Source organism: Kolteria novifilia, assembly GCA_007748055.1.
GTDB classification, from domain to species: Bacteria; Planctomycetota; Planctomycetia; order Kolteriales; family Kolteriaceae; genus Kolteria; species Kolteria novifilia.
In genome coordinates this window covers 6,978,252-7,035,922 of record CP036279.1, presented here as the reverse complement: position 1 = coordinate 7,035,922, position 57,671 = coordinate 6,978,252, and the positions used below count along the sequence as shown (strand labels likewise).

The 57,671-nt window shown below is 62.2% G+C and carries 45 protein-coding genes (2 of these 45 cut by a window edge); 18 read left to right on the top strand and 27 right to left on the bottom strand.

Annotated elements, in window-relative coordinates:
* A protein-coding gene (locus Pan216_RS25805; protein ID WP_145262769.1) for an AraC family transcriptional regulator crosses the window boundary here: on the top strand, positions 1-1,021 show its 3' portion. 143 nt of this gene lie to the left of the window's left edge; the window shows 1,021 of its 1,164 coding nt (coding positions 144-1,164); its start codon lies off the left edge, out of view; its stop codon occupies positions 1,019-1,021.
* A 61-nt stretch (positions 1,022-1,082) separates the two neighbouring features.
* Here the strand turns inward: Pan216_RS25805 and Pan216_RS25800 are convergent, their stop codons facing one another.
* On the bottom strand, positions 1,083-1,688 hold the full coding sequence (locus tag Pan216_RS25800; protein WP_145262767.1) for a DJ-1/PfpI family protein: 606 nt from the start codon (positions 1,686-1,688) through the stop codon (positions 1,083-1,085).
* A 1,769-nt stretch (positions 1,689-3,457) separates the two neighbouring features.
* On the opposite strand from Pan216_RS25800, the gene Pan216_RS25795 reads away from it, so the two are divergent.
* A complete protein-coding gene (locus Pan216_RS25795; protein WP_145262765.1) occupies positions 3,458-3,865 on the top strand; it encodes a hypothetical protein in 408 nt (135 codons plus the stop codon).
* A gap of 168 nt (positions 3,866-4,033) precedes the next feature.
* On the opposite strand, the gene Pan216_RS25790 is transcribed toward Pan216_RS25795, so the two are convergent.
* Complete coding sequence (locus Pan216_RS25790) at positions 4,034-4,237, bottom strand: hypothetical protein (RefSeq protein WP_145262763.1); 204 nt, start codon at positions 4,235-4,237, stop codon at positions 4,034-4,036.
* Positions 4,238-4,450: 213 nt separating this feature from the next.
* Between Pan216_RS25790 and cmk the strand changes: the two genes are divergently transcribed.
* Positions 4,451-5,158, top strand: a complete 708-nt coding sequence (gene cmk, locus Pan216_RS25785) for a (d)CMP kinase (protein ID WP_419193005.1) — start codon at positions 4,451-4,453, stop codon at positions 5,156-5,158.
* A 68-nt stretch (positions 5,159-5,226) separates the two neighbouring features.
* Here cmk and thiC read toward each other — a convergent pair whose 3' ends face one another.
* From thiC to folP, 5 genes are all read right to left on the bottom strand, one after another.
* Positions 5,227-6,588: a phosphomethylpyrimidine synthase ThiC gene (gene thiC / locus Pan216_RS25780; protein WP_145262761.1), complete on the bottom strand. Its 1,362-nt coding sequence runs from the start codon at positions 6,586-6,588 to the stop codon at positions 5,227-5,229.
* A 404-nt stretch (positions 6,589-6,992) separates the two neighbouring features.
* The gene (locus tag Pan216_RS25775; protein ID WP_145262759.1) at positions 6,993-7,751 is read right to left on the bottom strand and encodes an MlaE family ABC transporter permease; all 759 of its coding nucleotides are present in this window, start codon (positions 7,749-7,751) and stop codon (positions 6,993-6,995) included.
* Positions 7,752-7,805: 54 nt separating this feature from the next.
* Positions 7,806-8,846, bottom strand: coding sequence for a flagellar motor switch protein FliM (gene fliM, locus Pan216_RS25770; RefSeq protein WP_145262757.1), 1,041 nt, complete (start codon positions 8,844-8,846; stop codon positions 7,806-7,808).
* A gap of 63 nt (positions 8,847-8,909) precedes the next feature.
* Complete coding sequence (locus Pan216_RS25765; protein WP_419193698.1) at positions 8,910-10,205, bottom strand: glutamate-5-semialdehyde dehydrogenase; 1,296 nt, start codon at positions 10,203-10,205, stop codon at positions 8,910-8,912.
* Between the two features lie 158 nt (positions 10,206-10,363).
* Complete coding sequence (folP, locus tag Pan216_RS25760; protein ID WP_419193004.1) at positions 10,364-11,212, bottom strand: dihydropteroate synthase; 849 nt, start codon at positions 11,210-11,212, stop codon at positions 10,364-10,366.
* Between the two features lie 332 nt (positions 11,213-11,544).
* On the opposite strand from folP, the gene Pan216_RS25755 reads away from it, so the two are divergent.
* Complete coding sequence (locus Pan216_RS25755; protein WP_419193003.1) at positions 11,545-12,975, top strand: sulfatase-like hydrolase/transferase; 1,431 nt, start codon at positions 11,545-11,547, stop codon at positions 12,973-12,975.
* Between the two features lie 4 nt (positions 12,976-12,979).
* On the opposite strand, the gene Pan216_RS25750 is transcribed toward Pan216_RS25755, so the two are convergent.
* From Pan216_RS25750 to mutL, 5 genes are all read right to left on the bottom strand, one after another.
* Positions 12,980-13,792 (bottom strand): hypothetical protein, encoded by an 813-nt coding sequence (locus Pan216_RS25750; RefSeq protein ID WP_145262754.1) that lies wholly within the window; start codon positions 13,790-13,792, stop codon positions 12,980-12,982.
* Entirely contained in the window at positions 13,753-14,856 is a 1,104-nt protein-coding gene (locus Pan216_RS25745) for a prepilin peptidase (protein ID WP_419193002.1), read from the bottom strand. Before Pan216_RS25745 ends, Pan216_RS25750 begins: the two co-directional genes overlap by 40 nt.
* On the bottom strand, positions 14,856-15,410 hold the full coding sequence (locus Pan216_RS25740; protein ID WP_145262750.1) for a shikimate kinase: 555 nt from the start codon (positions 15,408-15,410) through the stop codon (positions 14,856-14,858). Before Pan216_RS25740 ends, Pan216_RS25745 begins: the two co-directional genes overlap by 1 nt.
* Before the next feature lie 22 nt (positions 15,411-15,432).
* Positions 15,433-16,908 carry a shikimate dehydrogenase gene (gene aroE, locus Pan216_RS25735; RefSeq protein ID WP_145262748.1) on the bottom strand — a complete coding sequence of 492 codons (1,476 nt, stop codon included), beginning with the start codon at positions 16,906-16,908 and terminating at the stop codon, positions 15,433-15,435.
* 170 nt (positions 16,909-17,078) lie between these two features.
* Entirely contained in the window at positions 17,079-19,064 is a 1,986-nt protein-coding gene (gene mutL / locus Pan216_RS25730; RefSeq protein WP_145262746.1) for a DNA mismatch repair endonuclease MutL, read from the bottom strand.
* Positions 19,065-19,492: 428 nt separating this feature from the next.
* Here mutL and Pan216_RS25725 point away from each other — a divergent pair, with 428 nt between their 5' ends.
* Positions 19,493-20,158, top strand: coding sequence for a BON domain-containing protein (locus tag Pan216_RS25725; RefSeq protein ID WP_145262744.1), 666 nt, complete (start codon positions 19,493-19,495; stop codon positions 20,156-20,158).
* Positions 20,159-20,581: 423 nt separating this feature from the next.
* Complete coding sequence (locus Pan216_RS25720) at positions 20,582-21,727, top strand: leucine-rich repeat domain-containing protein (RefSeq protein WP_145262742.1); 1,146 nt, start codon at positions 20,582-20,584, stop codon at positions 21,725-21,727.
* Between the two features lie 39 nt (positions 21,728-21,766).
* Here the strand turns inward: Pan216_RS25720 and Pan216_RS25715 are convergent, their stop codons facing one another.
* Both Pan216_RS25715 and Pan216_RS25710 read right to left on the bottom strand, forming a co-directional pair.
* Complete coding sequence (locus Pan216_RS25715; protein ID WP_145262740.1) at positions 21,767-22,192, bottom strand: hypothetical protein; 426 nt, start codon at positions 22,190-22,192, stop codon at positions 21,767-21,769.
* A 119-nt stretch (positions 22,193-22,311) separates the two neighbouring features.
* On the bottom strand, positions 22,312-23,697 hold the full coding sequence (locus Pan216_RS25710; RefSeq protein WP_145262738.1) for a 6-phosphofructokinase: 1,386 nt from the start codon (positions 23,695-23,697) through the stop codon (positions 22,312-22,314).
* Between the two features lie 543 nt (positions 23,698-24,240).
* Here Pan216_RS25710 and Pan216_RS25705 point away from each other — a divergent pair.
* Both Pan216_RS25705 and Pan216_RS25700 read left to right on the top strand, forming a co-directional pair.
* Positions 24,241-26,145 carry an ABC-F family ATP-binding cassette domain-containing protein gene (locus Pan216_RS25705; protein WP_145262736.1) on the top strand — a complete coding sequence of 635 codons (1,905 nt, stop codon included), beginning with the start codon at positions 24,241-24,243 and terminating at the stop codon, positions 26,143-26,145.
* Positions 26,146-26,240: 95 nt separating this feature from the next.
* Positions 26,241-28,838 carry a DNA internalization-related competence protein ComEC/Rec2 gene (locus Pan216_RS25700; protein ID WP_145262734.1) on the top strand — a complete coding sequence of 866 codons (2,598 nt, stop codon included), beginning with the start codon at positions 26,241-26,243 and terminating at the stop codon, positions 28,836-28,838.
* On the opposite strand, the gene Pan216_RS25695 is transcribed toward Pan216_RS25700, so the two are convergent.
* Complete coding sequence (locus Pan216_RS25695; protein WP_145262732.1) at positions 28,792-30,348, bottom strand: FliI/YscN family ATPase; 1,557 nt, start codon at positions 30,346-30,348, stop codon at positions 28,792-28,794. The two genes, Pan216_RS25700 and Pan216_RS25695, sit on opposite strands and share 47 nt — an antisense overlap.
* Before the next feature lie 466 nt (positions 30,349-30,814).
* Complete coding sequence (locus Pan216_RS25690) at positions 30,815-31,507, bottom strand: zinc metallopeptidase (RefSeq protein ID WP_145262730.1); 693 nt, start codon at positions 31,505-31,507, stop codon at positions 30,815-30,817.
* Between the two features lie 215 nt (positions 31,508-31,722).
* On the opposite strand from Pan216_RS25690, the gene Pan216_RS25685 reads away from it, so the two are divergent.
* Complete coding sequence (locus Pan216_RS25685; RefSeq protein WP_419193001.1) at positions 31,723-34,038, top strand: serine/threonine-protein kinase; 2,316 nt, start codon at positions 31,723-31,725, stop codon at positions 34,036-34,038.
* Positions 34,039-34,084: 46 nt separating this feature from the next.
* Positions 34,085-35,167, top strand: coding sequence for a type II secretion system F family protein (locus Pan216_RS25680; RefSeq protein ID WP_419193000.1), 1,083 nt, complete (start codon positions 34,085-34,087; stop codon positions 35,165-35,167).
* A 317-nt stretch (positions 35,168-35,484) separates the two neighbouring features.
* Here Pan216_RS25680 and Pan216_RS25675 read toward each other — a convergent pair whose 3' ends face one another.
* The 4 genes from Pan216_RS25675 to Pan216_RS25660 all read right to left on the bottom strand — a co-directional run bounded on the left by Pan216_RS25675 (position 35,485) and on the right by Pan216_RS25660 (position 39,499).
* A complete protein-coding gene (locus Pan216_RS25675; RefSeq protein WP_145262724.1) occupies positions 35,485-35,946 on the bottom strand; it encodes a universal stress protein in 462 nt (153 codons plus the stop codon).
* 131 nt (positions 35,947-36,077) lie between these two features.
* Entirely contained in the window at positions 36,078-37,013 is a 936-nt protein-coding gene (locus Pan216_RS25670) for an alpha/beta hydrolase (protein ID WP_145262722.1), read from the bottom strand.
* Between the two features lie 132 nt (positions 37,014-37,145).
* Positions 37,146-38,273 carry a carboxylate-amine ligase gene (locus Pan216_RS25665; RefSeq protein WP_145262720.1) on the bottom strand — a complete coding sequence of 376 codons (1,128 nt, stop codon included), beginning with the start codon at positions 38,271-38,273 and terminating at the stop codon, positions 37,146-37,148.
* A complete protein-coding gene (locus Pan216_RS25660; protein ID WP_419192999.1) occupies positions 38,270-39,499 on the bottom strand; it encodes a M20 metallopeptidase family protein in 1,230 nt (409 codons plus the stop codon). Before Pan216_RS25660 ends, Pan216_RS25665 begins: the two co-directional genes overlap by 4 nt.
* 292 nt (positions 39,500-39,791) lie before the next feature.
* Here Pan216_RS25660 and Pan216_RS25655 point away from each other — a divergent pair, with 292 nt between their 5' ends.
* Positions 39,792-40,481 carry a class I SAM-dependent methyltransferase gene (locus Pan216_RS25655; protein ID WP_145262718.1) on the top strand — a complete coding sequence of 230 codons (690 nt, stop codon included), beginning with the start codon at positions 39,792-39,794 and terminating at the stop codon, positions 40,479-40,481.
* A 10-nt stretch (positions 40,482-40,491) separates the two neighbouring features.
* On the opposite strand, the gene Pan216_RS25650 is transcribed toward Pan216_RS25655, so the two are convergent.
* Complete coding sequence (locus Pan216_RS25650) at positions 40,492-41,136, bottom strand: NAD(P)H-hydrate epimerase (protein ID WP_145262716.1); 645 nt, start codon at positions 41,134-41,136, stop codon at positions 40,492-40,494.
* Between the two features lie 123 nt (positions 41,137-41,259).
* On the bottom strand, positions 41,260-41,916 hold the full coding sequence (locus Pan216_RS25645; RefSeq protein WP_145262714.1) for a hypothetical protein: 657 nt from the start codon (positions 41,914-41,916) through the stop codon (positions 41,260-41,262).
* A 350-nt stretch (positions 41,917-42,266) separates the two neighbouring features.
* Here Pan216_RS25645 and Pan216_RS25640 point away from each other — a divergent pair, with 350 nt between their 5' ends.
* The 3 genes from Pan216_RS25640 to Pan216_RS25630 all read left to right on the top strand — a co-directional run bounded on the left by Pan216_RS25640 (position 42,267) and on the right by Pan216_RS25630 (position 46,435).
* Positions 42,267-43,214 carry a diacylglycerol/lipid kinase family protein gene (locus Pan216_RS25640; RefSeq protein ID WP_419192998.1) on the top strand — a complete coding sequence of 316 codons (948 nt, stop codon included), beginning with the start codon at positions 42,267-42,269 and terminating at the stop codon, positions 43,212-43,214.
* Between the two features lie 136 nt (positions 43,215-43,350).
* The gene (gene kdsA, locus Pan216_RS25635) at positions 43,351-44,178 is read left to right on the top strand and encodes a 3-deoxy-8-phosphooctulonate synthase (protein ID WP_145262710.1); all 828 of its coding nucleotides are present in this window, start codon (positions 43,351-43,353) and stop codon (positions 44,176-44,178) included.
* A 55-nt stretch (positions 44,179-44,233) separates the two neighbouring features.
* Positions 44,234-46,435, top strand: a complete 2,202-nt coding sequence (locus Pan216_RS25630; RefSeq protein ID WP_145262708.1) for a transglutaminase-like domain-containing protein — start codon at positions 44,234-44,236, stop codon at positions 46,433-46,435.
* Positions 46,436-47,155: 720 nt separating this feature from the next.
* Here the strand turns inward: Pan216_RS25630 and Pan216_RS25625 are convergent.
* Positions 47,156-48,118: a magnesium transporter CorA family protein gene (locus Pan216_RS25625; protein WP_419192997.1), complete on the bottom strand. Its 963-nt coding sequence runs from the start codon at positions 48,116-48,118 to the stop codon at positions 47,156-47,158.
* A gap of 210 nt (positions 48,119-48,328) precedes the next feature.
* Here Pan216_RS25625 and glpK point away from each other — a divergent pair, with 210 nt between their 5' ends.
* Entirely contained in the window at positions 48,329-49,822 is a 1,494-nt protein-coding gene (gene glpK, locus Pan216_RS25620) for a glycerol kinase GlpK (protein WP_145262704.1), read from the top strand.
* 345 nt (positions 49,823-50,167) lie between these two features.
* Here the strand turns inward: glpK and Pan216_RS25615 are convergent, their stop codons facing one another.
* The 3 genes from Pan216_RS25615 to Pan216_RS25610 form a co-directional block, all read right to left on the bottom strand.
* Positions 50,168-51,331 (bottom strand): exo-alpha-sialidase, encoded by a 1,164-nt coding sequence (locus tag Pan216_RS25615; protein ID WP_419192996.1) that lies wholly within the window; start codon positions 51,329-51,331, stop codon positions 50,168-50,170.
* A gap of 68 nt (positions 51,332-51,399) precedes the next feature.
* On the bottom strand, positions 51,400-51,819 hold the full coding sequence (locus Pan216_RS28615) for a hypothetical protein (protein WP_419192995.1): 420 nt from the start codon (positions 51,817-51,819) through the stop codon (positions 51,400-51,402).
* Positions 51,819-52,790 carry a DUF1559 domain-containing protein gene (locus tag Pan216_RS25610; RefSeq protein WP_145264413.1) on the bottom strand — a complete coding sequence of 324 codons (972 nt, stop codon included), beginning with the start codon at positions 52,788-52,790 and terminating at the stop codon, positions 51,819-51,821. Before Pan216_RS25610 ends, Pan216_RS28615 begins: the two co-directional genes overlap by 1 nt.
* A 169-nt stretch (positions 52,791-52,959) precedes the next feature.
* Here Pan216_RS25610 and Pan216_RS25605 point away from each other — a divergent pair, with 169 nt between their 5' ends.
* Together Pan216_RS25605 and Pan216_RS25600 are read left to right on the top strand one after the other, a co-directional pair.
* Entirely contained in the window at positions 52,960-53,751 is a 792-nt protein-coding gene (locus tag Pan216_RS25605; RefSeq protein ID WP_419192994.1) for an AraC family transcriptional regulator, read from the top strand.
* 153 nt (positions 53,752-53,904) lie between these two features.
* Entirely contained in the window at positions 53,905-56,283 is a 2,379-nt protein-coding gene (locus tag Pan216_RS25600; protein ID WP_145262699.1) for a DNA gyrase/topoisomerase IV subunit A, read from the top strand.
* Between the two features lie 123 nt (positions 56,284-56,406).
* On the opposite strand, the gene Pan216_RS25595 is transcribed toward Pan216_RS25600, so the two are convergent.
* Positions 56,407-56,886, bottom strand: a complete 480-nt coding sequence (locus tag Pan216_RS25595; RefSeq protein ID WP_145262697.1) for a DUF4430 domain-containing protein — start codon at positions 56,884-56,886, stop codon at positions 56,407-56,409.
* A 254-nt stretch (positions 56,887-57,140) separates the two neighbouring features.
* Here Pan216_RS25595 and Pan216_RS25590 point away from each other — a divergent pair, with 254 nt between their 5' ends.
* Positions 57,141-57,671 carry the 5' portion of a hypothetical protein gene (locus tag Pan216_RS25590; protein ID WP_145262695.1) on the top strand. 1,047 nt of this gene lie beyond the right edge of the window, so only the first 531 of its 1,578 coding nucleotides appear in the window; it begins with the start codon at positions 57,141-57,143; its stop codon lies off the right edge, out of view.

Genomic DNA, 57,671 nt, shown 5'->3' with positions numbered 1-57,671 from the left:
CCCTGACTGGCTGAGAAACTGGCGCGGCGATGGGATTATCGCTCGGATCGAGTCCGAGGCGATCGCCAACGCCGTGGCGACGACGCGACTCCCCTTCGTCGACGTCAGTGCCGCGCGCCGTCTTCCGGGCTATCCCTGGGTGGAGACCGACGACGCGGCCATCGCCAAGCTCGCGGCGAATCACCTGCTCGAACGCGGTTTTCAGCATCTCGCTTACTGTGGCGAGTCCCCCTTCAATTGGTCGCGCTGGCGCGAGGAGCACTTCGTGGAGATCGCCAACCGCGCCGTCGGCGCGTGTGCGACGTTCGAGGCCAAGTCGCGTTTCGCGCCCGGCTATTCCTGGAACCGGGAGCGGAGTCGGCTTCGCCGGTGGATCGAACGGCTTCCCAAGCCGATCGGCGTCATGGCGTGTTACGACATTCGCGCCCAGCAACTTCTCGACGTTTGCCGGGAATCCAACATCGCGGTGCCGGAGGAGGTCGCGGTGATCGGCGTCGACGATGACCAACTCCTTTGCGATCTGTGCTCGCCTTCGCTGAGTAGTGTGATCCCCGACGCGCTTGGGACTGGCTACGAGGCCGCGCGGCTGCTCGATCGTTTGATGTCGGCGGAGGAGGTCGAGCCCGATGCGCATCTGGTCGCCCCGCTGGGGGTCGCGACTCGTCGATCGACCGATATTCTGGCGATCGACGACCCCGACATCGCCAAGGCGCTGCGCTATATCCGGGAGCATGCCTGTGATGGGATCAACGTCAACGACTTGACGCGGGTGTTGCCCCTATCCCGGCGTGTCCTGGAGAGCCGCTTCCAGCAACTCTTGGGGCGGACGCCGCATGAGACCATCGTCGAGCAGCGGATCGACCGGGTGCGGCAACTCTTGCGGGAAACCGAACTCCCTCTCGCCGTGATCGCCGAGCGATCCGGATTTCGTCATGTCGAGTACATGAGCACCCTCTTTCGCCGGCGCGTCGGCGTTCCTCCCAGCCACTTTCGCCGCCAAGCCAAGGATCGGCGGTCCTGACCTCGTGAGCGCAAGGGTCGGGGCGATACCCACATCTTCGTGGGCATGCGGGGAACGTCTGTCATGACGTCGAAGGCGTGGCGGGTCGATAGGGGTACTCCATGTGCTCTGCCGTTCGCTTCGCCAATTCGAGGCCTTCCAGCGACTCGACCAAGTAAAGCGACATGTCGATCCCCGCGGCGATCCCTCCTGAAGTGATGATCCGTCCGTTGTCGACAAAGCGGCGATCGGCGACGGCGGTCGAACTTGGAGCGATCTCGCGAAGCAGATCGAGCGCGCGATGATGGGTCGTCACGGTCAGCCCATCGAGCAGGCCCGCCTTGCCAAGCAACAGGGCTCCGGTGCAAACCGACGCCATCCGTTCGGCGCTCTGCGACATGCGACGAATCCATTCAATCGTCGCGGGTTGGTTGACGAGTGGTCGAGTCCCCTTCCCTCCGGGAATGATGAGCAGATCCGGCACGGGACAGCCAGCGATATCGAGGTCGGGATTGACGCTCAATCCATTGCGGGCGCGAACCGGACGCAATTGCGCCGCCACCGTCACGACTCGAAAGACGTCGGTCGGAGCGAGTTCGTTGGCGACGGAGAAGACCTCGAATGGACCGCAGAAGTCGAGTACTTCCACGTCCTCGAAGAGAAAGATCATGACCGTCCGTGCGCCCATTTCAAGTCCTCTGAGAGCCGCTTGCACCAATGACCAAGCGTTCATCCTCGTGACGGATCGCGTCAAGTCAACGGTCAATGGTGGGGACACTCGAAGCCAGTCTTGAGTCGTTCAATCCTCAGCACCACATCGCCAGTAGAGGGAGACGCCGAGTCCGGCCGTGACACAAGCGTTCCTTGAGGCGATGGAGGTCATGCGAATCGCCGACGTGGAAGGGGCCGGAACGTTGTTCATAAAAGAGACCAGTGGTTGCACTAGAGGGTGAGTGTTCGTGTTGTGGCCAGTGGGCTTCGTTGTGGATAACGCCCCCCCCGGCTTTCTGTACGAACAGGCAATTTGGCATCAGGTCGATTCAATAAATGGCGTACTGTTCACACGAACCACATAGTAGGACTCAATCGTCTTGGTACACTCAGGTACACCATGAGCTGTTGGCGTGTGGTGAACTCTCGAGGTGAGGCCATGAATTCAGGATCGAGTGAGATGAGGGGCATGTGCAACTCCAGGTGTTCACCTTCGCTTCCCTGCCCGATCGAATTCTCCCACGAACATTCTTCCTGAAGCCGACGTAGTGAATCAAAACGAGAAAACACGCTATCCTGCGGAATTGTGACATTACAGTCCGTTGATTTAAGCGGGCCAAAGCGAGAACGAGCCATGTTGGCCAAGATCAAGGAGAAGAAACGGAGACGAATCTGTAGATTCGTCGAGTTTTTTGACGCCGAGATTGGTCAAGAGGGCCGTTCGTAGCCGGCATCGAATAGATCAACGGGCTGTTAAGCCTGTTGACGCCTGAACGAAGGGTTTCGTCGAACATCAAGGAGATATACCCTCGGGCGACTCCGAAGGTTTGTCGAGGTTCTTGGCTTGGAGTGTTGGTCGAAAAAATGCCCGTCACCACCTTCGAGTCGTTCAACGGCCTACCTGACACAAGGGGGGTGGGTGAACGTGGGAGGGTGTTTTCATCGTCGAGTCTAAGACTCGTTTGGTCCATCGGCAGGACCAAGTGATATCATCCAGCGAACCATAGCTCGAAAGTCGCATCCCGCATGCTGGAATAGCGCATTTTCCTTGCGACGACGATGAGAACGCCGCTAGCGGCCGTTTGATCGCCCAATGTCAGCCGTGGTAGGCTTGCTCGCGCAGTCTCCGTGTCGAGAATACTCAGTAGTCCCATGTCCATGTCCTCCTCATTCATTGGGCTGAGCTTCCCTTCAATACACGTCGCAAACGGCTCCAGGGAACCACCTCGGTGCTATGCCGCTCTCTCGCTTGTTTAAGAGAGGCGAAAATAGTTCATGATGTCGACGGCCGGGTGGTGAGTCGGCACGTGGATGCCTAGCAGCCCATTGATCTATTCGATGCGGGCTGCGAACGGCCCGTTTGGCCAATCTCGGTGTTGAAAAACCTCGACGAATTTACGGGTTCGCCTGTGTGTTTCCTCCTTAATATTGTCCAACATTGAACGTTCTCGCCTTGCCCGCTTGAATCAACGGACGGCTAGGATCGTGTTCATATCAACGAGATTGGCATCGGGCATGCCAACTATCAGTTCGGTTGCCGCGTCGTTCCCGCCGTGGCGGTGGCGTGGTTGAATTGACGAACTTGGAGTGCTGTCACCGTTAGGAATGAGCACCATCGATTCGAAGGTCGGTCTTCGGTGGGCCCTATGTCTATGCAGGTCTCGCGTGCAATACTCATGTTGAAGCATTCGAGAAAGATCATAAGATCGTTTGTCTGGTAATGTATAGATCTCAAGGAGAAGAACGTTGGCCGGAAAGAAGACCGGTGGGCCCAACAAGTCCGCGTTTGCGAGAGACTTTCTCAAGAAGAAACCGGACGCGAGCGTCAAGGATGTCCAGGCTGCTTGGAACACCGACGGCAACAAGGATGAGCTCAATCCGACTCTCGTCTATCAGATGAAGAGCAAGCTCGGGTTGGCACGTGGCCGGGGACGCCGGAAGAAGAAAAAGGCATCGGCCAAAGCGTCGCCAGTGAGCGCCACGCCCGCTGTCGCTCGTCGCGGACGTCCCCTTGGAGACGATCGGGCGGGATCTTACGAGGCGATCGAAACGCAACTGGATCGTCTGGTCGCGGAGGCGGAAGCGTTAGGTGATCGCTCCTTGGCCAGTGAGCTGCGCTCGGCGCGTCGCTATTGCTCGGCGAAGTTGATCTAAGCGCGTTCATCCGCGCAAGGGGCCGGCACGCGGAAGGGACAATCGTCCCCTACCCTCGTGTCGACGTTCCCCTGTTTTGCCGGTGCCTCGCCGTTGAGGGTCTTCCCATCAAATGTGGAGACCCTTTTCCTTTTCTTGGGGCGCGTTCTCACGGCGTCGGCGCGGCGTTCAATCGCGGGGATGACGAAGTCTCAGTCCGATTGTTGCGAGGACGACGCCCGCGACGATGATCACTCCACCTTTGATCAAACCGTTCTGGAGCATCGGTTCGGAAGACCCTCCCCCTAGTTCCAGCGCGATCAAGTAGATGCCGATGCCGATGCAGCCGATCCCGACGACCGAGTGCTTCACGATTTCTGCCCAAGCCTTCATTGGCTCCGCTTTCTTCGCCCATGGGCGAACTATTCTCGCTGGCCGCTACCATCGGTCCCGAGATCTTTTCTTCCCGTCGGCCAGCCATTATCCTTGAACGGATTGGGATAAGGTCAAGGTTGTTTCGCCGAAGCCGCGACCTCCCGGACCATGGCTTCGGGGCGTCGCGGGAGTCGATCGAGGCGCGACAACCACTCTCACCACGAGCACTTGATGGAACTCGATGGACTCGTCGATGCGTCTTGGGAGCAAACGACGTTGATTGTGACGATCGATGGACCGGCCGGAGCCGGGAAGAGCACGGCGGCGCGACAGCTCGCTTCGCGACTGGGGTTCGATCACCTCGATACCGGTGCGATGTATCGGGCGGTCACCCTCGCTTGCCTGCGCCGAGGGATTGACGCTCGCGACGAAACCGCCCTTGATGGCGTGCTGACCGAGATGGACCTGGTGCTCGAATCCCCCCACGTGTTGCTCAACGGCGAAGACGTCTCGTTGGCGATCCGCGAGCCGGCCATCACCTCGCGCGTCAAGGAGTTCGCCGACAGCGCCAAGGTCCGGCAATTCATGGTCGAGGCTCAACGGCGCTTCGCCGTGGGACGTCGTTTGGTGACGGAGGGACGCGACCAAGGAACGGTGGTCTTTCCCGAGGCCCCTTGCAAATTTTTCCTGACCGCGGATGAAGCGGTTCGGGCCGAACGGCGCCAAGTGGAACTCGGTGAGTCAGGGCACGTCGTGTCGCTGACCGCGCTTCGCGATCAGCAGCGAACCCGGGATCAAGAGGATCGCGAGCGTAGCCTCGCTCCGCTACGTCCCGCCGAGGATGCCGAGATCGTCGATTCGAGCGACCTCACGTTGGACGAAGTGCTCGATCACCTCGAGCAGCGCGTTCGGGAACAAATGGGCCCTGTGGAGAAATAGCCCCGTCCCCCCTGGGGCCCGCTCGCAACGACCGGCGATGAGGCCAAGATGATCGACGTCCGTGCCGGTTAGGAGGGTAGGTCGGCGGTCGACGATTCTTTCGCTTCCGCGTTGGGAAGCTCGAGTTGCGCGACGACGGGCGATTCCATGTTGCGGATGTCCTCGCTGATGCGCATCGAGCAGAACTTCGGTCCGCACATCGAGCAGAAAGGCGCGGTTTTAAAGGAGTCCTGCGGCAGCGTTTCGTCGTGGAATTCGCGGGCCTTGTCGGGATCGAGCGAGAGCTCGAACTGACGCTTCCAGTCAAACTCGTAGCGAGCCTTGCTCAACTCGTCGTCGCGATCGCGAGCATGGGGACGGTGCCGGGCGATGTCGGCGGCATGAGCGGCGATCTTGTAGGCGATCACCCCATCGCGGACGTCCTGGGCGTTGGGCAACCCAAGGTGTTCCTTGGGAGTGACGTAGCAGAGCATCGACGCGCCAGCCCAGCCCGCGAGGGCGGCGCCGATCGCGCTGGTGATGTGATCGTAGCCGGGGGCGATATCCGTCACCAGCGGGCCGAGGACATAGAAGGGTGCCTCGTGGCACTCCTGCATTTCCTTCTCGACGTTCATCTTGATCTGGTCCATCGGCACGTGTCCGGGGCCTTCAATCATGACCTGGCAGTCGTGCTCCCACGCTTTCTTGGTCAATTCGCCCAAGGTTTTGAGTTCGGCGAACTGGGCCTCATCGCTGGCGTCGGCCAAGCAGCCGGGACGAAGTCCGTCGCCGAGGCTGAAGGTGACGTCGTAGGCACGCATGATCTCGCAGACTTGGTCGAAGTGGGTGTAGAGCGGGTTCTCTTTCTGGTGGAACATCATCCACTGCGCCATCAGGGAGCCGCCGCGCGAGACGATGCCGGTGATGCGGTGCTTCGTCAGTGGGAGGAATTCCCAGCGGACACCGGCGTGGAGGGTCATGTAGTCGACCCCTTGTTGCGCCTGGTGCTCGATCATGTCGAGGAGCATCTGCGCCGTGAGGTCCTCGGGGCGCTTGACGTTCTCGATCGCCTGATAGATCGGCACGGTTCCGATCGGAACCGTGCTCTCCTTGATGATCTCCGCTCGGATGGCGTCGATATTGCCACCGGTCGAGAGATCCATGACGGTGTCCGCACCGTACTTGACGGCGGTGTGGAGCTTTTCGAGTTCGTCGTCGATCTTGCTGGTGACCGCGGAGTTGCCGATGTTCGCGTTGATCTTGCAACGAGCGGCGACGCCGATCGCCATCGGCTCAAGCTTTTCCTTGAGGTGAACCTTGTTGGCGGGGATGACCAGGCGGCCACGGGCGACTTCGGAGCGGATTGTTTCAGGATCGACGTGCTCGCGCTCGGCGACGAACTCCATTTCCGGGGTGATGACGCCCGCGCGGGCCTGTGCGATCTGAGTCATGGTTGCTTCCTCGTGCGAAGTGGGCCTGGTCGAGCCATTGGTTCCGGTCGTTGTCGAAGGTTGCCGGACCGTTGGCGTTCCGTTCCCGTCCCGTCAATCGTAGTCGGTTTCGATTCGTGATGACGACGATCCCGGCGAATGGGACGTCGGGGCGGGCATCGGTTGGTCAGCAAACGGCGATGCTATCTCGTCGGCCCATTCAATACGCTCATCTTTAGGGAGCAACGCGGGGTTGTCAATGAAGCGACGTCGGCTCGCAAGCCCCGCATGAGCCTGTCTTTCCGGGTGTAACGAATCGCGGGAGAGCGAGCCATCGCGAGAAGCGACTCCGCGACCGGTCGCGGGGCGAGCGGACGGCATGACGGGGATGTGGAGTGCCCAGGGAGAAGGGGGACGTCGACCACTCAGGGGATGTTGCCGGAGATCCATTGAATCAAGCGTACGAGCACGACGTTGCCGGCCAGGACGGCGAGGGTCGACCAAACGACCGCCCGAGTCGCGGCCTGGCCAATCGCGGTGGTGCTGCGCTCGGCGTTCAGTCCGAGCCAGCAGCCAATCCAGCCGACGAAGAGCCCAAAGACGGCCGTCTTCGCGACCGCCAAGATCGCCTCGATCGGGCCAAGCAAATCGAGCGACGCGTGGGCGTACTGACTCCAGGTGAGCCGACCGCTCGAAGCCTCGGCGAAGTAACTTCCCAAGAGCGCGGCGTAGTCGATCAGGATCGTGAACAGGGGCAGGGCGATCAGGCACGCCGCCACTCGGGGGGCCACGAGGCGTTTGATCGGATCGAAGCCCAGGCAGCGAAGAGCGTCGACCTGTTCCCCCGTTTGCATCGCGGCAAGCTCCGCGGCCAGACCCGAGCCAAGTCGGCCCGCGGCGATCACGCCGACGAGCGCGGGCCCCACCTCGACGACCACCGCGAGCATCAGGAGCGAGGGAAGAAGGGCTTCGCTATCGAACTGACCCAAGATGGTTGCCAAGTGCATCCACGTCACCAAGCCGAGCGAGGCTCCCACGAAGGCGATCAAGCCGGCCGTGCCCGCGATGACGTGAACCAACTGTCTGGCGACGAGGGCGGGGCGGCGCGCCAGGCCCGGCAGCGCCCAAAGGACCTGTCCCGCGAATTCGGAGAACCGGCCGATCGTGTCAAAGAAGGCAACCATGATGTTGCGCCTCCGCGAGGCAACTGGGCTTTCGTACTCCGGGCAATCGAGGAGTCAGCCGTTGATACGGGCATTCGGTTCGGCACGCTCCTCAATGCGAACGACTTTGCGTCCCTTGAGGGTGAACGGACGCGCGCGGAACTTCGGTTGGCCGGCGATGGTGACGAGGAAGGGGCTCGACTGGACCTTGTCGATCGGAAGTAGATCGCCGACTTGTAGGTCCGCGAGCTGTTCGGCGGTCATTGTCGTCTCGCCAACGAACGCGACCAGATCGATCGGAGCGTTGGCGAGTTGGTGGACCACTTCGTCGCGTTTGGTGCCGCGTTTACGACCGTAGGTAAACCACGTGTTCGAGGAGAGCTTGCCGATTACCGGTTCGATGACGTTGAAGGGGATGCAGAGGTTCATCATTCCGCGAATCTCGCCGATCGTCAGTTCGAAGCTGACCAAGACGATGACTTCGTTCGGGGGAACGATGTAGACGAGTTGCGGGTTCGACTCGATCTGATCGACATGGAAGTCGATCGGGATGATATTTTCCCAGACCTGCTGCAAGCCGTCGGTCGCCTTCGCGGTGATTCGTCCGACCAGGCGCTGTTCGATATCGGTGAGCGCCCGGCGCGGAACGAGGACGTCGCCGCGACCACCTCCAAGCAAGCGATCGATGATCGGAAAGACGATCGAAGGATTGATCTCGAGGACCATCCGCCCCTCGAGCGGTTCGCACTTGAGCACGTTGAAGCAGGTCGGGTTCTCGAGACTGAAGATGAACTCGCTGTAGGTCAATTGATCGACACTGACGAGCTTGACGTCGACAATCGTTCGAAGATAGCCCGAGAGGGAGGCGCTCAGATTGCGGCTGAAACCTTCGTGGATCGACTGGAGCGCTCGCATGTGCTCCTTGCCGACGCGCTCGGGTCGTTTGAAGTCGTAGAGCGTGATGTCGGGAGGAAGAACATCGCTCGAGGCCGACATGCCCCCCGCGGGCAGGGCGAAGGCCTCGCTCCCCAGACTCGCGGCGGCAGCCGCTCCTCCCGCCATGTTGACTTGGGCGAGAAGCTGCTCGACTTCTTCCTGACTAAGAACATCACCCATTCTCGGACGTTCTCCTATCGGTCATGGCCGAGTTCGATTGTCTCGCCGACGGACCAAGAGTCGCTAGGTGCGAATCTGGCCGTTGCCGAAGGCGACATACTTGTAGCTGGTCAACTCGTTGAGCCCACACGGGCCGCGAGCGTGGAACTTGTCCGTGCTGATGCCGATCTCCGCCCCGAGTCCGAACTGGCCTCCGTCATTGAAACGCGTGCTCGCGTTGACGAATACCGCGGAGGAATCGACGGCGGTGGTGAACTGTTGAGCGGCCGCGAGTTTCTCGGTCACGATCGTCTCGGTGTGTCCGGAGCCATGCTTGGCGATGTGGTCCATCGCCGCCTGAATGTCGGGAACGACTCGAACGGAGAGGATCAGCTCGAGGTACTCCGTGTCGAAGTCCTCCTCCGTGGCGGGCGTCGCCGCCGCGATCAACTCACAAGTTCGGGGACATCCGCGAAGTTCGACGCCCCGCGCGAGTAACCGCTCCCCGATCGCGGGAAGCAGGTTCCCAGCCGCATGTTCGTGGACGAGTAGCGTTTCGGCCGCGTTGCAGACGCCGGGACGGTGACACTTCGAGTTTTCGACGATTTCGACAGCCTTGTCCTTGTCGGCGGACGCGTCGACGTAGACGTGGCAAATTCCCTGGAAATGTTTGATCACGGGCATCGTCGCCTCGTCGGCGACCCGGCGGATGAGCGCCGCGCCGCCTCTGGGGATGGCGACATCGATGAAGTCGTTGAGGCGGAGGAACTCGCCGACCGCCTCGCGATCGGTGATGCCAACCATCTGCACCGCGGAGTTCGGCAAGCCCTCGGCGGCCAAGGCCTTCTGGATGAGGCCGGCCACCGCGATGTTGCTATGCCGCGCCTCTTTCCCTCCACGCAGGATCACGGCGTTGCCGCTCTTCAGGCAGAGCGCGGCGGCGTCCGCCGTCACGTTCGGACGGCTCTCGTAGATGAAGAAGACGACGCCCAAGGGGACGCGAACCTTCATCACGTTGAGGCCATTGGGACGGACGGAGGAATCGATCACTCGACCGACCGGGTCAGCGAGCATGATGATCTCGTCCACCGCGTCGGCCATCGAGCCGAGACGCTGCGGTGTCAGGCGAAGTCGATCGACCTGCGCGCCGGTTAGACCGAAGGAGGGGGCGGCTTCCAGATCCTTCTGGTTCGCCTCCATCACGCTTGGCGCCTCCTCCCGCAGTAGCCGCGAAAAGTGGCTCAGTGCCCTGTTGCGAGCTTCGCCGGGAAGGGTCGGCAGAACCCGCGAGGCCTCCTTGGCCGCTTCAGCCATTTCGTGACAGTACGTGTCGATCGCCATTTCCGTCGTTGCCATTATCGTCTCTTTCTCGGCGGGAATCGCGGTCCGCCTTATCTTTCTCTGTTTCGCCTCTGGGAGCCCACGGCTCGTTGGTGTTCGGTCAAACGCCAGCACTGGGTGTGCCGCAAACCCTCCAATTGTGTCTGTTGACCGGAGAGGGGCCCGTGGCATCCGAAGGAAAGGCCCTTGTTCGGCACTCACGACTCATTTTCCTCGATCGCCAAGGCGATGTCGAGGGCGTCGCGAATTGCCGCGACGTCGTGAACCCGGAGGATCTGGGCTCCGTGGAGGTAGCCGCAAACCGCCGTCGTGATCGAGCCGGCGAGGCGGTCTCGCTCGCCACGCCCGGTGATCTCGCCGATGATTCGCTTGCGCGACGCTCCCAAGAGGATCGGTCGGCCGAAGCGATCGAAGGTCCGCAGCTCCTTCATCAGTGTCAGGTTGTGCGCCCGCCGTTTGGCGAAGCCGATCCCTGGATCGAGCACCACCCGCTCGCGAGCGACGCCACCCTCCTCAAGCTGTCGCATGCGCTGCTCGAAGTACCCGATCAACTCCCCGACCACATCATCATACGTTGCCAGGTCGTTCATCGTCTTCGGCGTGCCACGCATGTGCATCACGACGCAGGCCGCGGAGCTCTCGGCGGCGACCTCGATCATGCGTGGATCCCGGAATCCGGTGACGTCGTTGATGATCGTAGCACCCGCGTTGAGGGCCAGCCGGGCGACGTCCGGCTTGTAGGTGTCGATCGAGATCGGGACCGTGACTTCTTCGGTCAGTTTCTCGATGACGGGGATCACGCGCCGTAACTCTTCCTCGGCGTCGACGGGCTCGGCACCCGGGCGTGTCGACTCGCCTCCCAGGTCAAGCCAATCGGCACCGTCGGCCGCCAGTTGTTTCGCGTGGGCGACGGCGCGATCGGCATCAAGGAACTCTCCGCCGTCCGAGAAACTGTCAGGCGTGACGTTAACGATTCCCATCACCAGGGGGCGTGGCCCGATGAAGAGATCCTGGTCGTCTAGTCTTAGCATCGCCGTCGCGTGCAACGATTGGCTCCCTATTTCTCTCACAAACGCCAGCGTTGGGCCGACATGTCCGCACCCTGTTCGCGCCGGTCGGCAAACAGTCAGTGGCCCCCGAAGTCTTGGGGGGCTGACCTTGGATGAACGAAACTTTCTCCTGTCGCCGCCGCGCGACCGGTGGAGGAAGGTCCGTCGCCTCTCATAGCCAATCCGCGACCTTGGTCCAGACCAGGTTGTTTTCCGTTCCCCGCTTCTCAATACTGTGAGAAGGACGTCGTTTCCGCGTTGTCCCGAAATTCTCGCGTCGCCGCAATGGCCACGCACCCCGCCTTCTTCCAACGCAAGGTATGACTCGCATGTTCCGTCCGATGTTCGCTGTCCTTGTTGGTGTCGTCCTCTGGCATGGCGGAGGCTCGCCCCTCCACGCGGCGGATCGTCCAAATCTCATTCTGATCATGGCCGACGACATGGGGTATGCCGATCTCTCCTCGTTCGGAGGTACCGCGGTCAAGACCCCGAACATCGACGCCCTCGCCTCAACCGGAATGCGGTTCACTCAATATTACGCCGCTTCGGCGGTCTGCACCCCGACTCGCGCCGCGGTGCTGACGGGACGATACCCGCTGCGGTTCGACATCCGGCGGCACTTTCCCGACGACGAGAGCCATCTTCCCCGTGGGACGGTAACGCTTCCTCGATTGCTCCGATCGGCGGGCTACGCGACGGCTCATGTCGGCAAGTGGCATCTTGGGGGGCTTCATCAGAAACACCTCGACGATCGAGCCCAAAGTATCCCCGGACCTCAGCAGCATGGGTTCGAGCACTACTTGACGCAGCTCGAGGATCCGCCGGTTCGCGTTCCCCTGGGAAAGAGTAAGACGACCTATCGTAAGGGAGGTCAGCATCTCGTTCGCGATGACGACAACGCCCCGAAGGACGACCGCCACTACACCGACATCAACGGCGACGAAGCGATCGCGTACATCGAGCAGTTCCACCGCGAGAAGCGGCCCTTCTTCATCAACTTGTGGTTTCTCGTCCCTCACACGCCGTACGAACCGGCCCCGAGTCCCCACTTGGAACGCTACGAGGAGACCGCCGATGGGGACCAGCTTCTCTTCCGATCGATGATGTCGCACATGGATGAGAAGGTTGGCCAAATCGTGGCCAAACTGAAGGAACTTGGCATCGACGACAACACCTTCATCCTCTTCACGTCGGACAATGGGCCGGCGTGGCAGGGGAACCCCGGACGGTGGAAGGCGGGCAAGACCGACCTGCACGAGGGCGGGATTCGCGTGCCGATGATCGCGACCTGGCCGGACCATATTCCGGCTGGCACCGCATGCGACACCCTCGCTCATGCGACCGATATCTTGCCGACGATGTGCGCGGCGGCCGGTGTCGCGCTTCCGAAGAACGTACACTTCGACGGCGTTAATCTGCTGCCGATGATGACCGAAGGGCGCGATCTTCAGCGGGGAACGGTCTTCTGGCAGATGGATCTCTATCCACGCATCCAACGGTTCATGCAGAAGCCCAAGCCCTACTCGACGGAGGTCGTTCGCGACGGGCGGTGGAAGATGCTCGCTCGCGAGGGCAAGGCGACGGAACTCTTCGACTTGGAGTCCGATCCGGGGGAGACCAAGAACCTCCTTCATGAACAACCCGAGCGAGTCGCACGCATGGAAGGGGAACTGAAGGCCTGGCTCGCGGAGCCACGCCGGCGTTGGGACGATCCGACACTCAAGCCCGAGGTTGGCGATTCCGCGAACGCGAGCCCGTGACTTGTTATCGCTTTCGTTTTCGGCGGTGGCGGCCGAGGTAACGGGCCGCCGTGTTCATGTCACGCCGCATCTCCCGCCAGACGGTCTCCAGCAGGAACATACGCGAGACGTCGGCCGGTTGGCGATCGCGCCGAGCGACGTACCAACCGACGCGACAGGCGACGACCAGAAACGCCAGGGTCCAGACCCATGCCAGGAGACTGGCGAGAGGCGAGGGGATGCCGAGTCCCACCGCCAGACCACGCTCCGAGGGAATCAGTCGCCAAAGCAGGGCGGCACCCAGCGGCCAGAGTGGCAGAAACGCGAGCAGGATCCCGAGCGGCCGGAGCGTCGTCCACCAAGGGGACTCTTCCCACCGCGGCTTGGGCTTCGGGACTTCCGCAGCCGTGGAAGGCGATGACTCTCTAGGCAACGAACAATAGCGATAGTGACCCGCCAAATAGCCGACGAAGCAGGCGACGAGCAAGACGTCCTCGAGGTCGATGCCCTGCTTGAGTCGCACGATGCGTAGAGGATGATCCATGGACTCGAAGAGAATCAGCGTGAGGATCAGGATCAGCACCGGCGGCGCGAGCGAGGTTCGCAGGACGATTCCGGTGACCGCGACGATCGCGAGGATCAAGAGCGACACGGGCGCGGAGGAGCCGAAGTCGTAGCGACCCTGGAGCAGCAGGACCATCAGCGCGACCGATACCAGGCAGACCGCTCCGTAGCCCCATGTGAGCGAACGGATCTCATCGGTCTCACTGGGGGACGCCGCCTCGTCCGACGGTTGCCCTACGAGCGACGAAGACGATTCCACAGACGTTTCGTCCATTGCAGGGCTCCCGCGACGATCACGAGCAAGACCAGCATGCCCACGCCGACAATCAATAGTAACGAAAACTCGGAGCTAAAAAGCGGAAACGCGCGCCGCCAGATCGGTTTCCAGAAGAAGAGGCAAAAGACCGTCGCGAGGCTCAAGTGGGGACCAAAGGGAAGCTCCAGTCGTCCACCCAGAAGAAAGCCGAGTACGCCGACCACCAGCGCCGAGACCGGCGCGAGAAAGAACGCGATGATGACCGTCTGCCATCCGACGAAGCTTCCGACCATCGCCATCAAGGTGACGTCGCCGAAGCCCATCGCCTCCTTGCCGAAGACCCAACTACAAAGGGCGCGAATGATCCAGACGACGCCTCCTCCCGCGAGGAAGCCGAGGATGGAATTGAGCAAGCCGAAGTAGATCGGCCAGTGCGCTACCCAATAGCTCTCAAGCACGACTCGTGTCGCCTCGTAGCGAGGGACACCCCCGGGCTCGGTTCCCATCCAGTCGGCCCACGAACGCGCCGAAAAGAGTTCGGCCGCATGGGGCGGAGGACTCCACGCCAGCACCGGGTGGAGTTCCACGCCTCCGAAGGTTCCCAGGCCGATTCCCAGTAGCATCCCCGGCACCGTGATCGAGTCGGGAATGATCATCCAATCGAGATCGGTGAAGGTCGCGAGGATCAACATCGAGATCAGGATCGCGTGATAGGAGAAGAGGAGCCACAGCTTGGCGCGGTCGTAGTACCAGGGATTGGAAGGAAAGGGTGTCTTGCCCGCCGGACCGAAGTAGAGCCAAAGGAGCCCGAGAAAGAGACTCGCCGTCAGGAGCGGAATGCCCACGCGCCGAAGCGACTGCCTGGTATCACACTGATGGCAGCGGCCAAGTCGCCAGAAGTAACCCAGGAGGGGAATGCCCATGATCGCGGGGAGTGGTTGATAGCAGCGTGGGCAATAACGCCCGATCGGCCAGATGAGGCTCTTGCCGAGTGCCAGCCGGACGATCGCGCGTTCGACGAGATGGCCGACGACCAGCCCGAGCAGCGCGATCCAAAAGACGCTTTCCCAGGAAGGCCCCATCACGACGGCTCCCGAGGCGACTCGGAACCCGTCCATTCGGTCCAGGCCGTGAGGATCGTCGTCACCACCGCGTCGATGCTACCTTCCTGATCGTTGGCGACCACGAGGTTGGCGACGTCGCGGTAGAGTGGGTCGCGCGCCGCGAGCAATTCGCGGATCTCCCCGATACCCCCATTGGTGGTCAGGTTGGGACGGCGGTCAGCCGTCGTGGGATCGCGCTGAACGCGACGGTGAATGGTCTCCGCGTCGGCGGTCAGCCAGACCACCCAGCCCCGCTTGAGAATGTCGCGATTGGCTTGTCGCAGGACGACGCCCCCCCCGGTACCCGCGATCACATGGTCGAACGCCGAGACGCGACGGAGCGTTTCTTCCTCCTGGTCGCGAAACCCCGCTTCGCCGATCTCTTCGAACATTGTCGCGATGCTCTTGCCCACCGCCTCCTCGAGTAACTCGTCCAAGTCGAGCGCCAACCAGGGAGCGCCGAATCGAGAAGCGAGTTCCCGGGCGATCGTGCTCTTGCCCGTTCCTCGAAAGCCGACCAGATAGATATTCATGCCGTGCGAATCTCGGTTGCGGTTACTTGTTGGTGGCGAAGGCTTGCCGGACGACCTCGAGCATCAACCCTCGCTTGGGGGCTCGGCCAGTGAAGAGTCGGTACTGGGCCTCGGCTTGGTGAACGAACATCTCGGCGCCGGTGACGACTTGGCAACCCCGCGCGGCGGCCGATTCGATCAGCTTCGTGCGTTCGGGATTGTAGACGGTGTCGAAGACGACCATCCCCTCGCGCAGCGACGCCTCGGGGAAGGGTGTTTCGTCGATCTTTGGCACCATGCCGACTTTGGTCGCGTTAACGAGGAGATCGCACGCGACCGCGCCACGCTCTTCCCAGTCTACCGCGTCGACGCCTACTTCCTTCGCGAGAGCCTCGGCCCGCTCTCGGGTGCGATTGGCGAGGACCACTTGCGCGCCGGCGTCACCAAGAACGACCGCGATGGTTCGCGACACTCCCCCCGCGCCCAGAATCAGGGCGGTGACGTTCTCGAGCACCGTCGTTCCGCGAAGCTGTTCGAGCGCGTGGAGTACGGCGGGGCCATCGGTGTTGAAGAGGGCTCGACGCCCTTCCGCGTGGACCCACGTGTTCGAGGAGTGGGCGGCGGAGACCAGCGGGTCACGCACGTCTCCGTGACGCAAGAGCCTCTGCTTGTGGGGGATCGTCACGCTGAGGCCCTCGATCCCGAACGCGGTCGCCTCGGCCATGAACTCGTCGAGTTCTTCTTCGGGAACGCGGAAGGGAACGTAGACCGTGTCCTGTCCGTCGGCGGCGAAGGCGGCGTTGTGGACCTTGGGGCTCAGGCTTTGGGCAATAGGGTCACCGATCACGCCGAAGACGCGCGTGTCGGCCCCGATCGACGGGTAGTGGTAGACGTCGCGAAGTTCCGCGAGGGTGAGCATGCCTGGAGCGACGACCGACGCGACATCGGCCGCGGCGAACGTGAACGGAGAGCCGACTTTCGCGTTGAGGATGCGAGACGCGACCCCCAAATCCCCCATCGCGATCACCAGCGCGGGAACCTTTCTCGACGTCGCCCAACGTAGAAGCCGGAAGGTGTCGGCAACTCGCTGGGGCATCACGGCGATCTTGAGGACGTCAGCGTCACCCGCTTCGAGTTGATGGGCGAGGGTGGGGAGATTGTCGGGCATCCCAAGCATGTCGTGATAGCTGATGAGCCGCTTGGCGTCGCCTTCGCGCGGGATGTGGTGGGCGATGTCCTCTTCGAGGTCGACGTAGTCGAACCCCGCGCGGCAGGCATCGCGAAGGAGTTTTCGCCGTTCCGCTTCCGGTCGATTCCAGCGACCGCCGTCTTCCGGTCGACGTGCCGTCGCGATGAGTGGGCACGTGCGCTGGTCGAGGATCTCCGCCAAATCGGTCGGTTCCTCGAGGTAGTCGAACCGAACTTCCAGGCAGCCCGCTCCACGTTCGGGAAGTCGGCGTAGCTGCTCGAGGAGCGCCTCGCGACTCTTCTCCGCGACCGAGACACAAATGTCGCCCAACGAACCAGACTCCTGCAATCGTCCTTGGAGCACCCTCCGGCCCTGTGCCGATCGAGGGGGATCTCTCGGGATCGTTATAGGGCAACCGGGAGAAACGTGGCCCAGTTCCGCGCAAGTGGCTGCGTGAAGAGGAGGGCGGGGAGGGCGATTTGTTGTCTTGATGGACTGGTTTAGATCCGTTTGAACTGTTTCTCAAGCTCTTGGAGCGAGAATCGAAGCATGGTGGGACGACCGTGCGGACAGTGATGGCTGTCGTCCACAAGATGCCGGCGCCGCATCAATTGCTGGATCTCCTCGTCGGTGAGGGGATCGCCCGCCTTGACCGCCGCCTTGCAGGCCGCCAAGTGCAAGAGATCCTCAAGCAATTCATCTCGCGACGGAACGCGCCCCGTCTCCTCGAGGCGATGGGCGATCTCTCGAACGAGTTCCTCGAGCTTGGCCCGCGATAGCAGCGTCGGAACCGATTGCACCAGAACACAGCGTTCGCCGAACTCGTCGATGCGCAAGCCCAATCGCTGAAGGACCGCGCGCTGTTCCAGGAGCAGCCCCAGTTGCGTCGGCGTGACATCGATCGGCTCGGGAACGAGCAGTTCCTGGGTCTCGACCGCTTGTTCGGCGACTCGGCGGCGAAACTCCTCGTAGAGCATGCGTTCGTGCAGCGCGTGTTGATCGATCAACAGCATGCCGTCATCGGTTTCCGCGATGATGTACGAGTTGTGGATCTGTAGCGCTCGGTGCCGGGGACGATCATCCCCTTGCGGCGCGTGGAAGGTCTCCACGGTCGGCTGAGGCTCGGCGGGAAGACTCGAGTCGGCTATCGAGGGCTCGTCGGCATCGGCGGCCGCCGATTGGCCATTCTCCGGGTTGAGTGGTTCGCGCGTTGTGGGTGGTTCCCAAGTCGATGGCTCCGAACGCGACGGAGCAGGGGGGGCGGTCCGTCGGGCGACGGGCGACGGCGTCGCCGATTCACGCGGAGGAGAGGACTCGGTCGGTGTCGCTGGAGCATCCCAAAGGGAAGGGGAGTTGGCGGGAGCGGAACTCAGCGAGAACTCGCGGTTGAGTGAGCGACGAGCCTCCGCGGAGCCGTCGGTGCTCGTGGCGGCGGACGATTCGCTCGTTGCGGGTGCCTCGCTCTTTGGAGCCGGCGCCCGCAGGGTCGCTGTCAAGTCGGAGGAGAGAAACTCGTTGCGGATCGACGCCAGGAGATGGCTGTACATCTGATGCGGATTCTCGAAACGAACTTCGATCTTCGTCGGGTGAACGTTGACGTCGACCTGATCCGAGGGCATCTCGAAGAAGAGAAACGCGACCGGGTAGCGACCGGTCATCAGCAAGCCGCGAAAGGCCTCGCTGATGGCGTGGCTCAGGGAGCGATCGCGAATATACCGCCGGTTGACGAAGAGGTACTGGCCGCGCGAATTCGGCCTATCGAGCGAAGGGTCGCCGACAAAGCCGTGCAATCGAATGCCGTCACGCTCCGCGTCGATCGGGACGAGCTTGTCCGCGAGGCGATCCCCGAAGAAGACGCCAATCGTCTCCCGGAGCGAGGCGGTTCTGGGGCGATCATGAACGACTCGCTCGTTGTGAACCAAGCGAAAGCCGACATCGGGGTTGGCCAACGCGGTCCGGATCATCGCCTCGGCGACATGGCCGAACTCGGTCTGCTTGCTCTTGAGGAACTTGCGGCGGACGGGAACGCTCGCGAAGAGGTTGCGGATTTCGATTTGGGTGCCGCGCGGGCAAGCGGTGTCGCGGACATCGTCGGGGTGCCCATGATGGACCTCGAGCAGCGCGCCGACCTCTTGTTCCTCCGGCCGACTGCGAATGGTGAAGTCGCTGACTCCGGCGATGGCGTTGAGCGCTTCGCCACGAAATCCGAAGCTACGAATGCGAAAAAGGTCATCCGCGCCGATCAGTTTGCTAGTCGCATGGGCCGCGACGGCCAGTGGAAGCTCCTCGCGGGGAATCCCATGTCCGTCATCGACGATGCGAACGAGGTCACGTCCCCCCTCGGCGACATCGACGATGATCGAGCCGGCGCCGGCATCAAGGGAGTTCTCGAGCAGTTCCTTGACGGCGCTGCCGGGGCGTTCGATGACTTCCCCCGCGGCGATCTTACTCACCACGTCGGGGGAGAGTGGGCGAATCGTTCGCATCGAGTCCCTCCATGAGTGCTGATGTCCGGTGACGCGCGAAGAGTCGCGTCTGGGCGGCGCGGGGCATCGCCAACCAATCGAATCGTAACCTATTTGACTACGGGGTGGCGCCCGATCGGTCCAGGGCGCCGGCTTTCGTCAATCACCGATCAACCTCGTTTTCTCCGACCGCCGCGAGGGCGAACGATCGCCGGAAACAGGAGTGGCTGGCGTCATTTGGGGCCTGCATCTGCTTCAACCGGGAGAACCGGTCGTGGTGGGCGAATTTTTTCCCGAGGCGATGCGTCGAGTTAGTTGACCATCCGCCGCGCAGGTGCAACGGTTTGGTCGTGATCATCATGGAAGTAGACGGCGCGGTCTCCTAGGAGCCGCGACCGCGACGTGAGGCCGCGGGGGGCTTCCTCGTTGGCTGGAAGGAGACCAGAAGAATGCGCAACTTTGGATGGGTAATGGCGGCCCTCCTGGTACCAGCCTTGACCGGTTCGGTCTTCGCGGGGTCAGAAGAGAATCAACAACTGGCCGACGAGTTGGCCCAGGTGATCAAGTCCAGTGGTCGCTTGAGCGGCTACGATCTTGATATCGCGACCGAGGGTGGAGTCGTGACGCTGACCGGCCAAGTCGCCAACGAGGCCCAACGGGCCGCGCTGATGGGCATGGCCCGTCAGCATCCGGGAGTGGTCGCGGTCGCCGATCGCGTCCGCGTCTCGGGTCGTGACCAGGTCGTTCCCGTCGGCTACGAGGATGTCGTTCCCGGAGCGATGCCCGTCGAGGTCGATGCCGCCGCTCCGGTCATGGAAGGTGTTGTTACCGACGGTGTCGTCGCCGATCCGATGCCGGTGCAGGGCTTCCCCGGTGGCGTGGTGCCCTACAGCGATGCCCCGGTCATGCCGCCGTACTCGTGGCCGGCTTACACGCCCTACAACAACTTCGCGTCGACGGCGTACCAAACGCAGTACCCCTCGGGAGCGTGGCCGTTCATCGGCCCTCCCTACCCCTACCCGATGATCCCTTCGGGATGGCGTAGCGTCACGCTGAAGTGGAAGAAGGGTTACTGGTGGTTGAAGTTCAACTCCTGCGGTGACTGGTGCCACTAATCGACAAGTTACCCCGATGAGCGTCTCCCCGCGGCCCGGGCTTCGTCCTGGGCCGCCGCTCTTTCTTGACCCACCTTTTCGCCCATCATTTTCTTCCTCTCGATTGACCCCGCTTGCGACCCCGCCTCTTCTTCGGCACAATACGGGCACCTACCGAAAGCGCCGAGAGGAACGCTCGGCCGGACCGTGCAGAAACACGCGACGTCGCTCCGTCGTGGTGGGCCTAGTTTCCTTTTGTCTCCCACGTAGTCGGTTTCGCTCGTCGCCGAGTTCCACGGTTCCTTTCGCTTTCGGTAGTTCACGCATCGGACGTTTCCTGAAGCAAGGGACGTCGCGGACTGATGCGAACACGGGGAAATCGAGAGGAACGTGAACGACGGCGGACGCGTTTGCCGTCGCCATCAATGGGTTCGGGAGGACACCATGTTGAGACTCTTGTTGACGGCCACCTTGGCCGTGATCGTGGTGACGACGGCGCGGGCCGACGAGAAGAAGGCGGAGAACAAAACTCCCTCGACAAGCGCGGAGAACAAAGCTCCCGCGAAGGCCGAGGTGAAAAAGACTGACGCAAAGCCGGCCGCCAAGAAGGACGAGGCTCCCAAGAAGGCCAAGCCCACGAAGAAGGCCGAGCCCAAGAAGGAGGAGAAGAAACCGGCACCTCCCAAGAAGAAGGATGACGCCAAGAAGAAAGCCGACGCGAAGGCGAAACCCAAGACCGCGAAACCGAAGGAGCCGGCGAAGAAGGACGAGAAAAAGGTCGCCAAGAAGGAGAAGCCGAAATCCAAGCCGCCGGCGCCCGCTTTCAAGGACAAGAACCTCGAGGCCGCCGTCCGCAAGTACGTCTTTGCCAAGCGAAACAACACGCAGCCGATCGTCGCCGAGGATGTCCGCAACCTCTCGACGATCGTCGCCAAGGGAGCCAAGATCAAGAGTTTGGCCGGCTTGGAACACTGCAAGAGTCTCGCGCTGCTTGACATCGCCAACAACGAAGTCAGCGACCTGACGCCGATCAAGGGTCTTGATCGAATCCAGTCACTCACGCTCGAGAACAACAAGGTCACCGACCTCAAGCCGATCGAAGGGCTCAAGCGGCTACAGTTTCTCGACATCACGGGCAACGACGTGAACGACTTGACCCCGCTCGCGAAGTTGACGGCCCTCAACTCGCTCTACCTCGCGGACAACAAGATCGAGAATCTCGGCCCGCTGGCGAGCTTGAAACGCCTCTGGTCTCTCGATCTCTCGGGGAACCAAGTCGCCGATCTCGGCCCGATCGGTGGTCTTGATCACTTGATGTCTCTGAACCTGTCCGGCAACCGGGTCGAAAGCCTCGCCCCCTTGGCCAAGCTCCTCGACTTGAACCGCTTGCACGTCGACAACAACAAGATCCAGGATCTTGGACCGATCGTGTCGATGACCCGGACGCGGGACAAGGAAGGGATGTTTACCGGGTGGCAAGTGACGGTGGTCGGCAACCCGCTCACGCCCGACGCGAAGGGCAAGCAGGCGAAAGAACTCAAAGCGCTCGGGGCTCGTCTGAGTCTGGAGGCGGACAAACCGAAGAAGTAGCGACGCCGCGCGCCTCGTGCGGAGGGGATACGGCGATGGCTAGGAAGTGCCCTGATCGCTTGGCGTCGCCACCACCCCTCCGCTAGCGGAGAGTCGTTCTTGTGAACTGGCGACCAGTCGGTTCAACATCGATGGCCAAAGGCTCGGCGTGGACTCCTTGGTCACGCGGGCCCGGAAGCCGCATCCGAGCAAATCGGCCAAGGGAACACCTCTCGGCGGTGGGCCGACCCACAGGCCGAGGGTTTCCCGTCGCGCCATGATGCTCGCCAACTCTTCCAGAGACGCGCCCACTTCCTCGGCGTCGACGACCAAGATGGCGGAAGGGGAAGAGCGGCGAAGTGCGATTCCGACCTCGTCCCAAGCTCGCGCCGTCATCAGGGCGACGGGTAAGCCCGCGCACGAGGGCCGGATCCGATCCTCGAGGTAGCCGGCCTTTTCCCAGATGATTACCGCCGTCGCAGGCATCCGCGGCTAGCTCCTCTCGCTTGAACACGACGACTGACGCTGTTGGTTACCGCTGGCGCCACATCTCCAGTGAGGAGAATCGTCCCAGAAGGCTGGCGGCGCCGTCGGCCCCATCGAGATTATGTCGCGTCGAGGAAGTGAATCCGCTTACTCATGTCGGCGTTGACCGAGTGGTAGGCGCGATAGAGGTTGCCGGGATTGAAGAGACTGTCGCGAATGTGCTCGACATCGTCGTAGCCGATGGCGTTGCTGAAGATAGGCAGCAAGTATTCGATGCCGTGGTGGCTGGCACGCATCAGTTCCGGATCGTAAAGACAGGGATGCATCTCCCGAGCGTGAATCAGTCCCCAGCGGTCGCGGAAGCTATTTCCCGCGAAGCTGTCGACGTAGAAGCCCTTCTCCTTGTTCCATTGCAGGATCGCGACCGCGTTGTTTTGCCCCTCAAGGAGCATCTGGACCGATTTGCCACCGAGTTGGGAGGCATAAAAGCGGTCGAAGACGATTGGCCGGCCACCCCGTTGGGTGTGTCCAACCTTACGAGTGAAGATCGCGGCCCGAGCCGACTCGCAGCGCCGCTTGCGGACGAAGTAGTCGTCGCCGATCTCGTCGATGAGAAGTTTGCGTAGCGCCTCGGCACCACCCGTGAGGACGACGTTGCCCGCGGGGTCGTGGGCCTTCTTTTCGGCTCCGAGAATATCGCCATTCTCGTCGACGACCCCTTCGGCACAGACGATCACGACATGTTTCTGCAGGTCATAAACACGTTTGACTTCTTCGACGAGCAGATCGAGGTTCAGCGGAGACTCGGGGAGCAGGATGAAGTCGGGCTGCCCATAGGCGGAACCGAGGGCGAGATAGCCCGAGTGGCGGCCCATGACTTCGATGATCGCGATGCGCCGGTGGCTCTCGGCGGTGGTTCGGATCCGCTGGACACCCCACGCGGAGACGAAGACGGACGTGGCGTAGCCCGGCGTCGCGTAGTTGATCATGTGGTCCATGTGGAAGACCTGGCGCGACTTGGCCCTCTCGTAGCGATAGCCATCATTGCCTTCGTTGGGAATCCGCATCCATTCGTCTGGTTCGTTGCGGTAGTTGAGTCCCAGGTCATTGTCGATCGTCTTGGGAGCCAGCACGGTCGGGATTCGATCGGCGATCGGCTGCATCCCGTTGAGCGTTCCGTCACCGCCGATGCAGATCAGGCCCTCGACCCCGGTCTGTTTGAGCCGATCAACCACCATGTCGAGAGCTCTGGTGTCATTGTGGTCGACGTAGTCGCGCGACGCCCCGAGGATCGTTCCACCGCGGGTCGGGTCGAGTTCGGGAATCGGCCGATAGAGGGGGTTGAGGTGACAGTGGGGAACGCCGGGGTTGAAGAGGGAACTGAATCCCTTGATGAAGCCAATGACTTCGACGTTGAGCTCGCTCGCTCGGGTCACGGCACCGTGAATGGTCGCGTTCAGCGCGGGCGTATCGCCCCCGGCGGTGAGAATACCAATACGTTTCATATGGAGACGCCTCCTCGGACTCAGCTCAATCAACCAACCTCGAGAACCGATTGCTGATTCCCTGAAGCATCCCTGGCCCCCTCAATCGAGCGTCATTGTGGGAACTCGGTGGATGCGAGGAAAGTCCAGCGGTCCCACCTTTTAGTGAATTGAGCCGCCCTGACTCCGCCTGATCGCCAAAAGGATCAAATCTTCTCAGAAGAATAGGCCGATCTTCCCGACAAGTTGCGGAATCTTGACGCAATATCTCTCCAAACACCGCCTTCGGGCGAAAATGGAGCGTTCGCATCGGCTCCTTTCACCCAGTCGCGGCCCCCTTCCCAACGGGCGAGATGAGAATCTCGATTTCGCGATCGTGTCAATTCGGTACACTTCCCGAAGCGATTGCGAGTTCCGACGGGGCAGTGAGAGAGCCATTCGCCAGGCTCCGCCCCCTGGCCTCGCGCCTTCGCCGCCGCGAGCGACGTGGTGCTCCCGAGGCTCGTGGAGCGACTGGCTCCGCGGCAACGATTGTCAAGCAAGGTGAGGAACACCTAGGATTCCATGATTGTCTGTCGTGCTCACGAAATCTCTCGTCACTACGGAGCCTTTCCGGTCTTCGACGGGGTCAGCTTCGAGATCGAAGCGGGCCAACGGGTCGGCTTGGTCGGTCCCAACGGAGCGGGCAAGAGTACCCTGCTGCGCGTGATCTCCAAGGAGAACCCACCCGACGCGGGGCGATTTCACATCCACGACGAGGCGACGGTCGCCCGTCTGGCTCAGTTCCCCGACTTCCCGCCGGGACGCAAGCTCCTTGAGGAAGTTCGTTCGGCGATGCGCCACTTGGAAGAGTGGTACGAACAGATGGTCGCCGCCGGGGAGGAGCTCGCGAAAGCGACCGACGAGACCGAACAGCGCCGCTGGGAGAACCGCTACGACGACCTTCAGGACCGACTCCGGCGTCACGGCGGCTACGACTTCGAGCATCGTCTCGAAGAGGTCCTCTTCGGCCTCGGGTTCCGCGAAGAGGACTTCGAGCGTTGCCTCGACGAGTTCAGTGGCGGTCAACAGAGCCGGGTGCTGCTCGCCCAACTGCTGCTGCGTTCTCCCGACTTGATGTTGCTCGACGAGCCCACAAACCATCTCGACATCGAAGCGACCGAGTGGCTCGAGGGATACTTGAGCCGACAGCAGACAGCGATGGTCATCGTCAGTCACGATCGCTACTTCCTCGACCGAACCGTGACCGACATCTACGAGATGCATCGGGAGAAACTGACGATCTACCCCGGCAACTACCAGGCGTACTCGAAGTTGCGGGAGGAACGGGCGAAGGTCGCCGAACGGATGGCGACGAAACAACAAGAGGCGATCGCCCACCACGAAGACTTCATCCGCCGCAACAAGTACGGCCAACTCGCCAAGCAGGCCAAGTCGCGCGAGAAGATGATCGCCCGTCTCGAGGAGGATCGGGTCGAGAACTACGCCGAGCTCGATGCTCCGTCGATGGCCTTCATGGGTGAAGTGACCCGCACCGGCGACATCGTCGTCGACGCGAAGAACTTGGGGAAGAGCTTCGACAAGGAACTCTTCTCCGACGTGACCTTGCAGATCCAGCGCGGCGAGCGCATCGGAATTGTCGGTGCCAATGGGACGGGGAAGACGACCTTCCTGAAGGTCCTTCTCGGCGAGGAAGGCCCGAGCGCGGGTAGCGTTCGGCTCGGCCATCAGGTCTCGGTCGGCTACCTCGATCAGGGCTTGGCCGCCCTGGATGAGACGCAGACGCCACTTGAGGCCGTTCGCCCTCCTTCGCGCGTCGGCGAACCGGTCAACGTCTTTCGCGGCCTACTCGCCCGTTTCGGTGTCGGCGCCGATCTGGTCGAGAAGCCGATCTCGACCCTCAGCGGCGGGGAACGGACCCGTGTTGCCCTGGCGTGTCTCTCCGCGCGCTCGGTCAACTTTCTGATCCTCGACGAGCCGACCAATCACCTCGATCTTTGGGCGTGCGAAGCCCTCGAGAAGTGTGTGAAGGGTTTTCCCGGCACCGTCTTGGTCGTCAGTCACGATCGCTACTTCCTCGCGAGCGTCGCCGAGCGGATGCTCTGGTTGACCGACGGGACGATTCGCGACATCCCTGGCGGCTATCAACGCTACTGGGAAGCTCGGCAAGCCCCCGCCTCGAAGGGAAAGGCGAAAGCCGACAATCGCTCCAAGGCCGATGCGTCCAGCAACCGAAAGGCGCCGCGGCGCAAGCGGAAGTTTCCCTACCGAAAGACCGCGGAGATCGAACAGGACATCGCTCGTCTCGAGAAGGATGTTGCCGGCCTGGAGGACTCCCTCCTGCTGCCGGAGGTCTACAAGGATGGCCGGAAGGTGAAGGAGGCCACCGGTCAGATCGAGAAGCTCAAGGCCGATCTCGAGCAACTGCTCGAACATTGGGAAGAGGCAATGGAGCTGAACCAATCCTGAGCAACTCTTCCACGCTCCGCACGCGACTGCTGATAGACTAAGAGACTGCCGCGGAACCAAGAGGTCGCTGGTCCACTCCTCGCGAGTGCGGCCCCGTGAAGAGTTTGCCCTTGGTCACCTCCGTCGGCGCGACTTCCGATCGTCAAGCTCCGGCGACGGACTCGGAGCGACCTGTCGTCGAACAGGCTGCGCCCGAGGCCCTGCGCCCACTTGGTCATCCCCCTGGGGACCCGCTCGTCAAGTACGCCCTCGCCGTGATGGCGGGAATCGTCGCCGATCAACTCCTTCAGCCTACGGGCGACGTTTGGCTCCTCGTCGTCGCCGCGTCGTTGTCGCTCGCCTTGGTTTCGTTTCGATCGCGTTCGTGGATAGGGACGTTGCCCCTGCTCCTCGCGGCGCTCGCCGCCGCCGGCGATTGGAACGGGCTCTCCACTCGGACGTTCTCCCCGGACGACATCGGTCGTCTCACGCGCGCGACGGGTCGGCTTACTCGCGTTCGAGGTCGGCTACGCGATCCACCCAGGCGAATCGTGACCGGCGCGGGCCATCTGCTCCTCCCTCGCTACCGGAGCGAACGATCACGATTCTCCATTGATTTGGAAGGAGTCCGCGACGGTTCCTCCTGGACGGAGTCGACAGGCCGGCTAGTCGTCTTCATGGATGGCGTTCCCGCCGCCAACGTGGGAGAGACGGTCGATCTCGTCGGCTGGCTCTCTCCCACCCATCGCCCACGAAACCGCGGCAATTCGTCGTTGCCGCTCGATCCACGGGTAAGAGGGGTTCTTAGCGTCGAGTCGACGCGACGAACCTCAAGCCTTTCTCCAGAACCGACGCTGCTCGGATCGATTCGGCAATCGGCACGTCAGCTCTTGGAACGCTCGCTGCGGCCAGCGAACGTGGCGCTCGCGGAAGCTCTCTTGCTTGGCGAGAAGCACTCCCTGTCCGAGGACGAACGCGCCGCCTACCGTCAGACCGGAACGATGCACTTGCTGGTCGTCTCCGGGCTGCACGTCGGCATGCTGGTCGCTTTGCTCTGGTTCGTCGCCAACGTCGTCGGTTGTTCTCTAGGAGGACGGTCGATCCTGGTGGCGTTGCTGTTGGTGCTCTACGCGGTATTGACGGGAGCTCACGCGCCGGTGATTCGGGCGGTCGTCGTGGTGGGGATCGTGCTCGTTGGGTTCCTTCTGGGACGCAAACCACGTTCGCTCAACAGTCTCGCGGCAGCGGCGATCGCGCTATTGATCCTCGACCCGACCAATCTCTTTCGACCCGGCCCGCAGCTCTCCTTTGTCGCGGTCCTCTCGATCCTGCTCTTTTCGGGAACGTGGCGGATCTCGTTCGAGGGGACCAAACGGGAGGTCGTTCCGACGGCGACGTGGACCAAGGTCCTGACCAAGTCAGCGGAGGTGGTCGCCACGACGGCGCTGGTCTCGCTCGTCGTTTGGATCCTCGCCGCGCCTCTGGTCGTCCACCACTTCCATCTCTGGGCGCTGGCCGCGGTCCCTTTGTCAGTGCTTCTCCTTCCGCTCGTGGGGATCGTGCTCGCGCTTGGTTTCGGGCTCTTCGCCTTGCATCCGGTGAGTCCGCTCCTGGCTCTTCCGCTGGCGTGGGGACTCGATGTGGTTCTCGGTCTCATGGCATGGGTGGTCGAGCTCGTCGCGCGGTGGGTTCCTCCCGTCAAGGGGTTGCCATCGCCCTCGGGATGGTGGGTCGCGGGATACTACCTGGTCCTCTTTCTGCCTTGGTGCCTCCGTTGCTCCGCGCGGATGCGGCTAGTGGCCGCGGGGATGGTTGGTCTCTGGCTCGGGTTGGGGGCGATCCTCGTCGGGAGTCGAACGGCGCCAGCCTCATTCGTCGTTTACCAAGTCGCGGTTGGTCACGGCAACTGCGCCCTGTTGCGGTTCTCGTCCGGGGAGACGGTGCTCTATGACGTCGGCAGCATGTCCGGGCCCGCGACGATCGACCGAGAGCTGACACCCTTTCTCTGGGCTTCGGGTGTGACGAGTCTCGACGGGGTCTTCCTGTCGCACGCCGACCTTGATCACTTCAATGGGCTATTGAGGCTCAACGAACGGATACACATTGGCTGCGTCTACATCACTCCCGGATTCGCCCAGTCCGACGAAGAAGCCGCCAGCCACGTGCTGGGCGAGTTGGTCGAACGCGGTGTCGAGCTGAAGTTCATCTGGAAGGGCGATCGCTTTCGTTGCGGGAACGGTCGCTTCAATGTCGTTTGGCCCGATCCTCGCGTCGTGTCCGAAAGTGACAACAGTGGCAGCTTGGTCCTCGAAGTGGTCGCTGACGGCGTGCGTGTGCTCCTTCCGGGCGATCTCGATGGGGACGGGCTCTCGGCTGTCCAATCATCGCTCCCGGGGCCGTACGACGTCCTGCTGGCTCCCCATCATGGGGGCCGGTCGAGCAATCCCGCATCGCTGGCGGCGCGACTTCGCCCGCGCGTCGTCCTTGTGAGCGATGCTAGACGGCATCGGCTGCGCGATCCCATGGATGTTTACCGCGAGGTCGGTTCCCTCGTGTTGCGTACGAGCGAGGAGGGGATGATCACCTGCCGGGCCGGACCGGGAGCGTTGGACATTTCGACCTTCGCGACGAGCAGGCGCCTTCGGGTGAAGATTCACGTCTCCGGGATCAACCCAAAGGACCCGGACGCCCCGGCTGACCGGGACCGGAAATGAGCCGACTGCCCGTTGGCGGTTGGGGAGCGGGGCGTCCTCCCGGCGGTCCTCCCCCTTGAGGCCGAGCTGCCTGTTGGCCCTGGACCCGCGCGGCGCCGGCCTGTTGCCGACCAGCCTGTTGGGCGCCGGCCTGTTGCCGGCCAGCCTGTTGGGCGCCGGCCTGTTGCCGGCCAGCTTGTTGAACGCCGGGAGATGGTTGTCGCTTGAGGCTCTCTTGGATCAAGAGACGGAGCATGCGTCGGGACTCCTCGAACGACGTGTGCTCCTTCATCAGTTGCCGAAGGAACTTGTTGATCGGTTCCCGCATGCGGATCGCGGTGTCGATGTCGGGGTTCGATCCGGGGGCGTAGGCGCCCACTGAGATGAGGTCTTCGTTCTCTCTGTAGGTCGAGATGAGCCGCTTGAGTGCCATCGCGTCATTGAGGTGATCGTCGGCCACCACGTCGGGCATCGAACGACTGATGCTCTCCAGGACATCGATCGCCGGAAAGTGTGCTTGGGCGGCGAGACGCCGGTTGAGCCAGACGTGGCCATCGAGAATCCCGCGAACAGTGTCGGAGACGATCTCGTTCATGTCGTCGGCTTCGACCAAGACGGTGTAGAGTGCGGTGATGCTTCCGGTCGGCCCCATGCCCGCCCGTTCGAGGAGTCTGGGCATTAGGGCGAAGAGGGAGGGCGGATATCCCTTGGTCGTTGGTGGCTCGCCGGCGCTAAGGCCGATCTCGCGCTGCGCCATCGCCAACCTGGTCAGGGAGTCCATCATCAAAAGGACGTTGAGGCCCTGATCGCGAAAGTATTCGGCGACCGCGGTCGCGGTGAAGGCGGCTTTCACGCGGACGAGAGCGGGTTCATCACTGGTCGCGGTGACGACGACGCTCCGGGCGAGTCCCTCCGGTCCGAGGTCTTTCTCGATGAACTCGCGGACTTCGCGGCCCCGTTCACCGATGAGGGCCAAGACGATCACGTCGGCCTGGGCGTAGCGGGCGATCATGCCGAGCGTGACGCTCTTGCCGACGCCCGTGCCGGCGAAGATGCCGAGTCGCTGTCCCTTGGCGCATGTGAGTAGCGAGTCGATGGCGCGGATGCCGGTCGGCATCGGTTCGTCGATCCGTTGCCGCAGCATGGGATCGGGAGGATTGCCGTAGATCTCGGCGCGGAACGGGAGCGAGACGGCGGGGCCACTGTCGATCGGCCGCGCGAGTCCATCGAAGACCCGGCCGCGCATGGAGGGGCCGACGTGAATGGTCGGGGTGGTGCTGACGAGCTTGACGACATCGCCGCGGCGGACGCCACGCGGGTCGCCGTAACCGATGAGCAAGGTCGCGTCGTCCCGGAATCCGACGACTTCCGCGTCGAGGGGCGGGCCGCTTTGGCGGCTGATCCGGCACTGGGCTCCCAGCGGAACGGGGAAACCCTGAGCGGCCATCGTCAGGCCGATCACGCTCGAGATCGTCCCGCTGATATCGAAGGGGATGATCCGTGCCAGCGTTTCTTCTGGATCGAGTGCCATGGTGAACCCGCGTTGCTCCCGTGATGGTCGAGTCGCCTGGCCAAGAATCGCAGACAACCGAGAACGAGGGAAGAGCAGGTTTCCTCGTCATCGGCGGTCGGAGGAGGAACATCGGCCACCTGTCACCGAACCAATGTCCATTGGTCTGGAGCCCTCGTCGCCGATGTCACTCTCGTGCTCCCATTCCAACTTGCCGTTTGTTTCGTTCTGGCTCGACCCGATTCGCGTCGCCTGAGAGGCGTCAGCGGTGCTCTAGGCTTCGGACAGAGCCCCAGGGGGCACTGGGAGACGTGGCACACAGAGGTCTCGGGCCCTAATCGTCTGCGACTCCTGCAAGTCGAAGGCGTGTCCCGCATGCCCATGGCAAGCGTGGGCATGGCACCCGGAATCTCTTGGAACTGAACCTACCTATCAGATCTCTAGTCGTTCCTGTTGTGACACTTGGCGAACGGAGCGTTTTCGCTCGTCATTCATCGCTACCTCGCAACAGTCCCGACCGGAACAGCCAGTATAGCACCGTCAACAACGTCGACACCACGGCGGCGACGTAGGTCCAGGCCGCGGCGTTGAGCACTGCCGACACCCCTTGACGCTCGTCGACGTCGATGATGCCCGCCTCGACAATGAGCTTTTTTGCCCGGTTACTCGCGTCGAACTCGACCGGAAGCGTGACGACTTGAAACAAGAGCACCATCGAGAAGAGCCCGATCCCGACCACGAAGATCGGCATGGAACTGAGCAGTAGCCCCAGGATCATGACGCCGTAGCCGATCGATGACCCGATCCCGGCGGTCGGGACCAGGAGCGAACGCAAGTGCAGCGGCGCGTAGTGGCGCGCGTGCTGGATCGCGTGTCCCGCTTCGTGACAGGCAACGCCAACCGCGGCGATGGAGCGCTGGCCGTAGACCGGCTCGGATAGGGCGAGCCGTTTGTTGACCGGGTCGTAGTGGTCGGTCATGTGGCCGCGATGGGGAACGATTTGAACGTCGGTGATGCCGGCTCGATTCAAAAGAATCGCGGCGGCTTGGGCTCCGGTGTAGCCCCGACGGGTCGGGACACGCGAATAGTGGGCGAACGCTGAACGTACCCTCGAGCTAGCCCACAGCGAGAGGGCGAGCCCTGGAAGCAGAAACAGTAAATAGACGGGATCGAAGAACACCCGAGATTTCCTCCATGGGACAAATGGTTTTCGATGAATTGTACGCAGTCCTCGGGGCTGAGGAGGGAGGGAATGGGCGCGTCGGGAGCGGCTTTCGTTCGTGCATCTCCTTTCCTACGGCCGGCTAACTTGGCAAGATGACGTCGCGGAGGCGCGGTGACGGAGACTGTTGGTCACCACGCGACGGGGCGAGGATGGTTGGGAACGAGGGTTCGATGTCGACGAACGACGCGAAGAGGACGGAGACTCGACGCCGTCGCTTGGAGATTCTCGCGACCCTGATCGAAGCGGCCGCCTCCGAAGAGCGCAGCTCCGGACGCGCTGAGTTCGCCGAACGGCTCGACGCGATTCGTGAAATGATCGTGACCCACGTCGAGGTCTACTTTTCCTCGGAGGAGAGGCGTGACGATCCCACCGACGAGTTCACAACGCCAGAGACTGAGCGGGTCGTCGCATCGCCCCAAGATCGACGGGATGGACTCTTCGCGACCCCTCCCACGCTGCCGAGTCGCTACCGAGCCCTCAACCTCCTGGGCAAGGGAGGTCTGGGGGAAGTCTGGGAAGTCCACGATGTGAAGATGAATCGGCGCGTCGCCCTCAAACGGCTTCGCGATTCCCGTGGACACAATGATGCTCGCGACCGATTTCTCCGGGAAGCGGTGGTGACCGGGCAGCTGGAGCATCCCTCAATTGTCGCGGTGCATGAACTCGCCAACGTCGACGATCCCTTCTACACGATGTCGATCCTCCGCGGCGAGTCGCTCGAGCAAGCGATCAAGGCCTATCACAAACGCCGTCGCGGCGGCGAGGATCACGAAAGCGATCGCCAACGACTCGTCGATGTCTTCGCCCGCGCTTGTGAAGCGGTCGCATGCGCTCACTGCCGAGGGATCATTCACCGCGATTTGAAGCCGTCGAACATCATGCTCGGCGAACACGGCGAAGTCTCGGTCGTCGACTGGGGACTGGCGAAACGACTCGAACCCGACCCCAAGGAGGTCGCTTGGGAGCAAGCCAACGCGCCCAAGCCCTCTTCGCTGGTCGATTCCAATCTGGGACTGTCGCTCTCGGACGAGAACCCCTCGAACACTGAACCCGGATCGGTCCTTGGCACGCCGGCGTACCTCTCGCCGGAGCAGGCACGCGGTGATCACGACGCCATCACCACCTCGGCGGACATTTTCTGTCTGGGGGGGATTCTGTTCGCGATCTTGACCGGCCATCCTCCCCACCTGCTTTGCGTTGGTGAAAGCAAGAAGGAGTTTCTCGTGCGGGTGGCCGAGGGGGAGATTCGCCGTCCGCGCGAGATCAATGTCCACGTCTCTCCCGCGCTGGAAGCGATCGCCCTCAAGGCGATGCGGCGCGAGCCCGAGGATCGCTACCGTCGCGTCGAGGAGATGCTTGCCGATTTGCGGAGTTGGCAAGCTTGTGAGCCGATTTCGGTCTTTCGGGAGAGCATGCCGCAGCGTCTGGCGCGCTGGATCGCGCGGCGGCGCTTGTTGGCCCTCGCCGCGGCTTTCGGATTGATCGCGTCGCTGATCGTCGCCACGACGTTGATCGTCGGTTCCATCATGGAGTCGACGGAGCGAACGCGGGAGATCTCCCGCAATCTCCAACTAATGGCCGGTCGCGTCGAAGCGGACCTTGAGTTCCGTTTGAATGAGATGCGCAATCTCACGGTCCTGTTGGCGGAGATGCCGAGTTCCCATCGCCGACTGGCCAAGGATCACGACCAGTCCCTCGAAATCGAGTTGGCCGACCTCTTCATCGACTTCATGCGCCAGCAGCCCCGCTGCATGCAGATGATGCTCCTCGACTCACACCAGGAGACGGTTTTGCGCGTGGTTCGGCCTGACCTCAAACACATGCCCGTGGTGGAGAAGGATGGGAAACTCTCCGCGCTGGCGTCGTCGGCGGCGAGGGAGGCGCAGCAACTCGCGGTCGGCGGTCTCTACACCAGTTTGACCCAGCTTGGAACCCACGACACGCAAGCCAAGGACCTCAGCGGAGTCTCCTACTTCTCCTCGCCCGTCTACGCCCTCCATCAGAAACAACCGCTGGGGACAGTGGTGCTCGGGTGGGACTTGGCGCTCGACGAGTCGAGCATCCCCAAGGGCATCGCCGTCACGGAGGATGGGATCTCCCTGACTCTCGCGAGCCCGACCGGTCTTTACGTTGTCGGGGTCGATCACGCTGACGGGGAGAGCAGGGTGCAAGCGGGACTGGTCACCAGCGTCTATCCGGAGTTGGCGCCGCTGTTCAACCATCACCAAGGCCCCAACTCTCTGGAGATCACGACGAAGAGTTCCGCGCCGAGAGTCATCTTCGCGAGAAAGTTCTACTACAACCCCAACGAACCGTCGCGCTACGTGGTGCTGATCATCTCTCATCCACTCGACCAGATGCTCTCCAACCAACGTTGGATGATTGGTTCCCTTGCCGTCATCATTGGGGGCATCATTCTGGTCGTGGTTGGGATCGCAATCGCGATCACCCGTGCCCTCCTGCAGTTGGCTCAGCGGCGTTCGTAGGCATCCCGTCGCGTTCGGTGCCCACGATGATGGAAAGGTGGATCGTGTGGAAGATGACTCGGAAGGTCGCTCGCTATGGGGGGAACTGAGCCGACGGCGAATCGCGACCAAGTCGCTGGCACGCTGGTGCCGGATGCTGGCGGGCTACCTCTCCGCGGGCAAACGGCTCACCGACGCGATGGAGATTCTGGCCAAGCGCGGCCCGTCGGACTCCCGTGGCTTTAGCGACTATCTCGCCCGTCGGCTTCGTTCAGGGGACAGCCTCACCAAGGCGATACGCAAGGCGGACCAGTCGGTGCCGCCCATCTTTCTCGCGATGACCGAAGTCGCGGCCAAGACCGGTCGACTGCCCGAGGTGCTGAAGGAACTCGAACGCTATTTTCAGCTTCAGCTAAGCATGCGCCGGCGCTTCCTGAGCCGGATCATCTGGCCGGTCCTGCAACTCCTTTCAGCGATCTTCATCATCGCGGTCCTAATCCTGATCCTGGGGATCATCGCCGAGATGCAGAACGCGCAAGCGATCGACATCGTCGGGCTGGGCCTTCAAGGCCCTAGTGGCGCGGCGATCTGGCTCGCCCTCTGTTTCGGATCCGCGGCCATCGGTTACGGAACCTTTTGGTATCTGCGCCGCATGCTTGGGCAGGCCAACCGGATCGATCGACTGCTGCTAAAAATCCCGGTGCTCGGCCCCTGCTTTCGCACCTTGGCGCTGGCCCGGCTCTGCCTCAGCATGAACATGACGATGGATAGCAGCATGCCCGCGCACCAGGCGATGCGCCTGAGTCTCGTCTCGACCGAGAACGGCGCCTATCGCTCGCTCGCCGACCGGGTCGCTCAGGAAATTCGCAACGGGCAAACGATCTCCGTCTCGATCGCCAAATACGACGTCTTCCCTGAGGATTTCCTCGATATCCTCGAAAGTGCCGAGGAGAGCGGCGAGGTTCCCGAAGCGATGTTGCGGCTCGGACGTCAATACGACGAACAAGCCGAGCACCAGATGGCTCTGGTGACGATGGTGGCTGGATGGGGCGTCTGGGCGGGGGTCGCCCTGCTGATCATCTACTTTGTCGTCCGCATCTTCATCGTTTGTTACTGGCAGCCGCTGCAACAGGCTCTTGAGGAGTTCTAAGTGACCACGAGGATGAGGCGAGGCGGGAGAACTAGGCGGAAAAGGGGGTCACGACCGCGTCGCCTTGGAGTCGTGTCGGGCGATCCAAAGGCCACCGACAACGAGGGCGACAATCACCGCGATGAAAGCGGCGGTGGCAACGTAATTCACGAAATCGTCCATGGGGAATCCAAACTACTAATTGACCATCTGCGGGCAGGCCGAATCGTTTGGCCCACCCTCACTACCACCATCCTAGGCGCGTCCTTGGAAGACCGATCGGGCGATCGACAAAAATGGCGCGCTTCTCGGAAGAACAGCTTGTTAGTACGGAGAATTCACTCGCTCTGGTCCGAATTGTGAGCGTTGGGGGGAATAATCAGTACCGGAACGCTCGCTTTGCGGAGGACTCCTTCGGCCGTGCTCCCGACCATCAAGTCATAGAGGGCACCGTGACCGTGCGACGCCATGATGATGAGGGTCGCATGCAGCGATTCGGCCTTGCTCAGGATCTTGTCGACCGTCTTACCTTGAATAAGAAGCGCGGTCGCCTTGACCCCGTTCTCTTCGAAGCGTTGAGCCAGTTCGACGATCTGACGGTGTTCGGCGAGAATGTCCTCGGCCCGCCAGTGACGAACGTCGTTGAGTCCCGCTTCGTAGGCCGCCGAAAGTGTTGATTCCGACGGCGCGACGTGCAACAAGAAGACCTCGCCATCGACCAATCGCGCGGCTTGAATCGCTGCGTTGACCACGGCTTGGGTCGTCAAGGAAAAGTCGATTGGGACGAGAATTCTGTTCACGTTGGACCTCCAGGTCGTGACCCTCTCCGGTCGCGCCCGCGATACCGGTTCTAGTCAACTACGGCGCCGCGTCCAGACGAGAGCCGCCGACGACGGGATCGCCTCCCCCGCCGCCACGCGGTCGATCGGCCTCAGATCCTTGCGATCTCCTCGCCCATGAGCCGAATGACTTGCCCCGATTCTTCCGGAAATTTCTCCGGCCAACCGAAGAAGGCGTGAGGAAGCCCGTTCACTCGGAGCAGCTTCGTCGGAACTCCGGCTTCCGCGAGACGAGCCGCGTAGCGTTCTCCCTCGTCCCGGAGCGGGTCGCACTCGGCCGTCACCACCAACGCGGGTGGTAGCCCCGATAGGTCGGCTCGGCGCAGCGGCGCCACGTAGTCCTCATTGCGTCGCGACCTCTCGGGGACGTACTGATCCCAAAACCAGATCATGTCGGCGCGGGTCAAGACGTGGTCCGTGGCGAATTCGCGGTAGGATGGCGTGTCGAAGTCGTGGTCGGTGACGGGATAGATCATGGTCTGATGAGTGATCGCCGGCCCGCCGCGATCCTTCGCCATTAGGCAGACCACCGTGGCCAGATTCCCGCCGGCACTGTCGCCCGCGACCGCCAGCTTGGGAGTTGGGGACTCGATGCCCAACTCCTTACGCTGCCCGGCCAAGTAGGCCGTCGCCGCGTAGCAGTCTTCCGCCGCTCCTGGATAAGGTGTCTCCGGCGCCAGCCGGTAGTCGATCGAGGCGACGACGAGGCCGGTCGTCAAGGCGAGCCGGCAACAGTTGGCGTCGTAGCTGTCGAGTTCACCGAGGACCCAACCACCCCCGTGGTAGTAGACGAGCAGTCCATCACTCGGGCCCGAGGGGGGAAAGTAGAGCCTTCCCCGAATCGAACCCTCCCCTCCCGGCAGCTCCCAATCGCGTCGCTTGACCGCTGGATCGGGCCGGGAGCGGAAGTTCTTGGTCGCTTCGCTCGCGTTGCGCCGCGCCTCGACGGCGGTCGACTCGCAGATCGCCGGAAGATCCTTGCTCATCAGCTCGTCGACAACCGCTCGGGCATTCGAGTTTAGCGGCATGGCGTCACGACTCCATGAAGAGTAGCAGTGGGTGGGACCGGAGAGGGCGCGAAGTCCGTGCGGGAGATCGTACAAAGCGGAACGGCCATTCGCCCGACGAATCGAACGGAGATTCCCCGCTGGGTGAAACGATCACGAGGTTGCATTGGCGTGGGGATTGTTGCCGGTCAACTCGCGAACGACTTGCAGGGAGTCGTTGGTGCGCTTGTAGATCTCGATCTGCCGGTCGGCCCCAGTCGGACGTTCCGCCATCACCAGGACGTGTTCCAAGTAGCCGACGCAATCGAGGTGCTCGGCGGCGGGCATCAAGATTTCGACGAGACGGCGGACCACTTCACGCGCGGGGAGGCACTCGGCAGTCTGCGGGTCGACCAGTTGCGCGTCCATTCCGAAGCGTCCCGCCCGCCACTTGTTCTGACGGACGATCATCGGATGGCCGTCGTGCTGAAAAGTGCCCGCGTTGATGGCTTCGGAGAGGGAATGGACCAGGCACTGCGTGAGCGCCGTCAGGCCGAGCACGTCTTCCAGGGAGGGAGGCATGTCGCAGATCCGGACCTCGACGGTTCCGAAGACATGATGGGGCCGGACATCCCACCAGATCTCGCGGTTGGAGTTGATGAATCCGGTCTGGATCAAGTGGTTGATCAGCCAGACATATTCGCTCCAGTTGCGCATCAGCGGCGGCAGCCCCGCCGTCGGGAGGTTCTCCATCACCTTGCTGCGTTGAGACCGAAGTCCGGTGAGTCGCCCGTGCCAGAATGGGCTGTTGGAAGAGAGTGCCAAGAGTGTCGGCAGGTGTCTCATGATCCGGTCGCAGATCATCACCGCCTTGTCACCCGAGTCGACGCCGACGTGAACGTGCAGGCCGAACGTCACTAGCCTCCGCGCGGTGTCTTGAAGCAGATCGACGAGGCCGAGGTAGCGATCATCCGGAGTGATTTTCTGTTCGTGCCAGTGGGAGAAAGGATGTGTCGCGGCCCAAAGGAGCAGCACGTTCGCGTCGCGAGCCGACTGCTCGACGAGCTTGATCTTACGACTGAGGTCTCCCTCGACGTCGGCGACGGTGCGACAGACATCCGAGTTGATCTCGAGGTAGCACTGCATCAGTTCCGGTTTGATCTTGCCTTCCAGCTCCGGAGGCAATCGTTCGAGAATGTCGTCGATCGCGCTGCGAAGGGCCATCGACGTCGCGTCGACCAACTGCAGTTCGACCTCGACGCCCACCGTCGGGTAGTCATTGCTGCTAAAGGACAACGTCATGGTGTAGCTCCTCGGGCGTCCTGATGGGCGAGCGTCACCACGGCGCGAGCCAGCAATTTGGCTCCGAGGGCCAGCGCCCGTTCGTCGATGTCAAAGCGTGGTGAGTGAAGTGGCTCGGCGCGATGGCGACCGTCGGCGACTCCCAGGCGCATCAGGCATCCGGGGACCTCTCGCAAGTAGGCCGAAAAATCTTCGCCGCCCATGCTCGGTTGGGGAATATGCTCGGCCGCGCCCGGACCCAACAGGTCGACGATCACTTCCTCGCATTGATCGGTGAGGTCGGGATCGTTGACCACCGCGTCGGGCCCCATGGGAAAGTCGACGTCGATGCCGGCTCCGCTCGCCTCGGAGAGCCCACGACAGATCGCGAGGATCTGGTTCTTGATTCGCTCGGTCGTTTCGCGCTGCGTCGTCCGAATGGTGCCGGCGAGGCGGACGCGTTCGGGAATCACGTTGGGGTTCTTACCCCCTTCAATCATGCCGAAGGTCACCACGACCGGTTCCCGTGAGTCGTTGCGGCGTGGCACGGTCTGATAGATGAGGCTCAGGAGTTGGCTGGCGACGACGATTGGATCGATCGAATCGTGAGGCCTGGCGGCATGTCCCCCCTTGCCCCAGATCTCGATCTCGACCCCGCAACACTGGGCCGTGAGCGCCCCGCGGCGAATACCGACTCGACCCACTTGGAACGTCGGGTCGACGTGAAGGGCGAGGATCTTTCCAACGCTGTCGACCGCGCCCGAGGCCACCATCTCGTTGGCGCCAAGGGCGGTTTCCTCGGCCGGCTGAAAGATGGCTCGCCACGGCAGTGGTCGATCCAAGCCGCGCGAGAGGGCGTTGAGCGCCAGCGTCGCGCCGAGGACCATGGTGCTGTGGGCGTCGTGACCGCACGCATGCATGACGCCGTCATGGCGGGAACGGTAAGGAACAGACTTTTCGTCGATGATCGAAAGGGCGTCGGTGTCGGCTCGGATCGCGATCAGCGGCTCGTTCGAGGCACCAAGCTGGCCGGCGATGATTCCCCGTTCGCTCTCGACGACACGATGGTCGATGCCGTGCTCACGCAACTGGTGGGCGATGTAGAGCGTCGTTTGGAATTCGCCCCCACTCGGTTCGGGATGCATGTGAAGGTAGCGGCGAACTTCGCGAAGGAGGTCGAGATGCTGTTCCACCTCCCGGTCAATCGTCTCGATCTCGGCGTCGAGGCCTCCAAGCGTCTTTCCCAACGGATCCCTTTCTCGCAACAGCTACGCTTGTTCGTTTGGTGCAGTGGCAGCCAACACCCGAGACCCAGGAACTTGCCCGGCACTCGTCGCACTTCCTTTTGTTCATGCTAGCTCATCGGACCACCGTCTGAAAGTCGTGATCAGCTTCGGCCGGTGGCGAACTGGACACCCGGTACCTCAAGACCGACAACAGCGACACAGGCTGCATCGCGGGGCGGCGAAAACTCTCATAGAACGGCGAAAGAGGTTCGACTCGACGTCACCTTCGCCCTCCAAAGGATACCGATTCACCATGGACAACGAACAGATCATGCCGCGTGTCCCCGAACGGGAAGTTATGGACATGGAAGGGCAGGCCGAGGCTTATGCCAGCGCCGATCTGGAACAGCCGAACAGTGCTTTCGTCGGGCGTTTCCTCGAGCTAGCCGAGTCCGGCCTGCCGTCGGAGTCTCCCTTCGCGACGGTCATCGATTTGGGGTGTGGCCCCGCCGATATCCCGATTCGGCTTGCGAGGAAGTGTCCTCACTGGCGGTTTCTGGCCGTCGACGCGTCGGCTTCGATGTTGCGATTCGCCCAGTCCGCGATCGAACGAGAGCAACTCACTGACCGAGTTCGCCTTCACCTAGCCGATATCACCGAAACGCACTTGGCGACCCAGAGCGCCGATGCCATCATCAGCAACACGCTCCTCCACCACCTCCCCGATCCATTGCCGTTTTGGAATGAGATCAAGCGGCTGAGAGGGGTGGCGACGCTCGTCTTCGTGAAGGATCTGTTTCGCCCGCCGAACGAGGAGGTTGTTCGCGCTCTGGTTGATCAGCATGCCGCCGGCGGGCCGAAGCAATTTCAGGACGACTTTTACAATTCGCTGCTCGCGGCGTTTACTCCCGAAGAGGTTCGCCAGCAGCTCGATGCCGTCGGGCTCGGCGACTTGAAGGTTCGAATCGTCTCCGACCGCCATCTGGAAGTCTGTTCTCGGTGAGCGCCGAGAGTTAAGGGCTCGGCGGTCGGGCGCCGATGGGGACGACGTGGACCTGGCCGGTGAACGCTGCCGATCGCGGGTTCGCGAAGCCCATTTTTCGGGCGACAAACGTCACCGTTCGTTCGGCACCCACCGTCGGTCCCAAACACTCGCCCGTGTCGGCATCGAGGCCGGAGGGTAGATCGACGGAGAGCACGCGCCGCCCGGAGTCGTTGATGGTGTCGATCGCGCGATCGTAGGGCGAACGAACGCTTCCTTTGGTTCCCGTCCCCAGAAGGGCGTCGACCACCCACTCGGCCCCTCGGAGACGTCGCGTGGTCTTCTCCTCGTCGAAGGGTTGTCGCTCAATGCCCAACGACGCGAGCGGGGCGAACGCTGTTGCTGCGTCCCCGGAGAGTTCCTCGGGATCGACGACCAATTCGAGCCACACGTCGATGCCGCGGACGGCCAGCAGTCGGGCTATGACAAACCCGTCGCCAGCGTTGTTGCCCTTGCCACAGACGATTGCGACTGGGCCGACCGCGCCGAGAGAGAGCAACAACTCAACCGCGCCACGGGCGGCATTTTCCATCAAAACCGGTCCCGGAATCCCGAAAGCGATCGCATTGGCGTCATAGTCCCGGACCGCTTGTCGTGAAAGGGCATCGTTCGTCACGGCCGAACCTTCTTCGATGAGAACGCTGAGTGGTAAAAGGTCGATCGGTAGGCAGGCAGGGAGGTTTGCGGAATGAGGGTGGGTCTCTCTCCACGCCGGATCTCCGGGAGTTTCGACGATTGTTTAGAAGTTTAGCAGGATGAGCGCGGCCGAGGAACCGCCCACGACGACGCCGAGCAGGAAGACGACCCCCCATGTCGACCAATGATGCTCGCCCCACTCCCACAGGCTCTTCGGTTGGCTTACCGCCCAAACGGGGAGAATAGGCAGACTACGTTGTTCCGCGTTGGTGGGCCGGATGGTCTTTTTTCGTCGTGTTTCTTGCTTGGATCGTTGAAAAGCTCGCACAATCGAGGCACGAGGCCTGCGTTTTGGACGACTTAGGGAGGGTCTCTTGCTCCCTTTGGGCCGTCGGCGCGGGGTTTTCGCGGGAGGATCGAGGTCCAGTACGAAGGAAGCGTCGTCGTTGGTGCCCTCGAACTTGCTGAGCAGGTACTCCGCTTTTTCGAAGGGGAACAGGCGATGCAGTTGCCGCGTGTAGAGCCGCACATCCTTGGAGGCGAGCGCCTCTCCCATGGAGGGGTATTGCCGCAAGATGTGTTTAGGATTATGAGCGAGAATCTTCGTGCGGCAGTCCTCCGCGACCGCCAGCAGCCCGGCTCGACCGGCGGCATCGGCCGCCAAGACGAGGAATTTATTCCGTTGAAGTGGTTGCTGTTGTTCCTGGGCCGCATCCGCGAGACGCAGATAGAGGTCCAGCAGCTCCTCGGGTGCTGGCATGGTTTGCCCTGACTTGATGTGGGAAGGGGACGGGATCGTTCAACAACACCGCCCTGCCTGTCGTATTATCCGGTGAAGAGCCGCTGCTCGCAAGAGAATGATCGCGGAGGATCATGGTTCTTCCTTCACGAGGCCATGCGACCAAGCATTCGGAATCGTCTTTGCTCTACACTTGCAACGTCAGGAACACTGAAGTTGGGTGAGAGAAGCGATTCGCGAGTAACCAGTTCGGTCGCTCCATGACCACGGACAGTTCGCGATGTCGGTCGACGTCTGTCGAGGCCGACCATCGAACGGTGATGCGGGACCAGGGGCTCTACAAAGCGCGAGAGGCGGGCCGAACAATGCACATGACCAACACCACAGTCGACTTACGTCAACGGGGACGATGGGTTCCGATCTTGGTGAATCGCACCGCGGGCCCGAAGAGCCGCCGCGGTCCGGTCGCCCGACTCCGGCAGTATCTTCGCGAGTCGGCGGTCGACGCGGAAGTCTTCCACGATCGCGACGCCTTCGCGGAAGCGGTTGCCGACCCCGATCGGCTCGATGATTGCCGCTGCATCGTCGCGTGCGGCGGTGACGGCACGGCTCAGTGGGTCGTCAATCTAAAGCCCGCCGCCCCGCTGGCGATCTTTCCGCTCGGCTCGGAAAACCTGCTCGCCCGCCATCTTCGGATTGGGCGCAGTGCTCGACGTTTCGCCGAAATGGTGGTCGCCGGCCGCTCCCGGACGATCGACCTCGGACGGATCAGCGGTGATGAAGGGGATCCGACCGCCTTCACCTTGATGGCGACGATCGGCTTTGATGCGACGGTGGTCGCCAAGGTCCACGAACGTCGCCGTGGCCACGTGCGACGCTGGAACTACGTCCACGCGACGGCCGAAAGCCTTTGGAATTACTCGTTTCCGAAGATGAGGATCCAGGTTGACGACGATGGGTTCGAGTGCGAGGGCTATCACGCCTTTGTCTTCAATCTTCGCGAATACGCGATGGGACTGCCGCTGTGCCCCCAGGCCGATGGCGATGACCGCCGACTCGATCTACTGGTCTTCCAACAGCCGGGACCGTATCACTTACTGCGTTACACGAGCGCCATGCTCGGCGGACGTTTGCACGAACTGAACGATGTCGTTATTCGTAAGTTCAAACGGCTCCGTCTCGATAGTCGCGGCGGTCACGATATCCAAGCCGATGGCGATCCGGTCGGCAAGGCTCCCGCGGTGATCGAAGTCAATCCGAGTGCCTTGGAGCTCGTCGTTCCGACTCTCGATCCGCTGGCCAATCGGCAAGCGGCGTGACAGAGCCTACAGGTTCTCGGGAAAGGAATGTCGCCCATGTGGCGACAAGGGGGCTGGGGAAATCCCGGCCCCGCTCGTCCACCTCCGGTGGCATTGCTTTCGCGAGATCGACCAATGTCGCCGGAAGTGATTCTTTATGACCAACAACCCCGTGTCGATCGGCTCCGTCTCCTGCGGCGCCGGTCGCCCCCTCGTTCTCATCGCCGGTCCCTGCGTGATTGAAAGCGAGTCGCTCGTCCTTTCGGTCTGCGAGAAAGTGAAAGCGATTACCGACCGGCTCGGGATGCCCTACATCTTCAAGGCGTCTTTCGACAAGGCCAACCGAACCTCGATCAACTCCTACCGCGGCCCAGGGATCGAAGCAGGCATCAAGACGCTCGCCAAGGTCAAGGCAACCCACGATCTCCCGATCACGACCGACATCCACACCGAAGCGCAGTGCGCCCTGGCGGCGGAAGCGTGCGATCTCTTGCAGATTCCCGCCTTCCTCGCTCGCCAGACCGACCTTCTGATCGCCGCGGCGAAAACCGGATGCGCCGTGAACGTGAAGAAGGGCCAATTCATGGCGCCTTGGGACATGAACCACGCGGTGAAGAAGCTCGCCGACGCCGGGTGTCCGAACGTCCTGCTCACCGAACGGGGAACGACGTTCGGCTACGGGATGCTTGTCAGCGACTTCCGATCGCTTCCGATCATGCGTCGAAGTGGCGCTCCGGTCATCTACGACGCCACTCACAGCGTTCAGATGCCCAGCGCCCAGGGCGAGAAATCTGGCGGGCAGCGCGACATGGTTCCCTACCTCGCCCGTGCCGCGGTCGCGGTCGGTTGCGACGGGATCTTCCTCGAAACGCATCCCGATCCGGACAAGGCCCTCAGCGACGGCCCGAACATGGTCCCACTGGACGAGCTGGAAGCTCTGTTGACCGCGTGTCTTCGCATTCGGGAGGCGACGGGCATAAGTTGACAACTGCCCGAACACGCGCCTGAACGGATCGTACGATCGACCGGGAACCTTCTTCTTGAGCCACTCGACCATGACACCGACCCAAGCGACCGAGACGACGACCCAGCGTCTCTTTGGCCAGTTCCTCCCGCTCACCCTCCTCCTGGCTCTCGTGGTGGGAGGTTGCAACAGCAAGAGTCCTTCCACGACAACGAAAGCCGAGGAAGCAACTTCCGAGGAGTCCAAGGAAGAGGCCAACGAACTACTCAGTAGCGCCCTGAACATGCTCGAACAGGGGACCGATCCGCAGTCGCTGCCCACCGCGATACGCCAACTCAACCAGTTCGTCGCGCGCGATCGTGAGGCGATTGAGAAGCTCGACAAGGAGTCGGAAGCGACACTGACGCGCATCCTGGGAGAACAGGCCGTCGCGATCGCGACGCGCCCCACCTTCGACGAGATCGATGCCGACTACCTGCGCACCTGCCTGTTCCTGCACTCGGCGGCGCGAACGACCGCCAGCAACGAGGAGCCGCCGCTAACGCGCGCTCAGCAACTCTTCGACTGGGTGGTACGCAACGTCGAGATCGTGCCGCCTAACTTTCAGGTCGAGGCGCCCCCGCTGCCCTTGGCGGTGCGTGGATCGGGAAACTCCCACGAGCGTTCGTGGCTCTTCCTGGAGTTGCTCCGTCAGGCGGGACTCCAAGGGTGCATGGTCGCCCTGCCGATGCCCAACAATCCCGAGGCGCTCTATCCGTGGTTGTGCGGCGTCATCATCGAGGAGAAGATCTACCTCTTCGAGCCGGCCCTCGGCGTGCCGGTCCCGACGAAAAAGGGAAGCGTCGCGACGCTCGATGAACTCGCCAAGGATCCCTCGCTGGTCGAGTTCTTTCCCAAGGCGAGCGGGCTCTCCTACTTCGTCACCAAGGAGCAACTCAAAGGTTTTTCCCTCTTGCTGATCATCGAACCGCAGATGGTCGCCCCCCGCATGAAGTTTCTCGAGTCTCGATTGGTCGGTCGCAATCGCCCGATCCTCTACACGAAGCCGGAGACATTCTTTCGAGCCGCGTCGACGGCCCTTCGGAAGATCCCCGATCACCAGTCGGTTCGACTCTGGACCTACCCGCAACTGCTCCGCTCCCGTTTCCTCGCCGATCCTCAATATCGAGACACCGTCGTCGCCTCCTCCAACCGCAAATGGCTCGGAGAGAACGAGTCGGCTCGGTTGCTCCAGCTTCGCGGCGATCATCAGGACGCGATCAAGAAGCTTGTCGCGATGGATCTTCAGAAGTCGGCCACACCCAAGAGCATTCACTTGGCGACCCTGGCGATGCCCATCGCTCCCTTGGAACGGCAACTCCTCGTCAGCCAGACGCCCGTCGATGTTCTCTATTTCTGTGGCGTGAGCCAGCTTGGCAAGCGGAACTCCGATCCCGAGATCGCGACCTCGTTCTTTGATCGCGCGATGACGTTCTATCGTTCGCCGTTGCTTGAGCCACGGGACGTGCTCAACTGGGGCTTGCTCGCGGTGCGCCTGAGTTTCGCTTCGAAGGAACAGCAGCCGGGAGTGCCGCTACGGGTTTGGAACCTACTGCCCGAAGCCGATCGGCAACTGATCCAGGGAATCGCGGACGAGTATCAACCGATCGTCGATCGGGCCCGCGAGGATACCGCGGGCGCCATTCGCGACGCGATGAACTTCCAGATTTCCGGCGACAAGCAGCGGCGCATCATCGAGGCGCTCAACAAGATTCTCAAGAAGCGGGACTTCTACGATCCGGCCAAGATGCCCAACACGCCCTTCTCGCCGCGGATCGCCGCGCTACTCGGTCGCGACCCCGAGTCCTTGACCGAGGAGGAGATCGAACGTCGCAATCGCATCCTCTTCGACACGGCGTTTGGAAACGAGATCGTCCCCGACCGCCGCCACCGACTGGCGAGCCTTCTCCGGCACCAGGCCCTCGCGGCTCACGCCGAAGGCGATTCTTCGAAGGCGTACGAACTGCTGGAGACCAACAGCGTCGACCTGCTTCCGCTGCAACACGGCTCGCTGAAGGCGCTTTCGGAGTGGTGGAAGCTCAAGGAGAAGGGGGCCGGCGTCGAGCCTGACGAGAATGAGGCCGCCAAGCCCACCAAAGAGGGCGAATCGAAGCCCACCGAAAAGGGCGCCTCAAAACCGAAGGAAGAGCCCGCGAAGAGGGGCGGCCCAAAACCCGTGGAGAAAGACGCCGCCAAAGACGCTACCAAGCCCGCCGCGGAGTCCAAGAGCAAGTCGTAAGTCATCGCGAGTGGGCGTGTCGCGCACCACGGCCGAGCAAACGTGCTGGGCGCCAGTAGGCCGGGTGCCCCCGATTGCTTGCCAATCGGGGTGGCGCAGCCACAAGAGCCCCTTAGAGGAATGAGGGCGAACTCGGTTGAGTGTGCGTCTCCCTCTGTGGCCTCTTGTGCGCTTCGCACGCCCAAGTTGACGAGCGATCAACCCTTTGAACATCACTTCGCGATCGGTTGGGCAAGGTTGATGTGCAGGCAACGTCCCAAAGGGACGCTGATCGTGGTACAAATTCCGCCGCGCCGGCTCCCATTGACTGCCTCCGAACTCTTGAACTCTCGAACTCTCGAACTCTCGAACTCTCGAACTCTCGAACTCCTGAACTCCTGAACTCCTGAACTCTTGAACTCTTGAACTCCTGAACTCTTGAACTCTTGAACTCTTGAGCCGCGAAGCGGCGGAGTTGAGTAGCCAGGGGTGGCAACCCCTGGAAATGATGCCGGTCTCTTCAGGAAGCCCCGGAGGGGCGCAGGTGGTGCTTCGCGGCTGAGGCAGGTTCGAGACCCGTTGACTGAACCAAGGCGATGGACGGGACGATCATCGGTGATGCTGACACTTGGTCCCTGAAAGGGTTGGTTGACGCGCAATCGAGGCTACCCAAGAGCAAACAACGTGGGCCGGTGGCCCATCAACGCTCGACGGGCAATACAGCCCGACCCAACGAAACTCCTACAGCCAGCGATACATCCGCATCGCCGCGAAGAGCGATCCCGCGATCGTCACGCAGAGCCCCCAGAAGTAGTAGTAGCCGTAGCGCCACCCGACTTCCGGCAAGTGCTCAAAGTTCATCCCGTAGACGCCACAGAGAAATGTCAGCGGCAGGAAGATCGCGCTGATGATCGTCAGTCGGTTCAGCACGCGGTTGGTGCGGTGAGAGACAATCCCCATGTGCAGTTGGAGCGCTTCGGCGAGCACCTCGCGCTCAACGCTCAGGTCCGACGCGAACCGGTCGAGCACGCTGACCATGTTCCCCAGATAGGGCTGCGTCGACTCGCTGATGAAGGGGCTCCGTCTCGTCGCCAGCTCGTCGAGGACCTCCCGGCTCGAGAGGATGTGTTTTCGCAGTTCGAGGATCGCGATTGACATCCCCGCGGCTTGTTCAAAGTCCGGATCGTCCGAGTGGGTCAGGATCTGCTCCTGGGCACGCTGCACGTCGAGCTCGATCGCGTGGACGACGCGACGATAGCCGTCGAGCGTCTGATCCCAGAACTCGTAGAGGATGAAGCTGAGCGTCTTGGCGAAGGCGTGGAAGTCCTGCGAGTGGATCCGCCGCATGTTCTTGGTGACCTCCGACGGGCCACGGGTCAGCGTCACGACGAAGCGTTCCCCGACGATGACATCGATCGGACTGAAGCCGATCGTCCCGTCGACGTAGCGGACGTCGTGGGCCGTGAAGTGCAAGCACTCGGCGAAGAGCTGATAGCGGGTCTCGTGCGAATCGGCGAAGACGTCGCGGCGCACCATTCGCGGAACGCCCAGTCCTTTCAGGATCTCGCGCGCATCCTCCTGCGTGGGATCGAGGTCGATCCAGCAGCATTTCCCATCGCGAACGAACTCCGGCACCTTGTCCGCCGGAATGCGTTCCTCGTGCTTGGTGTCAAAGTCAAAGGCGATCGCCGTAGTCACATTCACCTCGCCGCAACATCTCGCTGTCGGCCCACTCGGAGAGCACGCTGGGTGCTTGCCTCGGCGGGTTGGCCAATTTATGACCGAAGAACGCGTTCCTGGCAACGTGGAATGTCGCCGTCCGCCGTGCATTGGGGAAGAGGCAAGATATTCGCAACGCCGTCGTCCAACCCGTTACACTAGCGGAGGGACCGAACCACCACGGGATGAGACAAGATGGGCAAGTACGTTCTGGCGCTCGACCAGGGGACAACGTCGAGCCGAGCCATTCTCTTCGACAAACAGGGACAACCCGTGGCGGTGAGCCAGCGGGAGTTCCCCCAGATCTACCCACGACCGGGTTCCGTCGAGCACGACCCCGAGGATATTTGGTCGTCCCAGCTCGAGACCGCCCGCGATGTTCTCGAGAAAGCGGGAGCCAGCGCCGACGACATCGCCGCCCTCGGCATCGCCAACCAGCGAGAGACGACCGTCCTCTGGGACAAGACGACTGGAATTCCGGTCGCCAACGCCATCGTCTGGCAGAGCCGAGTTAGCGATCCGATCTGTCGGCGCCTCAAGCAGGAGGGTTGCGAACCGACCATTCGCGAGAAGACCGGGCTGGTCGTCGATCCCTACTTGGCGGGGACGAAGATCACCCACCTGCTCGAAACGGTGCCCGGACTGAGGCGGCGCGCCGAGGCGGGGAGCGTCCTCTTCGGGACGATCGACTCGTATCTCTTGTGGCGGCTGACGGGAGGAGCGTGCCACGCCACTGACTACAGCAACGCCAGCCGTACGCTCTTGTTCAATATCCACTCGCTTGGCTGGGACGACGAGTTGCTCCAAATGCTCGACGTTCCCCGAGCCGTCCTCCCCGAAGTCCTTCCGTCGAGCCACGTCTACGGATCGACGGCCCCCGAACTGTTCGGCAAACCGATTCCGGTCGCCGGCATGGCGGGAGACCAGCAAGCCGCGACCTTCGGCCAAGCTTGCTTCGACTGTGGTGATGCGAAGAACACCTACGGGACGGGGTGTTTTCTCCTCGTGAACACGGGAGAACGACCGGTCACCTCGCATGCCAACCTACTCACGACGATCGGATGGCACTTGGACGGCAAGGTCACCTACTGCTTGGAGGGATCGGTCTTTATCGCGGGCGCGGTGGTCCAGTGGCTTCGCGATGGGCTGAAGGTGATCGAGTCGTCGTCCGAGGTCGAGCGGTTGGCCGCGACGGTTTCCGATAGTGGAGGGGTCTGCTTCGTGCCCGCGTTCGTCGGTCTCGGGGCGCCGCACTGGGACTCCAGTGCTCGCGGCACCATCGTCGGGATCACGCGGGACACGACTGCCGGGCATCTCGCCCGCGCCGCCCTGGAGGCGATCGCCTTTCGATCACGCGAGCTGGCCCTCGCGATGCAGAAGGATGCGGATCTCTCGCTCGAAAACCTCAAAGTCGACGGAGGGGCCTCCGCCAACGACCTGTTGATGCAGTTTCAGTCCGACATCCTCGGCGTCCCCATCGTGCGCGCGTCGGTCGCGGAGACCACGGCCTTGGGGGCGGCCCAATTGGCTGGACTGGCGGTCGGCATGTGGGGCGACACCGAGGAGCTACGTCGGATCTGGAAGGCCGAACGGACCTTTAATCCCGCCATGGACAGCGACGAGCGCGAGCGCCGCTTTGGGATCTGGAAGAAGGCGGTCGGACGCTCGATGGACTGGGCGGAGGACTAATGTCCTGATTGGCTAGTTCATTGACTAAGAGACTCTTGGGTGCCTGCCCACGCTCGCCGTGGGCATGCGGAGAACGCCGATGATCGGGTGATCTCACGCACGATCACTGGGCCGAAATGAATGCAGCGAACTTGCCAATCAGGACACTAGGCTCCGTCAAGACCTGATGTTCGGGTGTCACTGGCTGCTTGTCAGCCAGTGAGCAGTGATCGTGGGTTCACAACCCGAGATCGAGCGTTTGACGCAGCACTAGTCTCCCCACACGGGCTGACCAGCAGCCAGTGGCATGGCACCCTTGAAGAAGTTGTTCCGCACTCTCAGAGACGGTGAGCGGCGCCCGAATGGTCAATCGACCTTTAGCGACTCGATGGGGATGACCGCGAGTTCCCCGCTGTTTCGGTTGCCACCTCGCGGACCGGAGTTCGAGAAGGCGACATAAAGCTTCCCGTCGCGTTCCACGGCGTAGGGATAGGAGAGCTTCGACTTCGGGTGCGACTCGCCTGGCCCCTCATGCACCGCGTCGCGAATGCGGAAGATCTTCGAGAATGACTCCTCGCCCGGCCGCGAGACCGCAATCGTCAGCGGAGAACGACGGTTTTTCGCGTCGGCGGTCGTCGTTCCGATCAAGTAGCGCTGCCCCGTCGAAAGAGTCCCGGCGTAGGGTTTCGAAGCCGCCATGGGGAGGTTGCTCTCTCTGACCGCTGACCAGGTTCGTCCGTAGTCGCGACTTTCCGAGACCAGCGCGATCGGCTTTCCGTAGCGGGAGATGCACGTCACCTTCGGGCCGTCGACGACAACCGTCGCTTCTCCCCAGACCTGCTTCTGGGGCGTCGGCAGGATGACGAGGTCCCACGCCAAAGGATCATCACCCCGGCTGATCGCGACCGCCGGCGGCGTGTACTGATGCCCCGGCGGATTCGACACGCTCATGCCCGCCATGATCCAGTTCCCGTTGTCCATCCGAAGCGGTTCCTGGGTCGGCCAGAATCCTCCCTCGACCACCACGCCCTTCGGCTCCCACTTGCCGGTCTCGTCGTCGAGAACGTAGGCGCGGGTGTGCGTGTCCACGTACTGGTTGGTGAAGGCGCCGAGGTAGGCCCATAGCTTGCCGCCATGCTCGAGGAAGACTCCGTGGCTGACTCCGATTTGAGGCTCCGGCCCGTCGGCGATGGGGAAGAGGGGGCCCCAAGTCTTTCCTCCGTCGGAACTGGCTCGCCCGTTGGCGACCTCGCTGGCGGTGTTCTCTCGGCCGGGATTGTGGCCGAAGGAGCTGACCAGTCGGCCGTCGTGAAAGGCGAGCGCGATGCCGTGCAGCCAGTCGTAGCCGTCGACGTTCTTCTCGTGGGGCTTGATGACATGAAGGCCCATCCCCTCGATATCGTCGAGATCCTTTGAACGAGGGACAGGCTTGGTGGCGTCCCAGAGCGTCGGCTGGGCATCCTCCGCATGCGTGGGACTCACGCTCGAGTATCCAAGCACGCACAGGAGCAGGAGAATCGGACGTTTCATGGGGGAGGTCCTTTCACTGGGTGTTGTCGAGTGAGGTCTGGGATCGAGATTGGTCCGAGCATTCGGCGTCATCCGTCGCTCGCGGACCGAGTCAGGTGGAAGTCCCACTTGCCATCGCGTGGGGGCAGCGTCAATCGGATGACGATTGGAGCGAAAAGGGAGTTGTCGACATCGGCCGACTCGGGCCGCGTGCCGTCGGTCGCGACGATCCGGGCGATGTAGGAGCCTCCCTGATGCCCTCGCTCGGGGGAGAGCCGGTAATGGCCCCGGTCGATCGTCACCACCGAAGCTGGGCCGCGGTTTCCCGCCTCGGCGTCGGGCCGGAGGGAAAGCGTTCCGTAGGGAATCGGTTTGCCCTCGTATGTCGCCTCCCCCGAGAGCATGTAGGTCCCGGGATTCGCCGAAGATGTCCATAGAACGCGCATCGCGACGACCGCGACGAGCACGCCGCTGACCAAGAACAAGAGAGGTGTCCGGCCCGAAAGCATCAGTAGAGGTTCTCCGTCACCAAGCCGTCGGCCCGCTGCCCCGCGCGTCGATAGATCGTGGTGTCGACCGCTTCGCTGATGAAACGAACGCCGCCGTCGGCGAACGTGAAGTGACTGCCGCCGAGGTGCCAACTCCCGAAGCTACGGGTATGCGTTCCGACGATCGTTCCGATCCCGGCCGGATGAGCGGTGTAGGGGCCCTTGGACGGGTCGTAGTCGAACTGCGGTTGGTTGATCGGGTCGGTCGCCGACGCCACCATGTTGACGTGGGACGATGTTCCCGCGTTTCGCGTCGTCGAGGCCCAGGTGAAGTACGTGCCGTAGGGGGAGTTCTGGCCCACGGCGAACCACCAGCGGGACTCGCCCACCAGCAACGTCTTGGAAGTCCCATCGGCGATGTCGCCCAGAGCGATCGACGAGTTGAGGTACAGGATTCCGTTGTCGTAGCGTACTCGGTAGTTGCTGGCTGTGCCGACGCGGCAGAGAGCCTCGCTGTCGGTGCCGCCCCCTTGCACGCCTCGATAATTCGCGTTCGGCTCGGATCGTTTGGAGTTCGAGTCGGAGGGGCATTGGAACTTCGCGTTGGGAACGATCTGAAACGGCTCGTTGACGTTTGTCGATTCGTTCGCGATCGACGCGAAGGAGCCGTCGAAGTCGAACTGATCGTAGCGCGAGAGCTCATCCAGGTAGGGAAGGACGAGCACCGACCAGGGGGCCCCGCGGCGAGCGCCGGTCGACAAGTCGCACGCGGTGCTACTTATCACCGAGCCAGGCGGAAAGAGCGAGTGGGCATCGTGATAGTTGAGCAGTGCCAAGCCCATTTGCTTGAGCTTGTTGCGGCACTGGACGCGTCGTGCCGATTCGCGCGCCTGCTGCACCGCGGGGAGGAGCAACGCCGTGAGAACGCCAATGATCGCGATGACGACCAATAGCTCGATCAACGTGAATCCGGGACGTCGTCGGTTCGCCATGGTGTTCCCCTTCGCGTTGTTGTCGACTGCCCCCAATCGACGTTACAGTGGCCAGTATTCGGCTTGGGGTGGGCCGAAGATAGAGCGCGTTGGAACAGAGCCGCGCGCTGATTCACATACTCGTTGGCGAGCGCGCTCGCCGAACGTGTTGGCGAAGGGGCACTCGAGGATGGGGAGCACGAACCGCTGGGAGATGATCAAGCCCGCTCTCGAACTGCGCAGTCATATTGAGGAATTGGCCGCTCGCGAGGCCGCGCGGCGCGTCGGCGCCGGGGCGGATGTGAAGCCGCTTCTTGGTTGCTTCGATCAACTTCGTGCCGCCACCGAGCGCGGTAGCCGCAAACGTTTCGTCGAGACCGACCGCCGACTGCACGAACTCATCGCCAGAATCGCCAACGTTCCCGGACTGCTCGAAGCGTGGCGGTGCGCCTTCGCCGCGGTCAATGCCTTCAGGGTCGATACCATCGATCGCTGTTGGCCCGATCTGTCGGCGTTGCTCGACGCGCACCGTGGCCTCGTCGAGACAATCAGCAAGGGGGACGAAGTCGGAGCGGCCCAAGCCGGGGCGACCCACTGCGACTCGGTTTGGTACCGGCTCCACTACTCGAACGAAATCCACGACGTCGGCGACGACGCGTTGGCACGTACCATGGCGTATGTCGCGTTTCATCTCAACGAACGGCTGCGGCTCACCTCGCTGGCGCGGCGAGTGGCCGGTTGCAGTCCTGGGCACTTGGCCCGACGATTCCGCGATGAGCAGGGCCTCAGCTTCACGGACTATGTCATGGAACTGCGATTGCAGCGTGCCGCGGAGCTCTTGCGCGAGACCGCCGACCCGATCCGGATGATCGCGGCTCACGTTGGCTACCAGGACCCTTCGCGGTTTAGTGCCCACTTTCGCCGCCGGTTTGGTCGAGCGCCCCGGAATTTCCGAGCAGGAGTGGCGTTGGGGCATTCGTGAAGGAGCAACTTGCTCTGGTGAGTCCGATGGCCGCCGAGCAACTTGCTCTGGTGAGTCCAATGGCCGCCGAGCAACTTGCTCTGGCGGAAGGACTAGAATTGGCTACACTCAGCCACTCTCAGAAACGCTGCGGCAAGGAGGAAGCAGGTTCCGATGGATGAATCGATCGAGCTGATCAATATCGCGGACGAGACCAAGCGACGCTACCTAAACTACGCTCTTTCGGTCATCCAGTCCCGGGCCCTTCCCGATGCGCGCGATGGACTCAAGCCGGTCCAGCGGCGCATCCTCTTCGCGATGCGACAAGAGGGCTACCGAGCCGACAGCCGTTGCCGCAAGTGCGTCGGCGTCACCGGCGAAGTGACCAAGTCCTACCACCCGCACGGCGATCAACCGGTCTACGACGCCCTCGTTCGGCTCGCGCAGGACTTCACGCTGCGGTACCCGTTGGTGCATGGCGAGGGCAACTTCGGCTCGGTTGACGGCGATCCCCCCGCCGCGATGCGCTACACCGAATGCCGCATGATGCCCTTGGCCGAACGGATGATGGACGAGCTTGTCCAGCAGACCGTCGACATGCGGCCCAACTTCGACGGCGAGAAGGAAGAACCAGTCGTCCTCCCGGCTCAGTTCCCCGAACTCCTGACCAACGGTTCGACGGGAATCGCCGTCGGCATGGCGACGAACATCCCACCACACAATCTCGGCGAATTGATTAGGGCGTGCCTCCTGTTGATCGGCAATCGCGAGGCGACCACCGCTCAGCTCGTCAACGCTCATCGCGGCCCGATCAAAGGCCCCGACTTCCCGCTCGGTGGCCGGATGCTCGTCGACCAACCGACGCTGCGCAAGATCTACGAGACGGGGCAGGGGCCGATCAAGGTCCAAGGCGAGTGGAAAATCGAGAAAGTCGGCAAGGGGCGGACGAAGGATCGCCAGATCATCATTCACTCGATTCCCTATGGCGTCAACAAGGGGAACCTCTTGGCGAGCATCGGCGATATCGTCGCTCAGCGTCGCTTGCCACAGGTGACCAATCTCGTCGACGAGTCGAGCCTCGACAACGGCATGCGGATCGTCCTCGAACTCAAGGAGGGCACCAACCCCGAAGTGGTGATGGCATATCTCTTCAAGCACACCGCGCTGCAAGAGAATTTCGCGTGCAACTTCACGTGTCTAATGCCGACCGACAACCAGGAGACGCAGGAGGATGTGCAGCCGCGCCGCGTCGGTGTGAAGGAAATCTTGCTCGCCTTTCTCGACTTCCGTTTCCTCACGGTTCGGCGGCGATTCGAGTTCCTGCTCGAACAGTTGCTCAAACGCATCCACATTCTCGAAGGGTTCAGGATCATCTTCGACGATCTCGACACCGCGATCGAGATCATCAAGAAGAGCAAGGGACGTCTCGACGCCGCCGAGCGTCTGCGCGACCACTTTCCCCTCGACGAAGTTCAGAGCCTCGCGATCGTCGACTTGAATCTCTACCGCATCGGTAGTCTCGAGATCAAGAAGGTGGTCGACGAACTGCGCGAGAAGAAGAAGGAAGCCAAACGGATCGAGGACATCCTCGCCTCCGACAAAAAGCTATGGGCCGAGGTCCATCGCGAGTTGTCCGCGTTCGCGGAAACCTACGCCGATTCGCGTCGGACGAAGATCGCCGACGAGGAACAGACGCCCGAGTTCGATCCCGAAGCCTATATCGTTCGCGAGAATGCCAACGTCGTCCTGACGCGCAAGGGGTGGATCAAGCGGGTCGGTCGGCTTTCGTCGATCAAGAGCACGCGGGTTCGCGACGGCGACGAGGTCCTGGTGGTATTGCCGGGAAGCACGCTCGACTGCGTGGTCCTCTTTTCGAGCGACGGGTTCGCTTACACGATGCGCATTGACGAGGTGCCCGTCAGCTCCGGCTACGGCGAGCCCTTGGCGAAGTTCTTCCGGCTCCGCGATGGCGTGACGATCGTCGGCGCGGCGACGACTGACAGTCGCTTCACGCCCACCGGCCAGGCGATGCCGCCGCGTCGTTCGATGTTCATGAAGGAGACCGAGGAGTGGCAACTCGTCGTCGCGACTCGCAGTGGAAACATCCTACGGACGGCCCTCGCCCCGTTCGGCGTCCCGTCGACCAAGGCTGGCCGGCGCTATGTTCGACTGACCGACAACTCCGACGAAGTCGTCTTCGTGGGCGTCCCGACCATCGACGACGAGACGATGTTTCTCGCCGCCTCCGACGGCCACGTCATCCACTTTCATCTCTCCGATGTCAACGTCCTCTCGGGAGTCGGCAAGGGCGTCAAAGGGATCAAGATGGAGGACAAGGTCTCGTGCATCGGCGGCCAGATCGTCTCCGGGTTCCGCGAAGCGATGAAAGTCGAGACGACGCGCGGTTCGGAACTCGAGTTGCGTCGCGGAAAGTACCAGCCGACCGGGCGGGGCGGCAAGGGACATGAAGTGATTAAACGTGGGGGACTCGTCCGCGTGATTCCGATCGAGGCGAGTCTCGTCGATTGGTCGAGCATCGCCGACGCGGACTAGGCTTCTTCACCACCTGCCTGTTCGGGGCCACTGGCTGCTTGTCAGCCAGTGAGTTCGAGTTGGGTCACCATAAACCCAAACCTGGACGTTTGACAGTGCACGAGATGTCGTCTCGAACGCTGGTCACTGAGAAGTGTCATCACTCGGCCCGGGAGTCGTCGACTCGAGTTCGTCGGGATCGATGAACTTCCAGACGATCTTGTCGAGTGGCTTGAACTGGTGCGTCGCGGCGCTTCCCTCGATGCGGCGGCCGTTGAGAAGACAGATCCAGTCCTTCGCCCCGTCGGTGTCTCCCTCGTTGGCGATCCCTCCGATCGACGTGATCAGCGTCGCCGGGCCTTCGCCTTTCCGCTGGAACTTCACGCCATCCTGGAGGGTCGCGACTTTCTCCATGCCCTCGAGTACCGTCATGCCGTCGACGAAGTTGAGCGTGTAGGAACGAGGACCGTCGGGAAAGACGTACGTGATCTCCACCATGGTCGGCTTGTCGGCGTCGCTATCGCCCTTCGCCGAAAGGGAGGGATCGTTGCGCTGTTGGCAGCCGACCAGATGCAACGCCGCGAGCAACGCCAGCAACTTCGTGCATGCAAGGTTCTGGTTCACGGATGTAGCCTTATTAGGGGAGGCGGGACGTAGATCTCGACCGAAGAAAAGTGATCCTTCTGTCGATTCGATTCTAAGATGCCCAAGGCGACCGTCAACGCGGCAGGCTGAAGTCCGTCGGCCGTTCGCGGGCGGAGCCTGCTCCCATTAGCCATCTCCGTTCGGCCCAGAATGGCTTGGCTCTCGCGAGCGCCGGATCGCTCCACGGTCCGCCGGTGCCGAATCGATCAACGGGCTGTGAAAGGATTCCCACGATGCGAAGCCGTCGCACGACGATCCTCCTGCTCCTGGTGGTGGGAAGTTACTTCCTCTTGCGTTGGTGGAGCGCCCCGACGCCGACGCCCCACGACGCCGCGAACCGCTGGATTGGCCAGATCACTTCCGGAGAAGTCGATGATGCCTACGCCGACAGCGCGAGCCAACTGCGGGAATCGACGACCAAGGAAGAGTTCCACACGTTCCTCGAGGAGACGGGACTCGGTGCTGTCTCATCGATCACCTGGTCACGACAGGAGGGGGCTCCCGAGGGAACCAAGGCGTTCGTCGGGGACGCGACTCGGAAAGACGGTTCGGCCGTGGCGATGCTCGTGAGCCTGGTCGACGAGCGAGGTCAATGGCGCGTGGCGAGCGTTCAACCCGTCGAGAACGCCGGGGGCAAGGTAACCGCTGGGTCGGCGAAGGGGGGCGACGCCGATGGGCCCGCGCCCGTGAGTGTCAACTCGCTGGTGATCGCGACCCTTTCGGAATTGAACCTCGCCCTGCGCCAACGAGACTTCGGCGCGTTT

Excerpts from the sequence above, each read along its gene's own strand:
- Pan216_RS25800 (WP_145262767.1), bottom strand. The coding sequence starts at position 1,688 with ATGGGCGCACGGACGGTCATGATCTTTCTCTTCGAGGACGTGGAAGTA.
- Pan216_RS25790 (WP_145262763.1), bottom strand. The coding sequence starts at position 4,237 with ATGAAGGCTTGGGCAGAAATCGTGAAGCACTCGGTCGTCGGGATCGGC.
- cmk (WP_419193005.1), top strand. The coding sequence starts at position 4,451 with ATGGAACTCGATGGACTCGTCGATGCGTCTTGGGAGCAAACGACGTTG.
- thiC (WP_145262761.1), bottom strand. The coding sequence starts at position 6,588 with ATGACTCAGATCGCACAGGCCCGCGCGGGCGTCATCACCCCGGAAATG.
- Pan216_RS25775 (WP_145262759.1), bottom strand. The coding sequence starts at position 7,751 with ATGGTTGCCTTCTTTGACACGATCGGCCGGTTCTCCGAATTCGCGGGA.
- fliM (WP_145262757.1), bottom strand. The coding sequence starts at position 8,846 with ATGGGTGATGTTCTTAGTCAGGAAGAAGTCGAGCAGCTTCTCGCCCAA.
- Pan216_RS25755 (WP_419193003.1), top strand. The coding sequence starts at position 11,545 with ATGTTCCGTCCGATGTTCGCTGTCCTTGTTGGTGTCGTCCTCTGGCAT.
- Pan216_RS25750 (WP_145262754.1), bottom strand. The coding sequence starts at position 13,792 with ATGGACGAAACGTCTGTGGAATCGTCTTCGTCGCTCGTAGGGCAACCG.
- Pan216_RS25745 (WP_419193002.1), bottom strand. The coding sequence starts at position 14,856 with ATGGGGCCTTCCTGGGAAAGCGTCTTTTGGATCGCGCTGCTCGGGCTG.
- Pan216_RS25740 (WP_145262750.1), bottom strand. The coding sequence starts at position 15,410 with ATGAATATCTATCTGGTCGGCTTTCGAGGAACGGGCAAGAGCACGATC.
- mutL (WP_145262746.1), bottom strand. The coding sequence starts at position 19,064 with ATGCGAACGATTCGCCCACTCTCCCCCGACGTGGTGAGTAAGATCGCC.
- Pan216_RS25725 (WP_145262744.1), top strand. The coding sequence starts at position 19,493 with ATGCGCAACTTTGGATGGGTAATGGCGGCCCTCCTGGTACCAGCCTTG.
- Pan216_RS25720 (WP_145262742.1), top strand. The coding sequence starts at position 20,582 with ATGTTGAGACTCTTGTTGACGGCCACCTTGGCCGTGATCGTGGTGACG.
- Pan216_RS25715 (WP_145262740.1), bottom strand. The coding sequence starts at position 22,192 with ATGCCTGCGACGGCGGTAATCATCTGGGAAAAGGCCGGCTACCTCGAG.
- Pan216_RS25710 (WP_145262738.1), bottom strand. The coding sequence starts at position 23,697 with ATGAAACGTATTGGTATTCTCACCGCCGGGGGCGATACGCCCGCGCTG.
- Pan216_RS25705 (WP_145262736.1), top strand. The coding sequence starts at position 24,241 with ATGATTGTCTGTCGTGCTCACGAAATCTCTCGTCACTACGGAGCCTTT.
- Pan216_RS25695 (WP_145262732.1), bottom strand. The coding sequence starts at position 30,348 with ATGGCACTCGATCCAGAAGAAACGCTGGCACGGATCATCCCCTTCGAT.
- Pan216_RS25685 (WP_419193001.1), top strand. The coding sequence starts at position 31,723 with ATGTCGACGAACGACGCGAAGAGGACGGAGACTCGACGCCGTCGCTTG.
- Pan216_RS25670 (WP_145262722.1), bottom strand. The coding sequence starts at position 37,013 with ATGCCGCTAAACTCGAATGCCCGAGCGGTTGTCGACGAGCTGATGAGC.
- Pan216_RS25665 (WP_145262720.1), bottom strand. The coding sequence starts at position 38,273 with ATGACGTTGTCCTTTAGCAGCAATGACTACCCGACGGTGGGCGTCGAG.
- Pan216_RS25655 (WP_145262718.1), top strand. The coding sequence starts at position 39,792 with ATGGACAACGAACAGATCATGCCGCGTGTCCCCGAACGGGAAGTTATG.
- Pan216_RS25645 (WP_145262714.1), bottom strand. The coding sequence starts at position 41,916 with ATGCCAGCACCCGAGGAGCTGCTGGACCTCTATCTGCGTCTCGCGGAT.
- Pan216_RS25640 (WP_419192998.1), top strand. The coding sequence starts at position 42,267 with ATGACCAACACCACAGTCGACTTACGTCAACGGGGACGATGGGTTCCG.
- kdsA (WP_145262710.1), top strand. The coding sequence starts at position 43,351 with ATGACCAACAACCCCGTGTCGATCGGCTCCGTCTCCTGCGGCGCCGGT.
- glpK (WP_145262704.1), top strand. The coding sequence starts at position 48,329 with ATGGGCAAGTACGTTCTGGCGCTCGACCAGGGGACAACGTCGAGCCGA.
- Pan216_RS25615 (WP_419192996.1), bottom strand. The coding sequence starts at position 51,331 with ATGAAACGTCCGATTCTCCTGCTCCTGTGCGTGCTTGGATACTCGAGC.
- Pan216_RS28615 (WP_419192995.1), bottom strand. The coding sequence starts at position 51,819 with ATGCTTTCGGGCCGGACACCTCTCTTGTTCTTGGTCAGCGGCGTGCTC.
- Pan216_RS25610 (WP_145264413.1), bottom strand. The coding sequence starts at position 52,790 with ATGGCGAACCGACGACGTCCCGGATTCACGTTGATCGAGCTATTGGTC.
- Pan216_RS25605 (WP_419192994.1), top strand. The coding sequence starts at position 52,960 with ATGGGGAGCACGAACCGCTGGGAGATGATCAAGCCCGCTCTCGAACTG.
- Pan216_RS25600 (WP_145262699.1), top strand. The coding sequence starts at position 53,905 with ATGGATGAATCGATCGAGCTGATCAATATCGCGGACGAGACCAAGCGA.